Here is a 55,677-nt window from a genome sequence, read left to right as displayed (position 1 = left end):
GGGCCACCCGCGTGGTGCGGGTCAGCGGCTGCGGCGGGGGCATGGCGGGCAGTGCGTCCTCGATGGTGCGGACGGTGAGGAGGTCCCAGTCGTCCGTACCGGTTCCGTACGCCTCGCCGAGCGCGGCCCGGAGCTCGCGTTCACGGCCCTGCCCGTCCCGGCCGAGGACCGATGTGGCGACGAGCGTGCGGCCGGGCGGGGCGTAGGAGGGCACGACGTCGCTGAGGACACAGGTGTTGAGGAAGCGGCGGCGGGTGTCCACGAGCAGCGTGGGCTCGCCGAGGGGGGACCGCGGAGCGACGTGGTAGTACGTCGTCACGATCCGGTAGTCGGGCAGGGACACCTCGGGCAGCAGTACCGGAACCGCCCCGGGGCCGGTGGCGACCACGACGGCGCGCGCCGGGATCTCCTGTCCCCCGGTGGTGAGCACGCCGTCGTCCGTGAGCCCTGCCGCCGGAGTCTCCAGCCGTACGGCGCCCTCGGGCAGGCCGGCCGCGAGGGCCCGTGGGACCACCCCGATGCCCTCGGTCGGCAGGCAGATGGTTCCGCGCAGCATGCTCCGCCACACCAGGTGGAACACCCGGGCGGAAGTCTCCAGTTCGTCCTCCAGGAAGACCCCCGACACGAAGGGGCGGAAGAACCTCTCGACGAACGCTTCGGAGATCCCCGCGTCGGCGAACGCGGTGCGGGCGGTGGTGTCCGGGCGTCGTTTGAGCCGGCCGGGGGGCAGCAGCATGTCACGGGCGGACAGCAGGCCGAGGGCGGCCAGGTCACGCGGGCCGGCGAGACGGCCCGAAAGCAGTTCGGGAAGCGTGCGCGGCCGGCGGGTGGGATCGCTGAAGTTGAGCCTGCCGGTCGGGGTGTGGACGAGGAAGCCCGGTGTGAAGGGCCGCAGTCGGAGCTCCTTCAGGTCGAACCTGCGCCGGACCTGGGGGTAGGCGGTGTTGAACACCTGGAACCCCCGATCCACGACGTAGCCCCCGATCCGGTCCGAACGCATGCGGCCGCCGACCGCGTCGCCCGCCTCCACCACCCGTACGCTCACGCCGGCCGCCAGCAGATCCCGGGCGCACGCCAGCCCGGCGACTCCGGCCCCGACGACCAGCACGTCCGTCGCGTCCAGGGCTCGGGACATACGACCACCTCTCTCACATGTCGGTGCGGCGCGTGCCGCTCCTTCACTGTGTTCCGCGTATCACCCGGACACGGATGCGACACCGCCCTGCGGCCCGACCGCCGCCCGTCCGGACCCAGGTGCGATCCTTGAACCATGACGACGAGGCGACGGAGCCAGGCCGACCGGGACGAGATGACGGTTGAGATCGGATATGCGCTGCTGAGCGCGTTGTTCCTCGGCGCCGTCGTGTTCGCGACGATCGCCGGACCGGCCGCGGTCTGGCACCTGCCCGCGGCGGTCGAGAAGTTCCTCGTGGTCGCCGGGGCTGCGATTGCCGGAGTTCTCGCGGTAATCCGCGTCATCCACGTCCTCTGGCAGCACGGCAACAGACAACCGTAATGCAGTGTGAGACGCGGCCGCAGGAAGGTTGCACAGAGGACCCCGCGAGGGGGAGCATCAAAAGACGCTCCGGGAAGACGTTTCGGGCGTCTTCCCGGAGCGCCGGGATTGCGACTGTTCAGCTCAGGTCAGTCGCGGGTCACACCTTGGCGAGCGAGCACGCCGTCTGTGCCAGCGCCGGCGGGACCGCCGAGACGCTCGTGAGGAGCAGCCGACACAGCGCCGAGTCGGCCGGCAGGCCGGAGCCGCCGATCGTGCAGGCGAGGTTGATGTCGGTGCTGGAGAAGCCGAAGGCGGCGAGGTAGGTGGTGCAGTCGCTCGGCGCGGCCTGGGCGGCCGGGGCCGAGACGACGGCGAAGCCGCCGAGGGCCAGAGCACCGACGGCCACGCTCGCGATGCGGGCGCGCAGGGATCCCTTCATCTTTTCCTCCGAGGAGATAGGTTTCGCCGGAAGCCACTACTCCGGCGCAATCAAGAGGCTAGAGAGAGATCTTGCAGAAATGGCAGAAAAAAGGATGGAAATATCCGGCAGGCAGGCGTAAGGACGCAATGCCGCCTACTTTTGTCCCGGGTGGACTCTCTTCGGCCGCGTGACGGGGGAAGGACCGGCGAACCCGTGAGGCGCATGATGCTCAACGCATCCGAGATATGATCATTCAATAGCAGGAGTCTTGCATTCCTGTTCATTCACGGCAGATTCGATCCGGGTGAACTCGGCCGAAACACGCCCCTCTACCTATGCCGCGCGAATAGTCCGCCCGGTTCGCCCGGGAGGGCGATGGTACGAGGGTCAGTTCTGGGCGTGAACGGCGGAGCGCGGCCACGGCGACGCACACCGCTCCACCGGCCGCCCCAGGTCAGCGATGTGACCGGCCGTCGCAGAGGCCGTCGAGTTCGGCGGCGAAGAGCATCGCGGGGTCGAAGCCCATCGCGGCGAGGTGGGCGGCGAGTTCCAGGGACAGGGCGCCGTGCAGGCGGGTCCAGAAGGCCAGGAAGCGGTGGAGGGCCGGAGGCTGGGCGGTATGGCCGCCCGCCCAGCCGCGATGCTCCGCCAGATGGGCGGCCAACGCGGTCCCGCCACCGGTGGGGGCCGAGGTCGCGCAGGCGTCGAGCAGAGTGGTCATGATCTCGGCGGAGATGGCGGTGGTGTCCTCGGGGGCGCGGTGTCCGGGGACGGGAGTGCCGTAGATCAGGAAGTACCGCTGGGGGTCCGCCAGGGCCCAGTCGCGCAGGGCGTGCGCCAGCCCGGCCAGGTCCGCGCCGGCGGCGGAGGCCGCGCGGAGGGTGTCGGCGATCGCACGCATCACCTGCGCATGCGGGCGTCGAACGCCGGCGGCCGGGGGCGGCTGCGCGCGGCAAGGCGCCGGACGCACGCGAGCGCGACACGAGCGCCGCGGCCATGCTGATCGGGCATCTGCTGCCGGTCCGGGCCCAGTTCGCCGGCGCCGCGGGCGCGGCCCACGCCAGCCGTCCGCTCGCGCACCCCCTGGCCGACCTCCACCGTCTCCACCGGAAACGACGAAGGCAAGGAGAACGCTCTCCTTGCCACTCTCAACTTATAGCGCGCCGGGGGGCTTGCCGCAAGGCCCCGGGCATGGAGCAGAATCGCCGATCGAAGCCACAACCTGCGGAAACGGGGATTGCAAGTGCGGGATGAGCGGGACGAGTACATGCACGTCGAGGGGGCCGCAGTGCAAGAGCCGTACGTGTTGGATCTCCAGGAGGCCGACGAGACGCAGGTCTCGGTCGTCGGCGGCAAGGGGGCACACCTGGGCGGGCTGTCACGGATCGAAGGCGTCCGGGTGCCGCCCGGCTTCTGCGTGACCACGGAAGCCTTCCGGCGGGCCATGGCGGGGGCTCCGTCGCTGGATGCCCTGCTCGGCCGGTTGTCACGGGTGGACCCGGACGACCGGGAGGCGGTCCGCACCCTCAGCGCTCGGATCCGAAACACCATCGAGGCCGTCTCCGTCCCGGACGATCTCGCGGCGGCGATCACCGGGGCGCTCGCCCGACACGGCGAACAGGCTGCCTACGCCGTCCGGTCCAGCGCGACGGCGGAGGACCTGCCGACGGCCTCCTTCGCCGGCCAGCAGGACACCTACCTCAACGTCGTGGGTCCTGCGGCGGTCCTGCGGCACGTCAGCCGGTGCTGGGCCTCGCTGTTCACCGAACGGGCCGTGACGTACCGCGGGCGGAACGGCATCGACCACCACGCGGTCCACATGGCCGTGGTCGTGCAGCGGATGGCCTTCTCGCACGCGTCCGGCATCCTGTTCACGGCCCACCCGGTCACGGGCGACCGGAAGACCGCCACCGTGGACGCCGGCTTCGGCCTCGGTGAGGCCCTGGTCTCCGGGCTGGTGAACCCGGACGTGTTCACGGTGCGGGACGGGGAGGTCGTGGCCAGGGCCATCGCCGCCAAGCGGCTTGCCGTGCACGCCCTGCCGGACGGCGGTACGCAGGAGGTGTCGGTCGAGGCGGGGCGGCAGGAGCAGCCTGCGCTGACGGATGCGCAGGCCGTACGGCTCGTGCAGCTCGGGCGGCGCATCGAAGCGCACTTCGGCTGCCCGCAGGACATCGAGTGGTGTCTGGTCGACGACGGCTTCCAGATCGTTCAGAGCAGGCCGATCACGACGCTGTTCCCCGTTCCCGAAACCGGTGACCGGGACAACCACGTCTACGTCTCCGTCGGCCATGGGCAGATGATGACCGACCCCATGAGGCCGCTGGGGTTCTCGATGTGGCAGTTGACCGCCATGGTGCCGATGCACGAGGCCGGCGGCAGGCTGTTCGTCGATGTCACCCCGCGCCTGGCCTCGCCCGCGAGCCGCGCCGGTCTCCTGGAGGCCCTCGGGAAGGCGGATCCGCTGGTGAGGGATGCTCTGGAGACGGTCCTCGACCGCGACGGCTTCGTCCCGTCGCTCCCGGACCCCGCTCCCGTCGTGCCACCGGCCGGTGGTGCGGCGCCCGCCCCGATCGAGACCGATCCGGGTATCGTCACCGACCTGATCGAGCGCAGCCGGGAGTCGATCGCCGCGCTGGAGCGCGACATCCGGACGAAGTCCGGACCGGCGCTCTTCGACTTCCTTCTGGAGGCCTTCGAGGAGCACAAGCGGGTGCTCGGTGATCGGCTGAGCATGCAGGCGGTCATGGCGGGGATGGATGCCACGTGGTGGCTGGGCGAGAAGCTGCAGGAGTGGCTGGGCGAGAAGAACGCCGCCGACACGCTCACGCTGTCCGCCCCCGACAACATCACCTCGGAGATGGGCCTGGCGCTGCTCGACGTCGCGGACGTGATCCGCCCCCACACGGAGGTGGTGGCGTTCCTGCAGGGCGTCGAGGACGACGGCTTCCTGGACGAGCTGGCGAAGCTTCCGGGCGGGTCCGAGGCGCGCGACGCCATCGAGGCCTACCTCGACCGGTACGGCATGCGCTGCGTCGGCGAGATCGACATCACCCGGCCGCGCTGGCGCGAGCGCCCCGCAACGCTGGTGCCCGTACTCCTCGACAACGTGCGGAACTTCGAACCGGGCGCCGCCCGGCGGCGGTTCGAGCAGGGCAGGCAGAAGGCGCGGGAGAAGGAACAGGACGTGCTGTCGCGCTTGCGGGACCTGCCGGACGGGGACCGCAAGGCCGACGAGACCAAGCGGATGATCGACCGGGTCCGGACCTTCATCGGGTACCGGGAGTATCCCAAGTACGGCATCATCAGCCGCTACTTCGTCTACAAGCGGGCCCTGCTGGAGGAGGCGGGGCGCCTCGTGCGCGCGGGTGCGGTCGCCGAGGCGGAGGACGTCTTCTACCTCACCTTCCAGGAGTTCCACGACGTCGTGCGCGACCGGCGGCCGGCGGACCCGGAGCTGATCCGGCGGCGCAAGGAGGCGTTCGCGGCGTACCACGCGCTCACACCGCCCCGCGTGCTCACCTCGGACGGCGAGGCCCTCTCCGGGGCGTACCGGCGCGACGACGTCCCGGCCGGCGCCCTGGTCGGCGTACCGGTCTCCGCCGGGACCGTCGAGGGAAGGGCCCGCGTCATCCTGGACCTGTCGGAGGCCGACCTCGAAGCGGGCGACATCCTGGTGACGGCCTTCACGGACCCCAGCTGGTCGCCGCTGTTCCTCGGGGTCGCGGGTCTGGTGACGGAGGTGGGCGGCCTGATGACCCATGGTGCGGTGATCGCCCGTGAATACGGGCTGCCGGCCGTCGTGGGCGTGGAGCACGCCACCCGGACGATCCGGGACGGGCAGCGGATCCGGGTGCACGGCACCGACGGGTACGTCGAGATCCTGCCCTGACCGCGCCACCCCGCGACCGCGCCGGGGACGGGAGGCGACCCTGCCGCGCCCGGAGCCTCGTACGGGGCTCCGGGTGCGGCAGGGGTGTCAGGCGTTGCCCGCTGCCATGGGGCCGATCATCTCTGCCAGTACCGTCCGGCGGTCCTCTCCCGGCCGGGGGCGGAGAGGGCGGGCCAGGCGGGCGCTGTCGTAGTGCCAGCGGTGGTCCAGGTCGCGGGGGACGGTTCCGCTCTCGTGGAAGGCCGGCCGGGTGCCGAGCAGTTCCGTGAGGTCCTGGGCGAGGTCACGCCACGAGACGTGGCCGCTGCACGCGTTGGCGACTCCGTGCACGGGCCGGTCCAGGCACTCGGTCACCGCCCGTGCCAGGGCGGCCGCGTGCACCCAGGCGGCTCCGTACCAGTCGTGTCCGCCGGTGCCGGGACGCGGCAGTTCGATCGGCCGGCCCTGGCGGGCGGACTGGTACAGGGTCCCGATGGCGCCCCAGCGCAGCTGCTCGCGCAGCCGGTCGTGCGCGCCCCAGACGATCGGTGACCGCACGGCGCTCGCGCCCCCGCGTCCCTCGGTCCCCGCGGCGCGCAGCACCATGGCCTCGCAGTCGAGCTTGGCCTGCCCGTACGGGCTGACCGGCTCGTGGGGCGGCGCCTCCTCGGCGACCCGGTCCGTGCCGGGGTGCCCGTAGGCGTCGACGCTGCTGACGAAGACGAACGGTCCGCGCCGCCAGGCGTCGACCATCGCCTCCATCGCCGCGAGGTCCACGTCGTGCCGGGTGAAGGTGCAGGCGGCGTGGACGACCGCGTCGGCCTGTGCGACGGCGTCCCGCAGTCCGGCGAGGTCGCAGAGGTCGCCCTCGATGACGTCGACGCCCTCGGTGGCGATCAGATGGGCGGACTCGGGCCGGGCCAGCGCCAGCACGGGGCGCCCCTGGGCGGCGAGTTCCCGTACGACGTACGCGCCCACGCCGCCCGTCGCTCCGGTGACCAGCACCGTGCCAGGGCGGATGTCCCGGGAGCGGGGGGCAGGCCTGCTCGCTGCCTTCGCGGCGCTCTGCCGTGCCGCCCGTTCGTCGAGGAGGGCGGTCAGCGCCCGGGGGGTGCGGGCCTGGAGTACGTCGAGGCCCGTGAGCGGCAGCCCGAGGTCCGTACGCAGCCGTTCGGCGAGCTGAACGGCCTTGAGGGAATGGCCGCCGAGGGCGAAGAAGTCGTCGTCCGGTGACGGCCGGACACCGAGTACGGCGGTGAAGGTCTCCGTGACGGATTCGGCCCGGGGGCCGGTCGGGGCGCTCGGCGCGGACAGCCCGGGCAGCCGTGCGGGGTCGAGCGGCCCGGCGGCCGTGCGCGGCAGCGCGTCGAGGAGCGTGACCGCCGCGGGTACGGCCTCGGGGGCGAGCGACCGGCGCAGCAGGCCCAGCAGTTCGTGACCGGACGGGCCCGTGCTGTCGTGGAGGACGGCGTAGGCCACGGGCGGCCCCTGCGCGGGCCGGACCACCACGGCGTCGGCGACCTTCGGGTGGGCGCGCAGGGCCTGCGCGGCCGGGTGCCCGTCGCCTTCAGGGGCGGCGTCGTCCCGGGCGCCGGGGTCCGGATCGCCGTGCGAGGCGCCCTCGCCGTCGGGAAGGGGAAGCTCGCCCAGGGCGAGCTCCGGGTCCGCCGCCAGCGCGTGGAGGAGGGCCGCGAAGTCCCGCACGGCCGCCTCGGCCACGGTGTCGTCCAGGGCGTTCGCGTCGTACTGGACGAGGGCCTCGGGCCGATCGGCGTCGCCCAGCCCCAGGCCGTACGACAGGGTGAACTTCGCGCCGTCGGAGGGTACGTCGACGTACTCGGCCGACGTGCCCGGCAGTCGGAGGACCGTCGGCTCGCCGAGGACGTCCGAGGTGACGCGGACCAGCGCGGTGCCGTCGGCGCCGCGTGCCCCGCCGCCGAGGCGTTCGAGGACCAGGTCGAAGGGGATGTGCCGGTGGCGCTGGGCTCCGAGGAGCGCGTCGTTCACGCGTCGCAGCAGTTGGGCGAAGGACGGGGCGCCGGAGACGTCCACGCGTACGGGCAGGGTGTTGACGCACAGGCCGACGAGGCCGCGCATGGCGGTTCCGCTGCGGTGGGTGCCGGCCACGCCGATGACGAGGTCGTCGTCGCCGGTGAGGCGGTGCAGTGCGGCGAAGGCCGCGGTGAGGGACACCGCGAAGAGCGTGGCCTGCCGCTGTGCGCCCAGCGCCCGCAGGGCCTCGGGGACGGTGGGCGCGAGGGGCACGCTGCGCGCGGCCGCGGGACGCCCGGCCGCGTGCGGCTCCGCCCGCGCCGGCCGGGGAAGGCGCGGTGGGGCGGCATCGGCCAACAGGTCGCCCCAGTGCTTCAGTTCCGTCTCGAAGCCGGGCAGGTCGTCGTGTTCGCGGCGCGCGTGGTCGGCGTACTGCGGGGCTGCCGCGAGCGAGTGCGGGCTCGTTCCGTCGGTGGCCGCCGTGTAGAGGACCGCGAGTTCGCCCGCCACGGTCTCCAGCGAGGCTCCGTCCATGGCGATGTGGTGGAACGTCAGCAGCAGGGTGTGGTCCTGCGGGCCATGGCGCAGGACCAGCGCCCGCACGGCCTCGCCTGCCGCGAGGTCGAACGGCCGGGCCGTCTCGCGCCGCAGCAGCGCAGCGGCGTGCGCCGCGTCGGTGTCGACGACGTGGACGGGGACCGTGTGCGGCGTCGGGAGCACCTCCTGGTGGGGCTCGCCCTCGTGCTCCGCGTAGCGGGTGCGCAGGATGGCGTGCCGGGCCACCAGTGAGGTGAGGGCGGTGGCGAACGCGGCCACGTCGAACGGTCCGCGCACACGGGTGGCGAACGGTACGTGGTACGAGTCGCCCGCGCCGCCGAGCCGCTCCATCAGCCACATGCGGCGCTGGGCGCGTGAGAGGGGGACCGCTGCGGCCTGCGGGAGGTGGCCGTCCCGGCCCGCGCCCGCGGCGCCGGCAGCGGCGTCGGCGGCGGTGGGCTCGGCCGTGGTGCGCCGGGCCGTTCCGGCGCGGGCGCGGCGCAGCAGTTCCCGCTGGAGTTGCTGCCGGTCGCGGGCCGCGGGGTCGGCGTCAGTGGGCATCGCTGTGCTCCGGTGTCTCGGGGTGGAGGTCTCGGTGTGCGGCCAGGAGGGCGCGTTCGACCAGCGCGGCCTGTGCGGCGACGGTCGGGGCGGCGAAGAAGTCGGCGAGGGGGATCTCCACGCCGAGTTCCTCGCGCAGGTCCTCGGTGACGACGAGGGCGAGCAGGGAATGGCCGCCGAGGAGGAGGAACTCGGCGTCGGCGCTGGTGACCTCGAGGCCCAGGGCCTGGCCCCACACGTCGGCGACGGCCTGCTCCAGCGGTGTCATCGGTGCCGCCGGCTCGTCGGCGGGCCCGCTCTCGGCGGTGTGCGCGCGTGCGGTGAGGGCGCGCCGGTCGACCTTGCCGGCCGGGGTGAGGGGCAGCCGCTCCAGCACGGTGACGGCGTCGGGAACCAGGTGGGCGGGCAGGACGGCGGTGAGCCGCTCGCGCAGCGCCGTGCCGGCGGGCACGGGGCCGGGCGCGGCGACGACGAACGCGACGAGGCGCGCCTCGGAGGTGCCGGCGCCGTCGACGGTGACGGCGGCGTCGTCCACGTCCGGCTGCTCGCGGAGGGCGTGTTCGACCTCGGCGGGTTCGATGCGGAAGCCGCGGACCTTCACCTGGTCGTCGTTGCGGCCGTGGAACTGGAGGATGCCGTCGGGGCGGAGGGAGGCGATGTCGCCCGTGCGGTAGAGCCGACCGCCCGCGGAGGCGTGCCCGACGAACTTCTCGGCGGTGAGTTCGGGCAGGCCGGTGTATCCGTGGGCGAGCCTGCTGCCGCCGATCCACAGTTCACCGCGTTCGCCGTCGGCCACCGGGTGGCCTGCGGCGTCCAGGACGTGTGCCGTGGCCCCGCAGATGGGCCGGCCGATAGGTATCCGCCCCTCGCAGTCCTGGGCGGTGACCCGGTGGGCGGTCGCGAAGGTGGTCGTCTCGGTGGGCCCGTAGCCGTTGACGAGCTCCAGCCAGGGGAAGGCGGTGAGCACTTCGCGGGCCTGAGCGGCCGCCATCGCCTCGCCGCCCACGACGACCGAGCGGAGCTGGGCGAAGACGCGGGAGCGGCGCGCGGCGAGCTGGTGGAAGAGGGCCGTGGTGAAGAACGCCACCGTCACGCCGTGCCGTTCGACGTGCCGGGCGAGGTCCTCCAGGGTGGGCCGCTGCTCGGTGCAGACGACGACCGCGGCGCCGTTGGCGAGCGCGACCCAGACTTCGAACGTCGAGGCGTCGAAGGTCATGGGCGAGTGGAACAGGACGCGGTCTCGGCCGGTGAGCGTGACGTAGTCGGGCGCGGTGACCAGCTCGGCGATGGCCCGGTGCGGGACGAGGACGCCCTTGGGGCGGCCGGTCGAGCCGGAGGTGAACATGATGAACGCCGGGCCGTCCGGGTCGGACCCGTCGACGGGTCGGCCGCTCGCGAGCGGCTCCTCGGGCAGGGCCAGGACGGGGCCGGGGAAGGCGGCCGCGTCCAGCAGCTTCGCATCGCCGACGGTGAGCGTCACCTCCGCGTCGGCGATCATCGCCTCCGTGCGCGGCCGGGGCTGGGCCGGGTCGAGGGGTACGCACACGGCTCCGGCCAGCCAGAGCCCGAGCTGGGCCACGACCGTGCGGTGGGAACGCGTCGTCAGCAGCGCCAATCGGTCGCCGCGGGCCACTCCGTGGTCGCGTAGGCGTGCGGCGAGGGCGTGGCCGGCCTGGAGGAGGCGGCCGTAGGTGAGGGTGGTGTCGCCGTCCACGACGGCGAGGGCGTCGGGGGTGAGCGCGGCGTGCCGCGCGACGAGTGCCGGCAGCGCGGTCGCCGGCAGCGCGGTCGCCGGATGCGGGGTTGCCGGATGCGGGGTTGCCGGGGTCATGTCGGGCTTCGTCATGTCAGGCTCCTTCCGGGCGCGGGGTCCGGCGGTGGTCGATGAGGGCGGCGAAGGCGCGCAGGTCGGTGCTGCGCAGCAGCTCGGGGGCGCGCAGGCGCACTCCGGTCTCGCGTTCGAGGGCGGCCAGCAGCCGGGCGGCGATGATGGAGGTGCCGCCGGCGTCGGTGAAGTGGTCGCCGAGGCCGGTGCCGGGCCGGCCGAGGAGGTCGCGCACGGTCGTCAGTACGAGCAGCTCGGTGGCGGTGGCGGTGTCGTCGGCGTCGGCATCGGCCGGGGCCTCCGCCGCGTCGGTCCGGGGCGTCGCGGCGGCCGAGGCCTCGGCCGCGAGGGCGGCCAGGGCGGGTCGGTCCACCTTGCCGTTGGCGTCGAGCGGGAAGCCGTCGACGATCCGGACGGCGGTGGGGACGGCCTGCTCGGGGAGCCAGGACCGGACCGCGTCGAGGAGTTCCCCGGGCGCCGGGGCGGCGCCGTCGGCGGGACGTACGTGGGCGACGAGGCGGCCGTGGCCGGAGCTGTCGCGCAGCACGGTGACGACGGCGGTGCGCACGCGGACGTCCTGCTCGAAGGCGGCTTCCACCTCGACCGGTTCGATCCGCACTCCGCTGATCTTCACCTGGTCGTCGAGGCGGCCGAGGAAGTCCAGGCTGCCGTCGGCGTTCATCCGTACGCGGTCGCCGGTGCGGTAGAGGCGGTCGATCGCGGGCAGCGCCGGCTCGCGCGGGGGCGGGGTGAATCGGCGGGCGGTGAGTTCGGGGTCGAGGTAGCCCAGCGCCAGGCAGTGGCCGCCGACGCGCAGTTCGCCCTCCTGCCCGCGGGCGAGCGGGCGGCCCTCGTCGTCCGTGACGACGAGGGTGACGCCCGGCAGGGCGGTGCCGATGGGGGGCGGGGTCCGGTCGCCGGCTTCCGGGTCGGTGCCGCGCATGGTGTGGGCGGTGGCGAGGACGGTGGCTTCGGCGGGGCCGTAGGCGTTGTGGACGGTGGCGGTGACGTCGGTGCCGGGGCGGCGGCGCATGCGGTCGCCGCCGACGACGAGGTGACGCAGCTCCAGGCCTTGCGGCCAGGGCCGGTCCAGGAGCGGTTCGACGGTTGGGGTGGCCGCCACGGCGTGGGTGAGGCCGCTGTCACGCCACCAGTCGGTGAGGACGCGGCTGTCCCAGCGGGTGTCGTCCGGGGCCGGGACGAGGGCGGCTCCCGAGGTCAGGGCGGCCCACAGTTCCAGCAGGTGCGGGTCGAACGCGACACCGATCAGCAGGGACTGGCGGTCGCCCGGTGCGAGGCCGGTCTCGGCCCGGTACCAGTCCAGGGCGACGGACAGCGAGGCCTCGGCCACGGCCACCGCCTTGGGGCGGCCGGTGGAACCGGAGGTGAGGACGGCGTACAGGGCGCCTTCGGGAGCGCGCCGGGTGCCGCGGACGGCGTCGGCGAAGGCCGCAACGGCGGTGGCGGGGGCATTGACGCCGTCGGTGGGCAGCGGCAGCGGGGTGTGCTGCCCGCCGCGGTGGTCCGCGGGCAGCACAGCGGGGTCGCCGATGAGGCAGGCGACGTCGAGGTCCTCGGTGACGGCCTGGGTGCGGCGTTCTCCCGGACGGGGGCCGAGCGGCAGGTAGACGGCGCCGATCCGGGCGAGGGCCACGGCGGTCACGACGAGGGCGGCGGAACGGTCGAGACAGACGCCGACGAGGTCACCGGGCCGGACGCGGTCGCCCAGGGCGGCCGCGACCTGCGAGGCGGCCGCGTCGAGGTCCTGGTACGTCCAGGTGCGGGTGGAGTCGATCACGGCCGGGGCCTGCGGGGCGCGCCGGGCCCACTCCTCGAAGCGGGCGAACACGCTGCTCGGTTCGGCGGCGGGGCCCTGGGCGATGCTCAGCTCGGTGTCGAGGCCGGTGTCCTGGGGCGTGGTGGGAAGGGCGACTGCGGTCGGGGACTGGATCATCACGACTCCGTGGAAAGGGCGGTGGTGGCGAGGGCGGCGGCCTGGTCGGCGAGCACTGGGTTGCGGAAGAGCACCTTCAGCGGCGGGCGCGTGCCCAGCCGGGGCTCCAGCCAGGCGGCCAGCTCGGCGGCCAGCAGGGAGTGGCCCCCGCTGTGGAAGAAGTGGGAGCGGGCGTCGAAGCGGCTGTGGCCGAGGACCTTGCGCCAGCCTTCGGTGAGCAGAGCCGTCATCGGGTCGTCGGAAGCGGAGGTGGCCGTGGCCGTGGCCGTGGCCGTCGCCGTGGCCGTGGCCGGCGCCGGCGCCGTCGCCGTCGCCGTCGACTCGGGCTCGCCGGCGGTTCCGGACTCGGGCGTCACGGTGTCGTCGGGGTCGAGCGCCGACGCTCGGCGGGACAGGGCCGTACGGTCGGGCTTGCCGCCGGCGAGGGTCGGCATGCGGTCGAGCCGCGTCCACCGGGCCGGCACGAGGGGGCCCGGCAGGCGGCGGCTCAGCTCGGCGTGCAGCGCCTTCTCGTCGAAGTCGGAGCCGTCGGCTCCACCGGCTCCGTCCTCGAGGAAGCCGACGAGCCGGGGCCCGCCCGAGCCCTCCCGGTCCAGTACGACGGCGCAGGAGCGGCCGCCCAGCACCGCGGACGCGGCCGCCTCGATCTCCTCCAGCTCGATGCGGTGACCGCGGAGCTTGACCTGGTTGTCGCGCCGCCCGAGGAAGTACAGCAGTCCGTCCAGGCCGCGGTAGCCGAGGTCGCCGGTGAGGTAGACGCGCTGCCCGTCGAGTGCGTCGACGGTGACGAACCGGGCTGCCGTCGCGTCCGCGTTGCCCGCGTAGCCCTCGGCGAGACCGGGTCCCGCGACGGCGAGTTCGCCGACCGCGCCGGACGGCAGCGGGCGGTGGTGGGCGTCCAGTACGTGGACCCGCTCGCCCGGGAGCTCGGTGCCCAGGGGGATCTCGGCGCCTTCGGCGAGGGCGTCGCGGGAGATCTCGTGGACGGTCGAGCTGATGGCCGCCTCCGTGACCCCGTACACGTTGAGGACGGTGGCTTCGGTGTCGGCGAGGACGCCGCGCAGCGCCTCCGCGGGAAGGCGCTCGCCGCCGAGGACCAGGAGCCTGGGCGTCCAGCTCCCGTCGCGCAGCGCGGGGCGCAGGTCCTCGCGGGTGGCGAGGAAGTAGCTGGTGGGCAGGTTGGCGACGGTCACCCGGGCCGATGCGAGCAGTTCGGTGAGCTCGCCGCCCGTGGGCACCTCGTACTCGGGCAGGACCAGGCACGCGCCGGCGTGCAGGGTCGGCAGCACCTCTTCCAGAGCCACGTCGAAGGACGGCTGGGCGAACATCAGGACCCGGTCGGAGGTGGTGAGGCCGAACCGGTCGGCGGTGGCCGTCAGATGGTGCACCAGCGCCGCGTGGCCGACGGCGACCGGCTTGGGCGTACCGGTGGAGCCGGAGGTGTGGATGACGTACGCGGTACCGGGTAGTTCGGCGGTTCCGTGCGCGGGCGGGAGTACCGGGGCGTCGATCCGGCCGGTCGGCAGTACTTCCGGCAGGTCGGGGGTGCCGTCACCGGTGAGGACGAGCGCCGGCGCGAGCCGTTCCAGCAGCAGGCCGAGGCGGGCCGGCGGGTCGGACGGGGACAGCGGGCAGTAGACGGCGCCGGTCCGCAGGCAGGCGAGCAGGGCGACGACCGAGTCGGTGCCCCTGGGCAGGACCGCGGCCACGGGGCGGCCGGGGGTCACACCGGCGGTCTTCAGCCGCTCGGCGAGCGAGCCGACGCGTGCGTCGAGTTCGCCGTAGGTGAGGCGGCGGGCACCGCACAGCAGGGCGGGCAGCGACGGGTGGTGCGCGGCCACGGGGTCCAGCGGATCGCGGTCGGCCGGGACGGCCGGGGCCTCGGCGGCCGGCTCGACGGCGGTCGGGTCCAGGTCGGCCAGCGGCGTCTCGGGGTTGTCGAGATAGGCGCGCAGCAGGTTCAGGAAACGGCCGGAGACGAGACGGGCGACGTCTTCGCCGAAGAGGTCCATGTCGTAGTCCCACACCAGCGTCATGCCGGGCGCGCCGTGGCGCGTGGTGACACCGCGGCGGTCGTCCGGGAGCAGGACCACGTCGAGGTCGAAACGGGTGGTGCCGGTGTTGAAGCCCTCGAAGAGGGTGATGTCGAGGCCGGGTACGTCGATCTCGGGCAGCGGTGCGTCGTGGGCGCTGAACATCACGGAGAAGAGCGGGTTGTCGGCGCCGGAGGTGTGCATGCCGAGGGCCCGGGTCAGCTCCTGGACGGGCACGTCCTGGTGCGGCAGGGCCCGGATGAGGGTGTCGGTGACCTCGTCCATGGTGTCCTGGGCGGGGACGGCGCCGTCCAGGGAGAGCGACAGCGGGATGGTGTTCACGAACATGCCCACGGCGTCCTCGTATCCGAGGGGGCGGTTGCCGACGGCGGTGCCGATGACCATCCGGGAGCGGCCGCTGTGCCGGCGCAGGAGCTCGGCGAACAGCCCGAGGAGCGTGGCGAAGGGGGTGAGGCCGCGGGTACGGGCGTGCCCGCGCAGGCGTTCGGCGAGGTCGGCGCCGATGGTCTGGCGCAGCTGTCCGCCGTGGTGCCTGCGGCGGGCACCGGGGCGGGTCAGGCCCGGCAGCGGCATGTCGTGCTGCTGGTCGAGCAGTTCGGCCCGCCAGAAGTCGAGCGACTCGGGGGCGTACCCGGCTCCGGCGCGGTCCCGGACGTGGTCCGCGTACGAGGATGCGGACGGGAGCTCCAGGGTCTCGCCGAGGACGTGGGCGCGGTAGACGCGGAAGACGTCGTCGAGCAGGATCGCGAAGGAGTGCCCGTCGTGGATCAGGTGGTGCTCGACGTGGACCAGCCGGTGGTGGCGCTCGGCCAGCCGGACGAGGGTCCAGCGGATCAGCGGGGCCTCGAAGGTGTCGAGCGGTGTCTCGGCCTCGGTGCGCAGGAGGCGGGCGAAGGCCGCCTCGGGGTCCTCCTCCGTGCTGAGGTCGGTCGTGTGCAGCCTCGGCGCGCACTGCGGCGCGACCTGCTGGGCCGGTACGGAGCCGGTGGAGGCGACGAGTTCGAGGCGCAGGCCGGGGTGGCGCGCCAGGGTGGCGGCGAGCCCCTTGTGCAGGGCCTCGGTGTCGAGCGTGCCCCACAGGTCGAGTGATGCGGTGAAGTTGTAGGCGCGACTGCCGGGCTGCATCTGCTCGTGCAGCCAGACGATCTCCTGCGAGGAGGAGAGGGGAAGCATGGGCGATCCCTGAGGTTGTGGGTCGGTCTCCGGTGCCGGTCACGGTCGTGTCCGGCCGTCGTGCGGGCGGCTTCGCGGGTCGCGCGATGCCGTTTTCTGCGTGGGGGGATTGCCGTGGGGGGAGGCTCGGGGTGCGCGGCGGCGGGGGACGCGCCCGGTGACGGGCGCTGCGGGCCGGCGGGCGGCCGCACCGGCGCGCGCGGGCGCCGGCGATGCCGGTGCCGCGCGGCGGCCGCGGTGGGGCGGGGCGCCGGCCGGGGGTGCCCGGGGCGTCTGCGTCGCGGCGGTCGGATCGGGTGGGCGGGAGCGGGCGCATGCGCGTCGTTCGTGCCGCTGCGGCGCTCGTTCGCCCTTATCGATCGTTCGGCGGCGACGGGCGTTCGGGCGGCGGGGTGGGCCGCCCGGTGCACGGGTTCACTGCACCGCGTGGTCCGAGGGGCGCAGTGCCTGGGTGAGCGCGTCGAACGCCCGGTGCGCGGTCTCGTCGTCGAGTACCGCCCGGTCCCACACCATCCGCAGCCGGATCTCGGCTCCTTGGGTGACGGAGACGGCGAAGGGACCGCGGACCGGCCTGCCGTCGACGTGGACCTCCCGTCCCTCGACACCGTCCAGAACGAGCGGCGGGCGGCGCGTGTCGTCGTCCACGGTGAGCAGGCCGTCGAGGCCTCCGGTCCAGCCCGAGCCGGCGGACCGTACGGCGGCCACGACCGCGTCGAAGGGCACGTCGGCCCGGTCGAGGTCGTCCCACCAGGCGTCGGCCGTCGCTTCCGAGCCGGGGCCGGGGCCCTGGCCGGGGCCGGGGCCGGGGCCGGGGCCGGGGCCGGGGCCGGGGCCGGTGTCGACCGGGAAGACGAGGGTGTTGAGGAAGCAGCCGACGACCGGCTCCGCTCCCGCGGGGCGGCCGCCCCACGGGTAGCCGAGCGGGACCGCGCGGTCGGGGCCGTACAGCTCGCGGGCGGCGGAGCGGCAGGCGTCGAGCAGTCCGGGGAAGGACACGCCGCCGTCGTGCGCGGCCAGCCGGGCCTGCGCGGCGCCGCTGGGGTTCGCGCCCCGGGGTACGCGTGCCGGACGGGGCGGCGGGGCGTGGGTGTGCAGCGTGCGCAGCCGGTCGGCCCAGTAGGCGGCCGCTTCGGGCGTCTCCGCCTTCTCCTCGGCGGCGAGTTGGCCGAGGACCGCGTCCCGGTAGGCGTCGAGTTCGGCCTGTGCCTCCCCCGGTGCGGGGAGCGATCCGGCGGCCTCCTCGGCGTAGGCGGCGCCGAGTTCGTCGACGATCCGCGCCAGCGAGCGGCCGTCGCAGACGGCGTGGTCCAGGACGACGGCGAGGACGTCCTCCTCGCGCTCCTCGTCGGGTACGAGGAAGAGGCGCAGGGAGGGCCCCTGCGCATCCCAGGAGGCCAGGGCGCGACGGAGCGCGTCGGCGGGCGACTCCCCCGGTTCGGGGGCCGCCGGCCGGGTCACGCCGACGTCCGGATCGGCGGCGACGCTCAGGACGGGGGTGCCGCGGACCACGGTGGGGCGGGAGCGCAGGGCGGTGTGGCGGGCGGCGAGCCTGCGCGCGGCGGCATGCAGGCGTTCGGGGTCGATGGTTCCGGACGGGAACGCGAAGAACATCGGCACCAGGTCGGGGCGTCCCGTCGGGTCCAGCGCACGCACCAGCACGAAGCGGCGCTGTGCCCCGGTGACCGGGAGGAGGGTGTCGGACCGGTCGCCGGCGAGACGCCGGTAACGGGTCAGGTACTGACTGGTGATGCTGAGCACGTGGTCCTCTTCGTCGTGGCCGCGGTCGCGCGGAACGGTGCGGCGGCTGTGGCGGCGCTCCCCCGGGCGCCGTGGTGCGGTGGTCAGCCGGCGGGCGTGGGTGCCTGCCGTTCGTCGCTTTCGGCGGAGGCCGCGTCCCGGGGTGTCCCGTGGACGGCGGCATCGGCGCCGTCCTCGTCCTGGGGAGCGGGCAGGTCCCGCATCCGGCGCAGCGGGGAGAGCAGCAGCGGCAGGGGTACGGCGAGGATGCCGACGGCGCACCAGGCGAGCGCCGTGCGCGACCCGTACGACTGGGCGAGGGCTCCACCGAGGAGCGCGCCGAGCGGCAGGGTGCCCCACATGAGGAAGCGCAGGGTGGCGTTCATCCGGCCGAGCAGGCGTGGCGGGCACATGCCTTGGCGGAAGCTGACCTGGGCGACGTTGTAGACGACGGCGCCGAAGGAGACGACCGCCGACCCGGCGGCGAAGAGGACCGCCCCGGCGACGCCGTGCCCGGACAGGGGCCACAGCAGTGCGAACGGGCCGGTCACGAGGAGGGACAGGAGGATGACCCGGGCCTGCCCCAGCCGGGCGGCGATGCGTCCGGCGGCCAGGGCGCCGAGGAGGCCTCCCACGGCCGACGCGGACAGCACCAGGCCGAGTCCGCCGGCCTCCAGGCCGACGACGCGGACGAGGTGTACGGTCTGCGTCGCCATGAGGACGGCCGTGCAGAAGTTGGCGAGGCCGGTGGTGAAGGCGATGACCCGGAGCAGCGGGTGGCCGAAGATGAAGCGGACGCCCTCGCCGATCTCCTTGCGCAGGGAGCCCCCGGCGGTGCGCTCGGGTGCTTCCTCGGTCTTGTCGATGCGGAGGAGGAACAGGGCGGAGAGCACGTAGCCGATGGCGTCGACGATGACCGCGAACTGCGCGCCGACGAGCTGGACCAGGCCGCCGCCGATGCCGGGGCCGGTCACGTGGGCGGTGGAACGGACCGTCTCCAGCGCGCCGTTGCCGGCCACGAGCTGGTCACGGGGCAGGATCTGCGGCAGGTAGCTCTGATGGGCGACGTCGAAGAACACGGTCGCCACGCCGGTCACGAGCGCGACGACGTACAGCTGGGCCATGGTCAGGACGCCGCCGAGCGCGGCGGCGGGGATGCTCGCCATGGCCGCTGCGCGCACCAGGTCGGCGCGGATCATCAGGGGCCGTTTGCGCATCCGGTCGGTGAGCGCCCCGGCGGGCAGCCCGACGAGCAGGAAGGCGGCGGTCTCGGCGGCGGTCAGGAGGCCCACCTGGAAGGCGGGGGCGTCGAGTGCGAGAACGGCCACGAGGGGCAGCGCCACCAGCGTCACCTGGGCACCGAACTGTCCCGTGGCGGCTCCGGCGAGCAACAGTCGGAAGTCGCGCAAGCGCATGGGGCCACCGCTGGCAGCTCCGGATGTGTCGGACATGTGAACGACATTCACGGATCCATCGATCAAGAGTCAAAGTAAACCTGTCACTTTCGGACTTGTTTTGCGGATCCTCGGACATTGATCGGGAAATTTTTCGCACTACTCGGGGTAAGGCAGCGTGAATTCCTGTCGTTTCCGCACACGGCGCGCGGCGGACGGGGCAAGGGGGGACAGGGGACACGGCGAGATGGCGGGTGACCACACTTACCCTGAGTAACCGGCTCCACCCTGACCGAAAAGGCTCATCCGTGGCCGCGCGCCCGCGGAGGCACACATTCCGTCCGTTATGGATGCCGCCTGAAATAGGGGGAGTTGGCGCCCGACGTGCCGTGACGCCCCCTACGGGCGTGCCGGGCAGGCCGGGCGACCCGTCCGGTAGGGCGCGGCAGGACGCCGCGCCGGGCGGTCAGGCGTGGGTGGCGGCCGGCGGGAGTGCGGCCGGGCGGTCGAGGAACGCGAGCACGGCCCGCTTCTCCGGGAGGCACACCTCGGGCAGGTCGATCTCCGGGAGGGTGATCTCGATGTGCCGGACGAAGCCGAGCCGGTTCAGGAGGGCGAGCGCCTTGGCGTTGGAGGCGTCGGGCTCGGCCACCGCGCGCAGCACGGCCGGGTCGCGGAAGGCGAACCGGGTGAGCGACCCGATCAGGGTCCTGCTGAATCCGGGCCGGGGCCGGCCCGCCGCCGGGGCCAGCATCAGGTGGACGCCGATGTCGCCCTCCCGCACCTAGTAGCAGTAGCTGACCCGGTCCTCGGTGGGTTCGTATGTCTGAAAGAGCGCCACGGGCTCGCCGTCCAGCCGGACCATGTACGCGTGGTGCGTGTCGCGGCGGTCCACGTCCTCGTAGATCTCCTGGACCAGTTCCCGGCTGGCGCCGTTCATGCCCCAGAACTGTGCGCGCTCCTCGACGACCCGGGAGTGCAGCACGGCGGAGTCCGCGGCGGGGGTCGACCGGGGGGTACGGACCCGTACGGGACGGCGCTCAGGCCAGGAAGCGCTCCAGGGCATCGCGGGCGCGGGCATTCGAGGCCGCGGCCTCCGCCAGGGACCGGGCCAGGGCGTCGACCCACTCGTCCAGTTCCACTTCGCGCCGGGAGAGCACGATGCCCCGGACCTCGTGCAGGACCTCCCCGACCACCCGCCCGCGATCCAGCCGCAGCGCGAGCCTCTGCTCCCCGAGCGCGACGTCCAGCTCCACGACGGAACCCCCGTGCCCGGCGACCCGTTCCGCGAGGGAACGCCTGCGCCGGACCCGCACGGCGCCGGTCGGCAGCGAGTCCGCCAGGTTCGCCGACAGCACCTGCGCGTACAGGTTCAGGTCCGCGCTGTCCCGCCGCAACGCCGCTGCCAGCAGTTCCACGTCCGTCTCAGCCATCGAGGCCCACCACCACGGTCGGCCGGTCGATGACGTGGTCGTCGCGCAGCGGGCGCACCGCCGTCCCGATGGCGAAGAACTCGGTGGTGTGGCCTCCCCAGCCGTGCGTGTGCTGCTTGAGCTGCACGGCCACGATGCCCTCGGCCTCCAGGGCCTCGCCTTCCGCCCGCATGCGGCTCATGGCCAGTTCGCGTGCGTCGTAGAGCGCCTGGGTGAACGGCTCGATCTCGACGTTGCGACCCGCGTTGCTCAGTACCTGCGTGAAGCGCTGGTGTGCCACGTGGTAGACGCACGACCCCATGACCAGGTCCAGCGGCGCGTAGCCCGCCCGGATCAGCGTCCAGAACTCCTGGCCGGACAGGTCGGAGGTGAAGGGCCTGCCCTTGTTGTTGAGCCACGTCCCGGCCGGTCCCGGGTCCGCACCGTCCGCCTTCACGGCCGTGCCGACCGCGATGAACTCCGCGATGTCCGACCCGAACTCCTTGAACTCGATGTCCAACCGCACGCCCACGATCCCGTCCGCCCCCAGGGCGCTCGCCTCGGCCTCCATCCGGCTCATCGCGAGCTCGCGTGCCTGGTACATGGCCTGGGACAGCTTGGTCAGTTCCTGGTTCTTCGACCACCGGCCGAGCTGGAGGCCGACGTGGTAGACGGAGGAGCCGAGGACCAGGCCGAGCGGGCGGAAGCCGGCCTCGCGCACCAGCAGGAACTCGTTCACCGTCAGGTCCGAGGTGAAGAGCGAGCCCTTCTCCCCCGGCTGGAGTCGCGCGAGCCGGCGCATGGCGTCCTCGGCCGCGTCCCGTGCTGCCGGCTGCGCGGCTTGCCCGATCGCGTCCGGCCCCGTTCGTTCGGTCATCTCAGCCCTCTCGCTCCAGTCTCATGATGGTCAACGGTGGTCTGGTGCCGGCGGGCCGTTCGGAGCGGCCGAACCGGGCGATCGAGGTGCCGACGAAGACCGCCTCGGCGGTGAGGTCGCGCGTCGATCCGTACGAGGGGCACTCGCTCTCGCCCACGCGCAACTCCAGGTCGTTCACCACCACCCCGTCGCCGCCGTGCTTCTCCGTGTCGAGGACCAGCTGCTTGCGGGCCTCCCGGCGGACGTGGCCGATCAGTTGGGTGTAGCAGTCGACCTCTTGGTTCCGGGCGGCGAAGGGGATCCGGAAGGAGGTGCGCCAGTCGTCGTGCCGGATCGCGAAGGCGACGCCGAAGGCGAGTGCGACGGGAACCCACCCGGCGTCTACGAGCTTGGCGAAGTCCTGACCGCTGAGGTGCGACGTGAAGGGCGAGCGCGGCCGGATGCGCGAGCGGGCCCGGACCGCGGTGCCCCGGGCCGTGAACTCCAGCCCGCCTGCCGGGAATTCGCCGACCTGCAGTTCCACGCCGACGATCCCGTCGCCACCGAGCGCACCGCATTCGGCCACCGCGCGGGCCAGAGCCGACCGGCGCGCCGCGTACATCGTCCTCACGAGCTGCGACAAGGAGGACGCCCACCTCGACGACGGCACCGGGTTGTTGTCGTCGGTGACCGCCCAGTCGCCCGGGCAGCCCCAGACGCCCGTGTACCCGATGTTGAAGACGGCCGTACCGAGTACCTGCCCGACCGGTTCGAACCCGACACCGCCGATCGCGGCGAACTCCTCGCTCGACAGCGCCGAGTCCCAGGTGGCACCCGACCGCGGTGTCGCCCTGCACCCGCCGCTGACAGCCGGCAGACCGGCGCTCCCTGGATGTGTCATCGACCCCCGCCATCGGTCTCTCGGCTCCCGCGCGGATCCCGCCCCCCGTTCGGCAGATTATGTCATCGCCGGGACCGGCGAAGCGCGGGCGTTCGCAGTGGCCGTTCCGGTTCGAGGACGCGCCGCAGACGCGCGATGGAGGCGTGGAGCGAGGACTGCGAGCTCGACGGGATGCGCGTCGGCCCTCGACCTCGACCCGGAGTGAGCCGAGCACCTTCAATGTGTTCATGACAAGTACATCGTAGGCGGAACACACTCACGGCCGCCGGGCGCGCCCCGCGCGCGGACGCGGCGGCCCGCGCCATGATCGGCAGAGCGCAGACCGCTCCGCGGTCTGCGCGACGTGGCCGCGACGCACACGAGGTTGGGCACATGAGCGGATTGCCGCAGGGCGCGCTGGTGGGTTCCTGGGAGCTCACCGGCTCCAGCGTTCTCTGGCGCTCCCGGCCCGTCCCCGCCTCCGCGAGCGGCACCCTCGTCTACACCGCGGCCGGCACCGTGGCGACGGTGATGGAGATGCACCTCGAACGCCCCCTGCGCCTGGGGAGGACGTTCGCCTACACGGGTCGGTTCCGGACCGAGGGCGACGTGGCCGTGCACCGGGTCGCCTTCGGCACCTGGCCGTTCACACCGGGCCGGGAACTACGCCGCCGGGCGACCCTCCTCGCCCCCGACCGCCTACGGCTCGAACCGCTGGACCCTGGCCCCGGCCTGACCCTGTCCCTGACCTGGCAACGCACGGATCCCGCCTGACCGGGGCAGCCGGGGAACCGGGGCCGGCCCCTCCCCCGGGAGGGCCGGATCCGGAGCACCGGCTCACGCCGACGGCGGGGCCGTCAGCAGCTGCGCCACTCGATCGAGGCGTAGCGGGCGAAGACCTGCCCCCTCGGCGGGTACACGGTGAAGTACCGCACCGCGCCCTTGGGGCCGATCTGCGGGCCGTCCACCGTCGGGTCCTCCCCCAGGCTGTAGAAGCGGGTGAACGGACAGCGTCCGTCCGCCTTCTCGTCGCGGACCCAGCCCGTGGCGTGTCCGTCGCAGATCTCCCCCTCGGTCCGCCCCTCGCCCCGCCAGAACCGGAACGTCGTGCAGCCCGGCGTGGCAGCGGCGACGTCACCGGCACGGGTGCCGGCGGCCCCGACTGCCCCGACTGCCCCGGCGGCCCCGCCGGGCGCCGCGCCCGCCGGGCCCGTCCCCCAGGGCCAGCGTGGCCAGCACGGCCACGGTCGAGGTCAGGATCGCGGTCCTACGCATGTGGTTCCCCTCCGTCGGTCTCGTCATTGACGTGCTTGAACGTGGTGCGCAGGGACTGGTGCTCGCCGCCGGCCGTGTACGACAGGTCCACCACCGGCCGGTCCGGGCTGCCGAACACCACGACGAGCCTCGGCCCGCCGTCCCCGGCCGCCGCGGGCGTGGGCCCGGGCTCGCGCCCGGCGATCGTCGCGACCCTTTCGGTGCCCGCCCACCTGCGCTCCACCCGGATCTCGCGCACGTCCGGCCGGGCCAGCCCGGCCAGCCGGACCCCCACGCAAGAGGACCCGGAGTCCTTCAGGTTGCGCACCAACTGCCAGTCGCTCCCGGCCCATTGGCCCTCCGCCAACACGGAGGCCCGGCCGGGGCCGGAGCGACCGGGGTCTCCCGCCGGCCGGTCGGCGGGGCCTGCGCAGCCCGTCCTCGGGTGCCGCGGCGTGTGCGCCCTTGCCCCGGTGTTCGCCGCCCGGTGCCCCCTCGTCGCGGCGAGCACCGGGCCGATCCCGGTCTCAGGGCGTGTGGACGGTTGTGTTCGTCGTCGTGCCGTCGTCGTCCTGGACCTCCGGCTCAGCAGGCTGTTGCGGCGCGGGCGGGGTGCGGATCAGCAACGCGACCAGCACGGCCAGGACGCCGAGCGCGGCGCCGACGCCGAATCCCCATTGGACGCCCGTGGCAAGGGCGCCGGTGGCGTCGGCGCCATCCGCTGCCGCTGTGGCTGCCCGTCCCGACATGACACTGATGACCAGGGCCGTTCCGGCGGCGGCCGCGACCTGTTGGAGCGAACCCAGAATGGCGGAGCCATGGGGGTAGAGGTGCGGTGGCAGTACGGACAGACCGGAGGTGAAGACGGGGGTGAAAACGAACGCCATGCCCGCACTCAGGGCCACGTGAAGGGCGAGCACCAGCCACGGGGAGGTCTGTTCGCCCGTGAGTGCGAACAGCGCGAGGCACAGTGCTGTGAGTACGGCGCCGGGTACGACCAGGCGTGGTGCGCCGAGTCGGTCGTAGAGCTTGCCGACCTGTGGTCCGAGCAGGCCCATGGTCAGGCCGCCGGGGATGAGGAGCAGCCCGGTCTGCAGGGAGGTCAGGCCGCACACCTCCTGCAGGTAGATCGGCAGCAGGATGAACGCGCCCATGAGGGCCATGAACGAAAGACACATCAGGCCCAGGGCCACGGAGAAATGACGAAACGCCAGGGTGCGCAGGTCCAGTAGCGGGCTGGAGGAGCGCTGCAGTGCCAGTTGTCGCCATACGAACAGCCCTACGAGCACGGCGCCGGCCAGGGTGGTGGCCTCCGGGGGCACGAGGGCCTGGGCGGCGTTCTCGGCACCGAGTCCGCTCAGGCCGTAGACCAGGGCGCCGAAGCCCGCTGCCGCCAGGGGGACGGACATCCAGTCGATGGGGGCGGCCTGCGGCTCGCCGATGTTGATCAGGTTGCGCCGGCCGAACACGGCCATGGCTCCGGCGATGGGAAGCACGGCCAGGAACAGCAGGCGCCATGACCCCAGCTGCAGCAGCACACCGGAGACGGCGGGGCCGAGGGCGGGTGCGACGGAGATGACGAGGGTGATGTTGCCCATGACACGGCCGCGGTCATGCGGGGGTACAAGGGTCATCAGCGTCGTCATGAGCAGCGGCATCATGACGGCGGTGCCGCTGGCCTGGATGACACGGGCGGCCAGCAGCACGGGGAAGGCGGGCGCGACCGCGGCCAGGGCCGTGCCGGCGAGGAACAGCGCCATCGCGAGACCGAAGGCGGTCCGGGTCGTCACGCGCTGGAGGAACCACCCCGTCACCGGGATGACGACGGCCATGGTGAGCATGAAAGCCGTGGACAGCCACCCTGCGGCCGCTGCGGTGACCTCGAAATCGCGCATGAGCCGCGGGATCGCGTTCACCATGATCGTCTCGTTGAGGAGCACGACGAACGTGGACAGCACGAGGATCCGCAGCACGGCGGTGACGCGGGCGGGCGAGAGGGTGGGCGTTGCGTGTGGTGCGGGCATGATGCCTTCCGTCATGTGAGTGTCCTCCGTACCTGGCAGGTCACACTGACAGACTGCGGCGCCGGGAAGAACTCATCGGTCTCCCCCGATCCTGTCGGTGCCGCCGTCCAAGCTCAAACCATTTCCGACCGCTCGATCATGTCGATGACGTGCCGGCGTCAGGAGCTCGGCGAGCGGGGACCGTGTGGCAGATGTCCGGCGCACCGGCCGGATGCACGATCGCCTCGGCCAGGAGGACCTCGGCGCGGGTGTTGCAGCCGTCGGCGGGGACGTCGCCGGCGCTCCGGCGCCGGAGGGAGGTGCGCTGGTAGCCGGTCCGGCTCGCGGAAGTGTCGGCGACGACCGTCAGAGGCCTCGCCCAGGCGGTCGTGGGTGATCCGTGCCCACCATCGGCTCAAGGCCGCCCGTCCGGGTGGAATCTTTCCCCCGACCGGGGATCTCCGCTGGTCGCATGGGGTGAATGGGACGCGCCCTTCGTTTCCCGACCCCCTGCGGGAGGCGTTGATGAGGACGTGAATACCTCAAGCACCGTCCCGATACTGTCCGCCCCTCTCGCGACCGAGGCCCCGCTCACCGTGCACGACTCGGGCGCGGACACCGCGCCCGGCGTCATACTCATCCACTCCTGCACCACCCTCGGCACCACCCTGGTCGTCCACCTCGCGGGCGAGATCGACCACTTCAGCGCCGCTCCGCTGCGGGCGTTCCTGGCCTCGGCGGCCGACAACGGCCAAACCGGCCTGGTGCTGGACTGCTCGCGGGTCACCTTCTGCGACTCCGGTTTCCTGGCCGCCCTCGACTGGTGGCCCCGACAGGGACGCCGGCTCAGGCTCACCCGCCGCTCCCGAGCCGTGGAGCGCCTCCTGCGCGCGGCAGCCGCGGCGGCGCGACCTCCCCTCGGAACTCCGGCCCACCGCCGCCCGGCACCCCAGCGCCTGGGCTCTGCGGGGTAGCCGGCGGACGGGTGGTGGGCCCGCGTCGAGCCGCGGGCCCACCACCCGCACCATCAGCGGGACGAATCCTCAGCTCAGCCCTCGGTCCACGCGCGGAGCTTCTCCGGGTTGCGGACCGCCCAGATCCGGCTGACGCGGCCGTCGGTGATCTCGAAGGCGGCCACCGTCACCGGTACGCCGGTGTGTTGGGCGACGAGGCCGGGCCGGCCGTTGACCGTCCGCTCCAGGAGCTCCAGTCCGCGGGCCTTGTCGGCGATGTGGATCAGGTACTGGGCGATGTTCCTGCCGCCCTCGACGGGGCGCAGGACGGTGCCGACCATGCCGCCGCCGTCGGCGGTCATGACGGCGTCCGGGTCGAGGAGGCCGACGAGGGCCTCGATGTCCCTGGACTCCCACGCCTCCTTGAAGTTCCGTACCAGAGTGGCCTGGCCGGCGGCCGGGGCCGCCGCAGGCCGCCCGGCCCCGATCCGCCGCCGGGCCGACGACGCCAGCTGCCGGCAGGCCGCGGGCGTACGGCCGACGATCTCGGCGACCTCGGCGAAGGGGTACCGGAAGACGTCGTGCAGGATGAACGCGACGCGTTCGGCCGGCGTCATCGATTCCAGGATGACGAGGAAGGCCATGTTCACTGACTCGTCCAGGGTGACCTGGTCGGCGGGGTCGGCCGGTTCGAAACCGCCGCCCGTCCGCCCGGCGAACCACTCCCCGCGGTCGGGGAGCGGTTCGGGTATCCACGCGCCGACGTAGCGCTCGCGCCGGGCCCGCGCCGAACCGAGCACGTCGAGGCAGATGCGGCCGGCGACCTTCGTCAGCCAGGCGCCGGGCGATTCGATGGCCTCCTGCTGCTCCCGCGACATCGCGTACCAGCGCGTGTACGTCTCCTGCACGACGTCCTCGGCCTCGGCCAGCGAACCGAGCAGGCGGTAGCCGAGATTGATCAGCTGGCGCCGCTCGCCGACGATCGCGTTCAGGTCCGGCGTGGCCTCGTGGTGCCCGGGCCCGGATGGGGTGTTCATGGTCGCGGCTGCTCCCTCGCTCGTCACGTCCGCTTCTCTCTCGCCGCTACGACGAAACGCGGCCCCGCTTTGTGAGGCGGGCCCCGCCTCACATTTCGCGGGCCCACGTCGTCGGACCGTCGAGACACCAATGATCCACAGCCGTAAGGCAGAAGAGGGGACCCGATCATGACCGCGCAGACGACGACAGCACCGGGCAGGCTCACCTTCCAGGGTGTCGCGATCGCCTTGCAGACCCTGTCCCTGCTCTTCCAGGCGGTCACCGCGGGGCTGTTGCTGTCCACGTCCTACGGCGAGGTGCTGCACAGCGTCGGAGCACGGGTGATGTACGGCGCGTCGATGCTGTACGTGCTCGCGGCGGTGCTGGCGTGGCGGCCGGGCGGCGGATCGCCCCGGCCCATACTGCACGCGTCCGGCTTCCTCGCACTCGCCTCGCTGCAGGTGGTCATCGGCATAGCGCACATGCCCGGGCTCCATGTCCCCCTGGGCGTCGTGATGTTCGCGCTGAGCGTGCTGGCCCTGCACCAGTCCCTGTCCACCGCCCCCCGCGTGGCGGCGTAGCGCCCGCCGGCCCGCCCGGCCCGAAGCGGGCGGGCGGGCCGGCGGGCCACCGCATCAGCCGAAGCTTCGCCGGTGTTCCCTGGTCTGCTGCGGGGGGATGGTGCGCAGTCGGCGGGCAGGGGGCCGACCCGGGTCGGTCCTGCGGGGCTCCTCGTCACCGGATCGGGCTGCGGTCTGGTCGGGTTGCGCGGGTGCAACCGCCGGGACGAGCGCGATCGCAGCGATGGACGCCGCCACCACGACGAGGATGATTGCAATGCTCATGGACATGAATCCCGCCTTTCGCCTTGACCTTTACACCTTGTGGCTACTCAGCGTTTCCACTATCCACCGCTTTAAACACGTTAAGTGACGCCGGGGGCGGGCTGCGTCACTTCCCCGTCACTTCTTCTCGCAGGTGAACGTCACCGGTCCGCTCCGTGCGCTCATCTTCTGGTCGGGCAGGTGCAGCGTGGCGAAGACGGTCACCGTCGAGGCGTTCGGCCGGGCCGGTACGTCGGCCACGTGCAGCAGGGCCTGCGTCGTGGTACCGGCGGGGAAGTCGGCCGAGCCGGGTGAGACCGGCTTGGAGCCGCCGGCGAAGGTCCAGTGGAACCGGACCTTCCCCGGCCCTGTGGCCGTGATCTTGCCGTCGAACTCCGCCGTCGTCGGCTTGGCGCAGTCGATGACCGTTCCGGGCGGCGTCAGGACGACCACCTCGACCTTGCCGACCTTCACGCTCTGCTTGCCGCTGCCCTGCTCGTCGGCGGGCGGCGCGGCGCACGTGACGCGTACGTCCTGCTGGGCCCCGCGGGCCTTGAACGTGACGCGGTACGCGCCGTGGGTCACGCCCTGCCGGTCCAGTTCGCCCTTGCCGTTCACGGTGGCCCGGAAGGACGCCTTCGGTCCGTCGACGCGGACCGCCTGCTTCGCGGGGAACCCGCCGAGGTGGAGCTTGTAGCGGATGTCACCGCCCGGCTTGCCGCTGCCGACCGCGACCAGCTCGCAAGAGGGTGCCGCGGGTACGGCTCCCGGCTCGGTCTGCGGGCGGCCCTGGGCCGCGAAGGCCGGGGTGAGGCCGACCATGGAGGCGAGGAGCGGTGCCGCGAGAAGCAGAAGACGCCGATGCCGGTCGGTCTGCCGGTTCATCGTGCTGCCCTTCGTGAGGAGAGCCCCCGGGAGAGGACATCAGGATATCGGCCACCCCGCCGCACGGCACGACGTCACGGCTGTGGCGGGGCGGCGGTCAGGACAGCCGGCACGTGTGGAAGCGGCTGGAGCGCACGTGGCCGAAGGACGCCGCGAGCTGCGGGATCCCTTGGCCGGGCCGGACGGTCAGTCTCGATCCGGTGTAGTCGGGCTTGTTGTACACGGTCACGCAACGGCCCCGGCGCAAGCCGTCCGCGCTCCACGTCCTGCCCGCGTTCCACACCGACGCGGCGTCGTTGAACCCGACGTAGGCGGTCGTCTCGGGGTACCGGGGCATGTCCTGCGCCACGAGGCTGACCACACCGGTGTAGGCGGGGCCGGTCCATCCGCACAGCCATCCCGGGGCGCAGGGCGGTGCCGGGGCGGCGAGGCCGCCGGAGTCTGCCCGCGCGGCGGGGGTGAGGGCCAGCAGGAGGCTCAGGACCCCGAGGACGCTCACCGCCCTCGCCCTGCGGCGGGCCGCGCCGGCGGTGACGGCTTCGGGACATGGGCTCACAGGTCTCGCCTCCCGACTGCTGGGGGACTTCTGCGCTGCATGCTTCCATCGCACCTCTCCCCCACGGTGATCGCACGCCGTGCCCCCCGCACCCGCCGCCGCCGGCTGCCGGACGGGATCGCGGCAAGCCGCCCGTTGGCCGGTGGCGCTCCACTCCGCCCGCACCGGGCGGTTCAGTCGGTCGTGAGCAAGGTCCGTGCCAGGGTGCGGAGTTCTTCGTCCGGGTGGACTTGCGAGAAGGGCATCGCGGAGAGCAGGCGCAGCGGCGAGGAGGCGAAGTACCGCAGTCGCGGGCGCAGTTCATCGGGGACCCGGCCGATGGCGGCGAGGGCCTTGAGGGCGCACAGTCCGACCGGGGTCGGGCGGATCAGGGCGGCGAGGATCGGGACGGCCCGCTCCGGGGATCCTGTGACCTTTTGGTGGGCCTCGGCGGCCGCCATACGGGTCCACTCGTACCTGGCCGTCAGCAGCGGCTCGATGAGCGGCAGCAGCGGGGCGGCGGCGCTGCCCAGCGGCCGGAGGCTGCTCAGGTGCCAGTGAACGGGGCCCTGCGCCGTGAGCAGGCCTTCGAAGACGCGGAGTGCCGGTTCCGCCTCGCCGGTCAGCCGGTGGTGGGCCACGGCGGCTGCGGCGCTGAGCGAGGAGTCGGTGCTCTGCACGGCCTCGTGGAGCAGGGAGGTGATCTCCGGTGTCACGATGCCGCCCCGGCCGATCCCGCGGGCGGCCACGACGGCGGCGCGTCGGGTGCGCAGGCAGTCGAGCAGTTCCGGCTGCGCCTGCCGCGCGGCGGCGCCGTACTGCGCCAGGGCACCGATCAGGGCGATGGCCCCGTTCCCCGTGGCGCCGGCGGCCAGCGTACGGCGTATCACGGGTATCAGCCGGTCGGCGGCCTCGGGGAAGCACGAGGCGGCCGCGCTGAGGGTCTGCGGGCCGGGGTTGCGCAGCACCAGATCCAGCGCGCGGGGGTCGCGTGAGCGCACCAGGGCGAGAAGCGCGGGTGCGGCGGTCTCCTCCTCCCCGCGGGCGTGGTCGTACAGCGCGTCCCTGAGGTCGGCGCCGGGCTCGGGCAGGCGCTCGATCCATTCGCCGATGGTGGTGAGGCAGTGGACCGACGCGCGGGTGTCCCGCTGGTGCGGCAGGGCGGCGAGCATCAGGGCCAGCACCTCGGGTTCCCGGTCGCGCCAGGTCTCCGCGATCCGCCGGCCGAGCCAGGATCCCCGCGCACCGAGGTCTCCGGCCGCGATCCAGCGGGCGGCCGCGGCGAGTCCCGCGTCCACGTCGCGGGTGAGGAGGTCGGTGAGCTGGTCCTCCTGCGACCTGGTGCCCGCCCAGGGGAAACCGTCGTCTCCCGGATCCGGTTCGGCCCCGTCCTCGGCGAGGACGTCCACCAGCCGCTCCTCGTACGGCGGCCCGGACCGTTCGGCGGCGAGCATGGCGGCGGCCAGCCTGACCTCGGGGAGCGGGCTGTCGAGCGCCGCGGTCTCGCGGCCGAACCGGTCGAGGACGACCAGGGCGTCCGCCCGTACCGCCGCGACGGGATCGGTGGCGTACAGCTCGTCGACCCGGCGCTCGGCCGTGGCCCGCACCTCGGCGGGCAGCCGGCCGGCCACGGCGGCGACCACCCGGAGCGCCGCCCTGCGCACCGCGCGTTCGGCGTCGCCCAGACAGGGGAGCAGGTCCGGGAGCACCCGGGCGAGCTCGGCGCAGATCGCGGCGACCGAACTGCCGGGCCAGGAAGGCGATTCGGCGTCCTGCGGGTCGTGGTCGGCGAGGACGGCGAGCAGCATCAGCAACTCGTCGCGCCTGCCGGGGGCGTGGAGCACGGCGTGGGCGAGGAAGGGAACGGCGGGTGCGGAGGCCTGGTAGACGGTGCCCTGGTGGTGGATGTTGCCGTACAGCTCGTGGATCGCGTCGCCGACCGTGTCGTCGTCGTCCGCGTAGAGCGCCCTGATCAGTTCGGGCACGTCCTCGGCCGGGCCGTAGGCGTGGGTCAGGTCGTGCCAGTGGACGTGGTCCAGCTCGGCCGGAGATCTCATGGTGCGCGCTCCTCAGCGATCAAGTGTGCCGACCGTACCGATCACCACTGACAACGCCCCGCCGACAACGCCCCGCCCTCCCGCCGGGCGACGGGGGACGGGGCGGCGGGGCGTCGCGGGCGCACCGGGCGGCGTACGGTCGGCGCGGCGTCGGTCGACGCCCAGGAGGCGGCGGCGGTCGGCGGGGCTGGAGCGCAGGCCGCGCATGCTGAGGAACGGTTTCACGAAGTGGCCTCCGTCGTGCCGAGGTAGGCGCTCTGGACCTCGCCGGAGGCCCGCACCTCTTCCGGGGTGCCGGTTTCCAGGTGCCTGCCGAGGTGCATGACCGTGACGGTGTCGGCGAGCTCGAAGACCATGTCGAGGTCGTGTTCGATCAGGAGCACCGTCACTGGGGGACCCCGTACCTGCCGGTGCTGGACGAGGTCACGCTCGATCGCCACCCGGCCGACCTGCTGCTCAGCGGCGCGGGGACGTACATCGACGTCCTGATCGGCTGGACCAGGGAGGAGGCGAACTTCGCCTTCGCCCTCAGCGAGCCGTACGCCGGGACGACGAGGGAGCAGGTGCTCGCCAGAGCCCGCGACACCTTCGGGAGCCGGGCGGCCGAGGCCTGCACGGCGTACGAAGAGGCCCGGCCGGGCGCCCGCCCGCTGGACGTGCTCATGGATCTGATCACGGACGAGCTGTTCCGCATGCCCTGCGTGGCACTGGCCGAACGGCGGGCGGCCCGGGGACGTCCGGTCTGGGCGTACCAGTTCAACCTGCCGACACCCGCGCACGGCGGCCGGCTCGGAGCCGCGCACTGCCTGGAACTGCCGTTGGTGTTCGACAACTTCGACAAGTGGTCTCGGGCGCCCTTCCTCGCGGGGCTGGACCCCAGGGTCCGTGACGGGCTCGCCACGGCCGTACACGCGTCGTGGTTCTCCTTCATCCGCACCGGCGGCCCCAACCACCGCCCCATGCCGCGGTGGGAACGCTACGGCCGGGACTCCCGCACGACGATGACCCTCGACTCGGTGACCGCCACCGTCGAGGACGTCGCCGGGTACTGGCGCCGCCTGCACCACCCGGCGGCGCCGTGACCGCTCGGCCGCGGCCGGACTTCCTTCCTGCGGCGGATCGGCTGCGGCGCCGAGGGGGCGTTACGACGGGACCGGCGCCGGGGCTCCCGGGGCGTCGAGCCGCAGGCGGGTGGCGTCCCGGCTGGGGGGCGTTCCGAACTGCCGCCGGTATTCGCGACTGAACTGCGACGGGCTGTCGTAGCCGACGCGGTGGGCGACCCCGGTGACGTCGCCGGGCCGGGCGGCGAGCAGCAGGCGGGCTTCCTGGAGCCGGATCTGCTTCTGGAAGCGGAGCGGGCTCATCGCGGTGACCGCCTGGAAGTTCCGGTAGAAGGCGGACTGGCTCATGCCGGACAGCCGGGCCAGGTCCTCGACCCGGAACGGCTGCGCGTAGTGGCTGCGGATCCACGCCACCGCCCGCGCGACATGGCTCAGGCCGCTGTCGGCGAGACCGAGCTGGCGTACGGTGCCGCCCTGCTCCCCGGTCATCACCCGCCACAGGATCTCGCGCTTGATCAGCGGCGCGAGCACGGCACGGTCACGGGGCCGGTCGAGGAGGCGCAGCAGGCGCACCACGGCGTCGAGCAGTTCGTCGGGTGCGTCGCAGACGGCGAGGGCCGGCACGGCGGTGCCGCCGGCCCGGGGGACGTCCCCCGGGCCGGCGAGCAGCAGCAGTTCGGCGATGTCGGAGGGCTCCAGGACCAGCCCGAAGCCCAGCGCCGGTCGGTCGGGGCCGACGCGCAGGAACTGCCCGGTGACCGGCAGGTCCACGGAGGCCACGAGGTACTGCCCGGCGCCGTACTCCAGGACCCGGTCCCCGAGTGCGAGGCGCTTGGTGCCCTGCGCGATGACCGCGAGCACGGTGCCGGTGGTCGCCGGCTCCGGTGCGTCCGACCGGTCGACCTTCGATACGAGCACCCCGTCGACGGCCGTGGTCGCGTCGGGGCGCGCGTGCCGGGCGAGCAGGGTCCGCAGCTCTTCCAGGTCCATGGTTCCAGTGCAGCACAGGACCGGCCCGGACATCCCGCATGCGGGAGGATCGGGCACGTCTCATGGACGATCGTTCTACTGAAACGGCAGGTCAGAGGCGTCCAATGGAAGTACCGAATCCCCACCGGACTCCCAGGAGGACCATCATGCAGGTAGCCATCGTCACAGGCGCCAGCTCCGGCATCGGACAGGGCGCCGCCATCCGGATCGCCGCACGCGGGATCGGAGTGATCCTGACCTACGGCCGCAACGAGCAGGGTGCGGTGGACACCGTGGCCGCCATCGAGAGGGCGGGCGGTACGGCCGTCGCGCTCCACCTGGACCTCGGCGACAGCTCCGGCTTCGACGGCTTCCGCGACTCCGTGGCCGACGCGCTCCGCTCGACGTGGGACCGCGACGCCTTCGACCACCTGGTCAACAACGCCGGCATCGCGCAGACCTCGCTGATCGCGGACACCACCGAGGAGGACTTCGACCTGCTGATGCGCGTCCTGCTCAAGGGCCCGTACTTCCTGACCCAGCGGCTCCTGCCGCTGATGGCCGACGGAGGCTCCGTCGTGAACGTCAGCAGCAACGCGGCGTCCGCGACCTCCGGGCTGGAGCCCGGCTACGCGACGTACGCGGCGATGAAGGGCGGTCTGACCGTGCTGACCCGCTACATGGCCAAGGAGTTCAGTGCGCGCGGCATCCGCGTCAACGCGGTCTCGCCCGGCGCCACCCGCACCCGGCTCGCCGACGACGCGTTCACCCGCTTCCCGGAGGTCGTGCCGGCCATCGCCGCGAAGACCGCCTTCGGCCGGGTCGGCGAGCCCGACGACGTCGGTTCGCTGATCGCGGCGCTGGTCGGCGACGACGGCCGCTGGATCACCGCCCAGGACATCGAGGTGTCCGGCGGGTACCAGCTGTAGGCGGCCACCGGCCACCGGATGCAGGCCTCGCGGCCCGCTCCCGCGGGCCGGGGTGACCGGGGCCTGTCGGCCAATTCCGCCAACCGGGGAGGTGTGGCACCGATGTGGGCCCATCGGGGGTCGCCGTCGGCGCACCGACCCGCTCCGAACTGCACGGATATCCTCCGCCGGGCTTCCTGCCCGCTCGGCGCGGGGGCTCCCGGTCCGGCTCCGACTCCCGTTCCTTTTCGGGCAGTCGGGCGATCACGGGCTCGCACCTTAGCGGATGGAGGTCCATATCCTGCCCGAATACCTGATGTTCGCCACGTACCTGGCCTCCAACGCGTAGCGTCCCCCGTGCAACCCAGCCGGAGACGTGAAGCCGGCCAGGGCCGTGAAAACGAGGAGGCTGCAACGATGGTGAACGTGGAGACGTCCCTGAAAGAGGCGATGACCTCGATCGAGGGGAGCGTGGGGGCGGCATTGGTCGACTACACGAGCGGCATGGCCCTCGGCACGCTGGGGGGCGGCAAGGACCTCGACCTGACGGTCGCCGCCGCGGGCAACACCGATGTGATCCGGGCGAAGGCCCGCACCATGGAGATGCTGGGCATCAAGGAGGACATCGAGGACGTACTGATCACCCTCGGCAGCCAGTACCACCTCATCCGGCTGCTCAAGGGACGCGGGGGGAACGGCCTGTTCCTCTACATCGTCCTGGACAAGGCCAAGTCGAACCTGGCCATGGCCCGGCACCAGCTCAAGCGCATCGAAGCGGATCTGGAGCTCTAGCCGCCTTCCTGTACCCCGACTCTTTTTTTGCCCACGAGTTGAAGAAATCTTCAACTCGGCACATCCGAATGCTGTCACCGGAGGGTGGGGCGGAGCCGGGGTACAGGAGAATGGCTGGTCATGGTCACCGGGGGCGGGCCCGGCGGAACCGAACGCCGTCCCCCGTCCATAGGTCAGAACCCGGGTAGGAGCGTTGCCACATGCAGGTCCCGCTGTACCAGGCCAAGGCGGAGTTCTTCCGGATGCTCGGACACCCCGTCCGGATCCGCGTACTCGAACTCCTTCAGAACGGCCCCGTACCCGTGCGCGAGCTGCTGAACGAAATCGAGATCGAACCGTCCAACCTCTCGCAACAACTCGCGGTACTGCGCCGATCCGGCATCGTGGTCTCCATACGCGACGGCTCGACGGTCAGTTACGCCCTCGCCGGCGGCGATGTGGCGGAACTCCTGAGGGCCGCACGACGCATCCTCACCGAGCTGCTGGTCGGACAGAGCGAGCTGCTCGCCGAACTCCGGCATGCCGACACCTCGGTGCACACGGGCCCTCCCCCGCTGTAGCCCGGGCGGCAGCGCACGCCGCCGAGGCACCTCGAAAGGCGCCCCGGCGGCGGCGCGGGGGTGGCGCGCCGCGTCAGCCCTGGCAGAGGCCGCGAGCGTAGTCGTACGTCGCGGTGGCCTGCGAGTAGCGCCACTGCGGGTCCAGCAGGTCGCTCCCCAGCTGTCCGGCCGCGGCCGGGCTCTCGACGATGTAGCCGAAGTCCTGCAGCCAGGACGGGTAGAGGTTCTTGGAGCCGATGTAGAAGGCCGATCCGTCCACCGAGACCAGCTTGTGGTGCTGGGCGTACGGCTTGCCGTCCGCCCAGGTCGGCCGGTCGGACGCCCGGAACGTGGCGAGCTGGAGGTTCTCGCACATGGCCGTCCTCGCCCGGCCGCCGTCACCGGTCAGGGCCGCCACCCGGCCGCGCAGGGCGTCGCTCACCTCGTTGAGGGACTTGATCTGCGAGTAGCCGCCGCTGCCGATGGTGCCGCGGTTCGCCGGGTCGCTCACGACGATGCGGACCTTCACGCCGGAGACGAGCTTCGCGGCGAGGGCGTCGTAGAGGCGCACGTCGTAGCGGGGCAGCGGCGGGCAGGTTGCGTGCACGTCCTGCTGGGAGATCTCGATGTGCGAGTTCGCGCTGGAGACGAGGGCGCGCAGGGCACTCTCCTCCGGGTTGACGGTGTCGTAGTCCCGGTCGGCGTTGGTCTTGTCGGGCACCCCGATCCCGCACTTGGTGTCGCCGGCCGTGGGCAGGACGGGGCGGAAGGGCGAGGTGGGGTCGTTCTGGCGGATGCCGACGCCGAGACCGCCGACGGCGAGCGCGGGCACGTTCCCGCCGCCCGCCGGGTCGGCGGGCCGGGGCAGGGAGGGCATGCAGTCCGCGCCGGGCGAGGCGGCGAACCAGACCGAGCTCCAGCTGCTCTTGTTGCGGCAGGTCCAGTCCCACAGGGAGTCCAGGTAGCGGCCGGCGGAGCCGGCGGCGGGCCCCGACAGCGCGAGGTCGACGTCGGCGACCGGGTGGGTGGTCTCGAGGTAGTCGTCCTTCCAGCTGTTGATGCCGCCGGTGATCACCGAACCGCCGTCCACCACGACCAGCTTGGAGTGGTTCCAGGAGAAGGAGGTCTTCGACGTGGTCATCGAGGCCACGTTGAGGGTGATGTTGGCCGCGGCGGCCGGGCCGAGCTTCGCGAGCAGCTCGTCCCGGTAGGACGAGGGGATCACGGTGGAGTGGTAGATGGGCGCGGCGCCCACCATGATGCGCACCTTGAGCCGGTTGCCCTTCTGGGCGGACTCCTTCAGGCCCGCGACGATGGCCTCCTGGTAGCCGCCGTTGGGGAAGGGGGCGAGCGTCGATATGTCGACCGTCTCCCTGGCGGCGGCGATGTCCTGGCGCATCTTGTCCAGGAGACGGCGCGATCCGGGCCGGTCGGTGCATGCCGCGTCGCCCCAGCAGCCCGGCGTCTGGAGCAGCCAGTCGGCGCCGCCGGGCGTGGAGGAGCCGAGCCGGTTGCCGGAGGTGCGTTCCCAGACCGAGCCCTCCAGGCCCGGGGAGACCTGGCGCAGGGTCTGCTCGACCGAGTCCAGGTGGGGTGTGGGGGCCTCCGCGGCGCGGGCGGGAGCGGCGGTGGTGCCGAGGAGGGAGATGCCGAGCGCGAGGGCCGAAGTGGAGACGACGGCCGTCGTACGGACGGTGCGTGCCAATGTGGTTCCTTGACTGGGGGGTGGCTCGGGCCGGGAGCGCGGGTCGGCCACGCCTCCGACCTTGATCAACTCGCGCAAGTTACCAGGAAGTAGCCCGCTGTTCACCTTGCTCGGACGAGTTCCGGCCACCCCGGCCGGAGCACCGGGCGGGCCGGTCCGTCGCGCCCGTTCCGTACGCTGGTCGCATGCGCACGCGCCCCACTCTGAGCTGGACGCCCACCGAGGACCTGCCGCCCGGGACCACGGATCCGGGGCCGGTCGCCGACGCCCTGCGGGCCGGCGGTGTGCTGGTGCTCAGCGGGGCGGGCATCTCCACGGAGTCGGGCATCCCCGACTACCGGGGTGAGGGCGGGAGCCTGCGCCGGCACACCCCGATGACCTACCAGGAGTTCACCGCGAGCGCCCGGGCCCGGCGCCGCTACTGGGCGCGCAGCCACCTCGGCTGGCGGACCTTCGGCCGCGCCAGGCCGAACGCCGGCCACCGGGCCGTCACGGCCTTCGGGCGGCACGGGCTGCTCTCCGGGGTGATCACCCAGAACGTCGACGGCCTGCACCAGGCGGCCGGCAGCGAGGACGTGGTGGAACTCCACGGCAGCCTGGACCGGGTCGTTTGCCTGTCCTGCGGCGCCGCCGGCTCGCGCCGTGACCTCGCGCGACGGCTGGAGGAGGCCAACGCGGGCTTCGAGCCGGTGGCCGCCCGGCTGAACCCGGACGGCGACGCCGACCTCACCGACGAACAGGTCGGGGACTTCTCCGTGGTGCCGTGCACGCAGTGCGGGGGCGTCCTGAAACCGGATGTGGTGTTCTTCGGCGAAACGGTTCCCCCACGACGGGTCGAACGCTGCCGCGAGCTGGTCGACGGCGCGACCTCGCTGCTCGTCCTGGGCTCCTCACTGACGGTGATGTCGGGCCTCCGGTTCGTCCGGCAGGCGGCTCAGGCCGGCAAACCCGTCCTGATCGTCAACCGGGACCCCACACGCGGCGACCGGCACGCCGTGACCCGGGTCGCACTCCCCCTGGGCGCGGCCCTCACCACCCTGGCCGACCACCTGTCCATCCCGCTCGACGGCGGCCACACCAGCTGAGCGCCTGCCGCACTCGGGAGCCAGCCTTGCTCGACCCGGACCGCCTCGCCCTCCTCGTCGTCAAGCCGGGGCGTGACGCAGCACCTGACCAGGCTCATATCGCTGTGGATGCGGACGAGGGCCACACGCTGATCGCCTTCGACGAGCTGAGCCCCACCCCGGAGCGCCGGCCCGGCTGTACGCGGGTTCGCCGGGGCCGGCCCCGGCACCCTGCGCGGGCATTCGGGAGCACCTCGTCCGCCCGTTTCTGCGGCCTGGTCCCGGACACCGACCCCCGGTCCGGCTACCTCACGTACACCACGCTGCACCACCTGACCCGGGCGGCGCCGGTTCAGAGGCAGCCGCAGCCGGGGGCGTAGAGCGCCAGGAAGGCGGCGGTCGCTGCGGTGGCGGTGAAGACGACCGTGGTCACGGCCGCGAGTCCGCGCCGGCGGCGGCCCTTCGCCGGGGCGCGGAAGGTACGCCAGGCGCCGTGGGCCAGGGCGAGGCTCAGCAGCCCCGCGCCCGCGACGGTCACGCGGGGGCTGAAGGACCAGCTCACATAGACGATCAGGGCCAACAGGCCGAGCAGCGCGCAGGCGAGCAGGCTCAGCACCACCTCGGCCACCGCTTCACCGACCGACTCCACCAGGAATTCGCCGACACTCTTCGCCACGCTGCGCACTCCCACGGAACTCCCCCATCCTCATGTGTGCCGCAGTGGGAAAGACCCGCGGGGTGCCAGAAGGGTTGCGAGGCCCCGTCCGGCGGTATGCGCCATCATGGGCAGCGCCGTCAGCGCGTCAGCGCCGTACGAGGAAGGGGGCGGGGGGCGATGTCCGACATCCCGTCGTCCAAGGCCACCGGGATGCTGCACCACGTCGAGATCTGGGTGCCCGACCTCGGCCGGGCCGTTGCCTCCTTCGGCTGGCTGCTGGAGGCCATGGGCTACACGCCGTTCCAGAGCTGGAGCGACGGGCGGAGCTGGCGGCTCGGGGCGACCTATCTGGTGTTCGAGCAGTCCCCGGCCCTCACGGCCGACCGCCACGACCGGCGCCGGCCCGGGCTGAACCACCTGGCGTTCCACGTGGAGGACCACGAGACGGTGGAACGCCTGGTCGCGGAAGGCCGGCAGCACGGCTGGAGCCTGATGTTCCCCGACCGGCACCCGCACGCCGGCGGCGACCGCACCTACGCCGCGTACCTGGAGAACACCGACGGCTTCGAGGTCGAACTCGTCGCCGTCGACCGCCCCGCGCCCGGCTGACGGCTCGGGCAGATCCGGCACAATGGCCGCCCATGAACGACCTGTTGGGGGCCGTGCCCCCCGTGCGCCGCACCGGAGACGAACCGCTGCACCTGCACGGCACCGCCCATGGGACCGTGCTCGGCTTCTGGGGCTGGGCGTACTCGGGCCTGGCGGGCAGCACCCTGCGCGGAGCGCTGGCCGAGTACATCGTCGCGCTCGCGCTCGGTGCCGCCGGGGAAATGCGGGTGGGCTGGGACACGGTCGACCTGCGACTGCCGGACGGCCCCGGGGTCGAGGTCAAGTCCGCCGCGTACCTGCAGGACTGGGCACAGTCCCGGCCGTCGGCGATCTCCTTCTCGATCGCCCCGGCGGAGGGCTGGGACCCGGTGACCGGCGCCCCGGACCCCGAGCGGCTGCGGCGCGCCGACGTGTACGTCTTCTGCCTGCTGGACCACCTGGACAAGCCCACCCTGGATCCCCTCGACCTCTCCCAGTGGGCCTTCCACGTGCTCCCGACCCGGGTACTCGACGAGCGCAAGGGCGGCCGGCGGACCATCGGGCTCTCCGCCCTGCTCGCCCTGGACCCGGTGCGCACCGGCTTCGAGGGGCTGCGCGCGGCGGTCTTCGCCGCGGCCGGGGCTCAGGACGGCGCCACGGCCTGAGGTCCCGTCGGGGTCCTCCAGTGGCGCGGGCCGATGGCGGAGAGTTCGACCAACTCGCCGCGGACGGGGTCGTGGTGGGTGGGCCGGAAGCCGCGGAGGGTGCCGAGGCGGGCGCCCGTGGCGGGGTCCCAGATCTCCAGCCCGTCCTCCGACGAGGAGAACAGCAGGCCGTCCGCGGTGAAGAAGCGGCGGCCCTGCGGGCCGCCGAAGGTCGCGGTCTCGACGGGCCCGATGGCCTCGGCGGTCCCGGCGGGTCCGCAGCGGGTGAGGACGAAGACGCTTGCCCCGGGGACCAGTTCGTCATCGTCGTCGCCGAGACCCTGCGGGCCGGGACCGCGGGTGCCGGTGCGACGATACGGGACGCGCGAGAGCGGTGAGACCGCCTCGGCCGGGAGGCCCTCGGCGCCGGCCGTCCGGCCTGGCTTTCCCGGATTCCTCAGGCCGCACGAACCGGGCGCCGTGGATCGATGCCGGTCCGCACCGGTATCGTCGCTCCGTGCTCCAACTGATCGCCCCCACCACCGCCTTGCACTCCTCCTGGCTCGTAGCGCATCACGAGTGGGGCACGGGCCTCCACGAGGACGGGTTCGGGCTGGGGCCGTCCGACGAGGTCGAGTCACCGGAGGGGTTCGCGGCCTGGGTGGCGCTACTGGCCGGCGCGTCGGGCGCGAAAGCGGCTGGTACCGACCACGGTTGCACGTACCGATGGATCGTCGAAGGCGATCGGGTGGAGGGCGGGATCGCACTTCGGCATGGGCTCACCGGCCATGTGCTGGAGTTCGGCCACATCGGCTACGGCATCCGGCCGTCTTCACGTGGACGCGGGCTGGCCACCTGGGCGCTGGGCCGGATGCTCGACGAGGCGCGGGCACTCGGCCTGGACCGGGTACTGCTCGTCTGCGAGGTCGACAACCTTGCTTCGGTGGCAACGGTGGAGCGGGGCGGTGGCGTCCTCGAAGGCATCCGGGACACCGGACACGGTCCCGCACGGCGGTACTGGATCGAACTCTGATCTGCGGTTCCAGCGGGGACCCGGAGCCGGCGGTGTGCCGCATGCGTGCCACCGGGCCGTCCTCCCGGGTCTGGTGAACCGGTGGTTCACCCGAGGCGCCGCATCTGACGCAGGGCCAGCAGGCCGCCGATGCCGGGGATCCAGGCCTGCCACCTCGCCGCCGGGTCGGCGCAGGCCCGCCGGACGGCCAGGATGACGATCAGATAGGCCGTGCCGTGCACGGGGCCGCCCAGGGAGGCGACCGCCTCGGTGTGCACGGTGAGGAGGTTGGCCAGGAGGAGGGCCAGGGAGGCGGCTTCCACCTGGGCCGCGATCCGCAGGACGCGCACGCCGGTCACGCTCCCGTGGTGGAGCCGGGGCGGACGATCATCAGGACGACGACGACCGCCCAGAGGAGGTTGAACACGCCGGTGACCATGGCCAGCCGGGCTGCGCCCGACTTCTCCGGACTGCCGAGCAGCCGCTGCTGCCCGGGCAGGATCCCCAGGGCGAGCAGGGCCGCAGCCGCTGCGGTGAGCACGATCGAGATCAGCAGCCAGGCGTCCGTCAGGACGCCGAGCCGGGCTCCGGTGGCGACGCCGAAGACGGGTACGGCGATGCCGACGAGCGTGTAGCCGCGGCAGATCCGGTGCAGCACCTTCGCCGTCTGCAGTGCTTCGCCGTCCTGGGACGGAGTGCGGGTGTAGCGCGGGAACATCGAGGCCGCGACCGCGATCGGGCCGATCGCCAGGATCGCCGCCAGAACGTGGACGGACAGCAGCAGTTTGGTCACCAGGGCACTCCGGAGCTCAACGGCGGACGGTGGATGTCGACGGTTCTATGGATCGACTGACAATGGATTGCCAGGCAACCTATACGACGATTCCACGGTTTGGGTAGGCTGCCTCACCATGAAGGCGAGTGAGGTACGCGGGCACCTGGACGGGCTGCTGCTGTCCGTGCTCGAATCGGGCCCCCTGCACGGCTACGCGGTGATCACCGCCGTCCAGGAGCGCAGCAACGGCGTGCTGGAGCTCCGCAAGGGCACCATCTACCCCGCGCTGAACCGGCTGGAGCGGCTCGGCCTGCTCTCCAGCACCTGGGAGTCCGTGGGCGAGCGCCGACGGCGCTGTTACGAGCTGACCGACGCCGGCAGGCGCAGCCTGGACTCGGAGCGGAAGGTGTGGCGGGAGTTCACCGCCGCGATCGGCTCGGTGCTCGAACCGGTGCAGCCGCGGACGGCGACGTGAGCGCGGAGGGCAGCTCCGGCGGGGCGGGCGCCGCCGGAGCCGGCGCGGACGCTGCCGACCCCATCGAGGCCCACGTGGCCGAGCTGGCGGCCGTCCTGCACGGCGCGGAGCGCGAGAAGGCGCGGATGCTGTCCGAGCTGCGCGAGGGACTGCTCGACGCCGCGGCGGAGCTGGCCCCCGGGTGCCAGCCCGACCACGAGGCGGCGCGGGAGGCGGTGCGCCAGTTCGGCGGCGTGGCCGAACTGGCGCCGGGCTTCCAGCGCGAACTCACCATCGTCCAGGCCCGGCACACCTCCCGCAGGATCCTGCTGCTCGCGCCGCTCCTGCTCCCCTGCTGGTACCTGCTCGCCGCAGCCGGGCCCACCGCGCACCGACTGCCGTACGCGGCCCAGGTACTGCTCGCCCACCTGGGCGGCACCGCCGCGGCCACCGCACTGGCGGCAGCGGCGTTCCTGGCCGCCACCGGCCGACTCGCCCGCCGGCTCTCCACCCCCGACCGGCTGCCGGTCATGGTCGCCTGGACGGGCACCACCGCCGCGGTCGCCCTGGCGCTGAGCGCGTTCACGCTCACCATCGCGTCGCTCCTCACGTCGAGCTGGCCGCTCTGCGCCCTCGCGGGCGCGGTCGCCATCGTCTTCCACGCGAAGATCGCCGCCTCCGCGCGCGCCTGCCGCCAGTGCGCCCGGCCGGCTGTGGCGGCCTGACCTGTCATCCGCCTCCGGCGCGCCGGACCTCGCGACACGGGGAACGGCTGCCGTCGGTACGGAGGTGGTGCTCATGGCGGCCGGGGCCGCCGGGGGTTGAACCCCGGCCGTGCCGGGGTCAGCCGGTGCGCGCGTTCCAGGGGATCTCGGCCCAGACCTGCTTGCCGCCGCTGAGCGGTACCGAGCCCCAGGCCGTCGCCGTCGCCTCGACGATGAGCAGGCCGCGGCCGCCGGTCGACTCCCAGCTCACCGACACCGGTTTGACGGGGCTGCGCGGCGAGGCGTCGTTCACGGCGATCCGCAGCCGGTCCGTCGACAGGGTCAGGTCCATCCCCACCTCGCCCTGCGTGTGCGCGATCGCGTTGGTGACCAGTTCGGACACGATCAGCAGTGCCGTGTCGAGTTCCTCCACCACGCCCCAGGACCGCAGCGTGCGCGCGGTGAATCGGCGCGCGTGCAGGACGGCCTTGGGCAGGCGCCACACCGTCCAGTGGCTCCGCTTGGGCCGGCCCGCCGTGCCGTCGTAGCGCAGCAGCAGCAACGCCACGTCGTCGTCGCGGCGGCCCACGCTCCCGACCAGGTCGTCGGCCACCCCTCCGGCGTCGAGCGGGTCGGCCTCGATGAGCGCGTCACACACCCGCCGCATGCCCTCCTCCAGGGGCAGTCGGGCGGACTCGACCAGGCCGTCGGTCAGCAGGACGAGCAGGGTTCCGGGGAGCAGCCCCGCCTCGGTCATGGGGAATTCGGCTTCCGCGAGCACGCCCAGGGGCGGCCCGCCCTCGACCGCCATCTCCTCCGTGACGCCGTCGGGGTGGCGCACGACCGGCGGCAGGTGGCCGGCCCGTACGACCCTGGCGATGCCCTCCTCCATGTCGAGGTCCACGTACGTGCACGTGGCGAAGAGGTCGGTCTCCATGCCGACGAGCAGACGGTTGGCGCGCGCGACGACGACGTCGGGCGGGTGGCCCTCGACCGCGTACGCCCTGACCGCCGTGCGCATCTGGCCCATGATGGTGGCGGCTCCGGCGCTGTGCCCCTGGACGTCCCCGATGACGAACGCCACGTGACCGTCGCCGAGCGGGATGACGTCGTACCAGTCTCCGCCGACCTCCAGGCCCGCGGTCGCGGGCAGGTAGCGGGCGACGGCGACCCCGCCCGGCAGCTCGGGGAGCTTGCGGGGCAGCAGGCTGCGCTGGAGCATGGTGGCGAGTTCGTGGCGCGCGTCCAGTGCGTGGGCGCGTACCAGGGCCTGCCCGACCAGCCCCGCCGTCGCGGTCAGCAGCGACCGCTCCTCCGGTGCGAACCGGTGCTCCTCGTCCCAGCCCACGAGGCACACCCCGATCATCCGCCCCTCGGCGGGCAGCGGCAGCACCGCGAGGCCGCCGGGGCCGACGCCCAGGAGGCCGGGCTCGAGTGCCGCGCCCGGCGGCCACAGGCTCATGTGGCCGGCGCGCAGCGCGCTCTGCAGGGTGGGCAGGTCACCGAGTGGTACGTCGGGCCATTCGGAGCGCCATTCGGCGCGCCAGACCTCGGGCCAGGCGTCGAGTTCCGGGGGGTCGAGGGCGGTGACGATGAGGCGGTCGGGCTCCAGTTCGCCGACCGCGACGCGGGAGGCGCCGAGCGGTTCGCACAGGGCTTCGACCGCCAGCCGGCTGACTTCCCGGATGGTCGCCGCTCCCGCGAGGGTGGCCGACAGCCGCTGTACGAGGGACACCTCGTCGGCGCTGGGCCGCAGGTAGGAGGCGTCGGCCACCACGCCCAGGACGCGCTGCGGTGCGCCGTCGGAGTCCACCTCCACCCGGCAGCGCAGGCCCAGCCAGCGCAACTCGCCGCCCGGGCGGCGGATACGGAACGCCAGCTGCTGTCCGGCGGCGGCCAGCCGGTCCGGCTCCACGACCGCCATCAGCGCGGGCATGTCGTCGGGGACGGCGCAGGCGAGCAGGGTCTCCACCTGCCCGTCGAACTGTTCGGGAGACAGGCCCAGCAGTTCCAGCACGTGGGCGTGGGCCTCCATGCGGCCGGTTCCCAGGTCCAGGATGAAGGCGCCGCCCTGGTCGGGCACCAGGGACTGGACGAGGTGCGCCTGCGGGGCCCTGCGCCCGACGAAGCGGGCGGCGACCGATTCGAGCCCGGCGGCCACCTGGTCGGCGTACAGCTCCAGCAGGCTGCGGTCGTCGGCGCTGAAGCCCTCCCCGACCTCGCCGGCGACGACCAGGCAGCCCAGCTCCTGGTCGCCGTGTCCCAGGGGCAGGGCGCCCAGTGAGATCCGGGCCGGCGAGGTCGGGGCGCCGTCCCCGACCCGGGTGGGGAAGTGGTGGGGGTCCTCCTCGATGAAGGTGGCGAGCTCCTTGGGCGTCAGCCACAGGGGCCGGCCGGAGCGGAAGGCGTTGGCGGCGGGCGAATGGCCGGCGACGGCGAGGATGGCGGGGAGGCCGTAGAGGATCCCGCGGTTTCCGGTCAGCTCTGCCAGGTGGAGTTCCCGGTCCTGGTCGGCGGCGACGTAGACGGCGGCGAGCTGGGCCCCGCAGAACGCGAAGCGATGTCTGGTCACTGTCCGTACCGCCTCCTGCCGAGGGCCGTGCCGCCGAGCGCCCGCTCTCCCTCCATGCTGTCGTGCCCGGGACCTTTCGGGCGAGTCGGAAGGTCTCGGCCGGTCGGCGGTACGGCGCCACGGGCGGGGCGTGCCCCTGCGGATCGGTGCCGGAGCGGCGCCGCGTGCGGAGCTCCGCCGCTACGGCGTCCGGCGGGGCGCGGGAAGGGTGAGACGGGTGGCCGGGTCTGCGGCCGGAAGGGCGATGGGGCTGGCGCCGTCGTGGTCGTGCTCGACGTCCGTGAGCGGGCGGGTGCGTTCGGCCGCATGGGCCAGCCACGGCCAGATCCGGAACGGGTCGTCGGACACCGTCGCCGCGGCCCCGGTGCCGCTGATCCACGTCGTGAGGGTGAAGCGGTGGTCGGCGAAGTGCCCGCTGGGGCAGGTGGACGGGACGACCTCGTGGAAGGCGCCGGCCGGGAAGAACACGATGGTGTCGTGCTCGGGCTCGATGGTGCGGTAGGACTCCGCGGGCCGGGCTCCGCCGTCGGCGAGCAGGGTGTCGTACAGCCGGAGCTGGCCGCCGCCGAAGCCGCGCGGCCTGCGGTGGAGGTAGTACACGGCGGAGAGGGCCGTGCCGACGTCGCGGACCCGTGAGGCGTCGGTGTGGATGCCGTAGTGGCCGCCTTCGCCGTGCGACGTCAGGACCGTCAGGCTCTGTGTGAGCGCCGCCGGGTGGCCGAGGACCTCCTGGACCAGCGGCAGGCAGTCCGCCAGGTGCGCGCTGAACACGGAGCTGGTCACGGGGAGGACGAGGGAGCTGCGGCCCTTGTGGGAGACCTCGCCGGAGAGGGGGTCGAGGACCGTCCCCGCGCAGAAGTCGGCTTCCCGGGAGATCGCGTACGACAGGAGGGTGGCGGCACGTTCCGCGCCGAGGAAGTTCTCGAAGCGACACACCGGCGCCGGGACCACGGGGGCCGTGGACCACTGATCGGAGGGGGGCAGGGCCTGGGTGCCGATTTCCGCCGGGGTGGCCGATTCCATCGCGTATCCACTCATGGCCCGGAACCGTACGCGCGGTGGCGGGAGGCCCCGAAGGGGCACATGGGGGGCGCACCGGAGAACATCGGCCCGACCCCATGCGCTTACTGGCGAGGGCGGGAACACCCCTGCGGCGCGACGTCGCGCCGTGCGGCTCGGGGCGTACGCCGGCGCACGCGCCCCGGCCGCCGACTCCGCCCTTGCCCGAGGCATTGGCCGACTTTCGAGGCTGGTCACAGCACCCACCCATCCGTTAGATTAGGCAAGCCTTACCTAACCGGAGGTTCCGATGAGTGCTGCCGCCCTCCCTGCGGCCGAGGCGACCCTCGCCGAGCAGACCCGTTCCGTTCTCGCCCGCGCGGTGTCGCTGACCGTCACCACGAACGGGCTGCGCTACGACTTGGTCGGCCTGCACTCCGTCAACGCGAGAGGTCAGGTGCGGCTGCGGCTGCCGGCCGACAGCCTGCCGGCGGCGCACGTGGCGTGCGCGCCGCGCGGAGCCCTGGCCGCGCTGGTGGAGTTCACCGACATCGCACCCGTCGCCGTACGCGACCGGGTACGGGCCCGCGTGACGCTGTCCGGCTGGCTGACCCGGTCCGGGCAGGACGCCGCGACGGACGACGTCGACCTGCGCCTCGACGCGGCGCGCGTCACCCTGGCGACGCAGGAGGTGACGGTGAAGGTCGGCCTCGACGAACTCGTCCTCGCCCGGCCGGATCCGCTGGCCGTCGACGAGGATTCGCTGCTGACGCACCTGACCGACGCCCACCAGGACGCGGTGACCCGCCTGACCCGGCTGGCCGACCCCTGGCTCCTGCACGGCGCCGTCCGCGTCCTGCCCCTCGCCGTCGACCGCTACGGCATCACCCTGCGCTGCGAGTACGCTCGCAACCAGCGCGACCTCCGCCTGCCCTTCCCCGCGCCCGTGCGCGAGGCGTCCCAGGTCGGCGAGCAGATCCAGCTCCTGCTCGCCGCGGCCCAGGCCTGCCCGAGGCGCCGCCACCTGCCCGCCCGCTGGGCCGGCGGCTCCGCGACGGCCCGCAGCGCCACCGGGTGGCACCGATGGGCGGCGCCCCCGCGCGGTGCGGTGCGTGCGGCCGGGACGGAAGATGGAGGAGGACCGGGCGACGCGATGAGGTGAGCGGCATGACGATGCAGACCCCCTATCCGCCGGTCACGGTGTCGGCCAGGCTGGACGCGCCGCTCTCGCGCTGGCTGTGGCTGGTCAAGTGGATCCTCGCGATCCCCCACTACATCGTGCTGGCCTTCCTGTGGCTCGCTTTCCTGGTGGTCAGCGTGATCGCGTTCTTCGCGATCCTCTTCACCGAGCGCTACCCGCGAGCGCTGTTCGACTTCAACCTCGGAGTGCTCCGCTGGTCCTGGCGGGTCTCCTACTACGCGTACGGCGCCCTCGGCACCGACCGGTATCCGCCCTTCAGCCTCGGCCCCGAGCCCGACTACCCGGCCCGGCTGGACATCCTCTACCCCGAACGGCTCTCCCGCGGCCTGGTGCTGGTGAAGTGGTGGCTGCTCGCCATCCCGCAGTACCTCGTGATCGGCATCTTCACCGGCGCCGTGCACGGCTGCTGGTCGGCCGGCGGCCTGATCGGGCTCCTCGCCCTGATCGCGGTCGTCACGCTGGCCTTCAGCGAGAAGTACCCGCGCGACCTGTTCGACCTGATCATCGGCCTCAACCGGTGGGTGCTCCGGGTCACCGCCTACGCCTCCCTGATGACGGACGCGTACCCGCCGTTCCGTCTCGACATGGGCGGCGCCGAGCCCGTGGACATCACGGTCTGAACCGGCGCTCCCGGGGCCGCCCGCCGGCCATGCGGCTGCCCGCGTTCGGAGGGACGATGGGGCGTGGAGGGCCGCATTCGGCCGGAACCGGTACAGGCGGAGGGAGAGACCATGCTGGGAGACAGCAAGGCATTCAGCGGTTTTTCGGTCGACAGCATCGACACCGCGAAGGACTTCTACGGCTCGACCCTCGGCCTGCGGGTCTCCGAGGACAACGGGATGCTCTCCCTCCACCTCGGCGGCGGCGCCGAGGTACTGGTGTACCCGAAGGAGAACCACACCCCGGCGAGCTTCACCGTGTTGAACTTCCCCGTACCCGACATCGACCGGGCCGTCGACGAACTCGGTGCGCTCGGTGTGGCCTTCGAGCGCTACGACGGCTTCGGGCAGGACGCGAAGGGCATCTCCCGCAATGAAGGCGGCCCGCCGATCGCCTGGTTCAAGGACCCGGCCGGGAACGTCCTCTCCGTGCTGGAGGTGGAAAGGGCCTAGCCGGTTCCGGTTCGGGGCACCGGGCCATGGCGTCGCACCGGGACGGCCCGCAGGCGCGGCTGCGCGCGATGGAGGAAGCCGCCGAGCGGATCGGGACTTCCTCCGACGAGAAAACGATCTGGCGGGAGCTGACGGGGTTCCTGTTCCGCGGCCCGTGCGACGCCGCGGCAGTGGAGCTGACCGGCGGCGGCCGGAGCGGCCCGGCCGGTCGGGTGGCCGCCGCGGGCGACACCGCCGGCCTGCTGGATGCCCCGGGCGGCGCGGCCGCGTCCGCGCACGTGGTCCCGGTACCGCTGGCCGGCCGGGGCGAGGTCTACGGGCAGCTGCTCGCGGCCCGCGCGGACTCCGCCTTCAACGCGGACGAGACGGCGACCCTGCACTTCGCGGCGCGCCTGGCGTGCGCGCACGTCGGGCACGCACGCCGGCTCGCGGCCACCGAGAAGATCGCGCTCGACCTCCAGCGGGCCCTGGTCGCGGAGCCCGGCCGGCCGCATCCGAACCTGGAGGTCGCCAGCCGCTACCTGCCGCTGGGCTCCCGCGCCCTCGTCGGCGGCGACTGGTTCGAGACCGTACGGCTCCACTTCGGCCGCACCCTGCTGGTGGTCGGGGACGTCATGGGCCATGGCCTGGAGGCCGCCGTGGACATGAACGCCTACCGCCACGTCCTGCGAGAGGTGGCCTCCACCGATCTCGCCCCGCACCGCGTGCTGCGCCAGCTGGACGCGTTGTCGGCCGCGGAGGACGACCGCCGCCCCGCGACCTGCCTCATCGTCCGGGTCGATCCCGCCCGCGGTACGGCGGCGTACGCGAGCGCGGGGCACCTGCCGCCGGCGGTCTTCACCGCGGACGGCACGGGAGGACTCCTCGACGTGCCCGTCGGCCCGCCGCTGGGCACCGGGGTCGGGGGGTACGAGACCGTCGTCCTGCCCTTCACCGCGGACCAGACGATCCTGCTCTACACGGACGGGCTGGTGGAGCGCCGCGGCGAGGACATCGCCACGTCCCTGGCCCGGCTCGCCGCCCTGCGCATGACCGCCGGCTGCGGGGTACCGGAGGTCGTGGACGCGGTCTGCGCCGGCCTCGACGCGCGGCACGCCGAGGACGACGTCGCCGTGCTCGCCGCCCGCCTCCGCCTCCGGCCGCCCCCGGAGGGAGCGGCCGGGTGAGGGGTACGCCGGCTCAGCGCGCCGGACCCGCCGACGGCGCGGGGAGCGCCGGGAGGGCCGGGGACAGGGGTGCCGGGGCCTCGACGGAAGCGTTCTTCGGGACCTTCGGCTCCTGCGGCGGCTTCGGCGCGGTCCTGCCGCACAGCGCCTGGTCGCGGTAGTCGGTCATGGCGGCGTCGGCCGGGTGCGGGTCGAGTCCGGTGCCGGCCTCGTTGATGCGCTGGTACTTCATCAGGTTGTACCCGAGGGCGAACTGCCGGGTGCCGTCCGGGCTGGACAGGGCCTGGGTGCCGGCGCCCCAGACGCCCCCGTCGTGGCCCCAGGCCGGGCCGCACGGCGTGTCCATGGAGTAGATGCCGAGGCCGTAGCGCAGGGTCACCTTTCCCGTCTCGTCCTTGATGTCGACGGTGGTGCGCATCTGGTCCAGCTGGCGGCGCGGCAGGAGGTCACCGGTGAGCAGGGCCCGGTAGAAGGTGTTCAGGTCCTGCGGCGTGGAAACGAGGGCTCCCGCGGTACCGCCCCAGGTCATGTTGTAGACGCTGTAGTCGCGCGGCGGGTCGATGAGCCCGAAGAAGCTCTCGTACATGCGGGCGTGGGCGCCGCGGATGTGGGGGTCGGTGCCGGGGAAGTAGGTGTCCCGCAGGCCGGCCCGCCGGATGACGTCCTTGGCGATGAGCCGCTCGGGGTCCTGGCCGGTCACCTTGCGGAGGATCTCGCCCAACAGCACGTAGTTGGTGTTGGAGTAGCTCCACTCGGTGCCGGGTTCGAACCGCTGCGGCCGGGCCACGCCGTAGCGGATCAGCTCGGTGGGGCGGATCGTCCGGAAGCGGTGCTCGTCCAGGCTCGCGGTGGTGCCCTGCTGGAGGGAGGGGAAGGCGTCCGCTATGTAGTCCTCGATGCCGCTGGTGTGGTTGAGGAGCATGCGCACGGTCACCTTGCGGCCGCGCTCGCCGGGCAGGAGTTCGGGCACGTAGTCGCCGACCGGCCGGTCCAGGTCTATTCGGCCCTTCGCGTTCTGCTGGAGCACGGCCACTGCGGTGAACGTCTTGGTGACGCTGCCGACGCGGTGGCGGAGGTCCGCGCGGACCGGGCGCCCGGTGGACAGGTCCGCGACGCCGGCGGCCCCGTCGAAGCGCTCGCGGCCGTCGCGGGCCGCGGAGAAGATGCCGTACACGCCCGCGTCCCGGACCGCGTCGAGCCTGGCCTGGAGCTCGGCCCGGTCCAGGCGGCGGCCGGCGGACGCTGCCTGGGCGGCGTCCGGCTCACCGGCGGCCGCGGCACTGGCGGCGGGTGCGAGACCCGCCAGCAGGGCCACGGCGACGGCGGTCGCCGAGGCGGCGCGGCGCAGTCGCCGTGCGGGGCGGTCGGCGGGACGGGGGTGGCTCATGGCGGCTCCTCGACGCGGGCCCGGTGGGGCCGGTGATCGGTACACCTCGATTCTTCGCGACGGCCGGTGGCGGAACTTCCTCCGCCAGGACGAATCAGGCATCAACCTCCGGAAGGAGAAGCACCTTGACAGGCCATTACATTTGTCACGCCACGGCTTCGCACGCCTGCCGGCGCGGGCTGCGCGCACCGCTCAGGCCGCGGTCCAGCCGCCGTCCAGGGGGATCGAGGCGCCGCTGAGGAAGCCGGTGTGGGGGCCGCAGAGCCACAGGACGGCGGCGGCCACCTCCTCCGGTTCGATCAGCCGTTTCACGGCGGAGCGGCCGAGCATCACCTCCGCGACGACCCGGTCGGCGTCGATGCCGTGGGCGGCGGCCTGGGCCGCGATCTGTGTAGGTCGGTCAGGAGTCAGCGACCGGTTCGAGTGATTTCCACGTCGGACCCCACCGGCAGGGTCAGGCTCCCTCGGGGGTGATCAGGCAGAAGGGATGGCCGACGGGGTCCTCGTGGACGCGGTAACCGATCGGCTTGTCCGAACCGTCCAGCAGCGTCGCACCGAGGGCGAGCACCTGGGCCTCGGCTGTATCGAGGTTCGTGACCATCACGTCGAGGTGCATTTGCTGAGGACGCTCGGAATCCGTCCAACGCGGCGCGCGAAAATCGTCCACTCGCTGGAAGAGCACCACCGGGGTCCCCGCCGCGTCCTGGAGCACGACGTAGTCGCCGGTGTCCGCCTGCCGTGAGAGCGAGAGCAGCTTCTCGTAGAAACCGGCGAGTTCATCCGGATCCGGGCAGTCGATGACAACGGTGTACAGGCGTCCGATCATGCAGCTCACTCTGCCACTGGCCGAGCGGGCCGAACGGCAGGGGCCCAGAACAAGGTTGAGGATCAAGCTGAGCAGGTGTGCGGATGCGGTGCGCGGGCGCGCAGCGAGTACAGGACGGGGAGGTGTGAGTCCCCGAACGGCAGCCGGTACAGGCCGTCCCGGCCCTGGGGCAGGATGCCGCGCGGGTCGAACTCCGCGGCGACGTGCTCGCCGAGGTGCTGCACGATCAGGCCGGCGGTCGCGGCCGCGGTGACGATCTCCCCGATGGAGTGCGGATATTCGACCACGTCCTGCGCGGGGAGGCTGAGGCCCGGTTCGGCGTAGGTCCCGGTGACGGTGTCGCGGTGGGGCTCGCCGCCGCCGTAGGGCCAGTCGACGACGAGCGGTTCGAGCGTCGCGACCGTCTGGAAGGCCGGGTGCAGGTCCACGAGGAAAAGGCTCCCGCCCGGCCTGAGCGCCATGGCCGCGCCGCGCATCCAGGCGTCGAGGTCGCCGATCCAGCACAGGATCCCGTAGGTGGCGACGACGAGATCGAAGCGGCCGGCCAGGCTGTCGGGCAGCCGCTGGGTGTCGGCTTCGACGAAGGTGGCGGGCAGGCCGGTCCGTTCGGCCAGCCGGCGGGCCCGTTCGACGGCCGTCGGCGAGAAGTCGACGCCGGTGACGCGGGCTCCCAGCCGGGCCCAGCTCAGGGTGTTCATGCCGAAGTGGCACTGGAGGTGGAGCAGGTCCTTGCCGGAGACGTCCCCGACCAGCTCGCGTTCGAGCGGGTGGAGCGTCTCGCGTCCCGCGACGAAGGACTCGACGTCGTAGAACCGGTCGGTGGCCGTCGAGCCGTGGACGCGGGCGAGGGTGTCCCACAGGGCCCGGTTCAGCGCGGTCCCGTCATCGGCGTTCGCCAGGGTGTCGATCACGGGGCCGAGGATGGCACACAGCCCGCCTGAGCGCGCGTCATTTACGGTGTCCCCCATGGGTATACGAGGGCGCCCCCACCGGGCCTACCGGTACGTGGGGCCGGCCGGGCCCCTGGCACTGGTCCGGCCGGGGAGCGGGGGCCGGGGCATCCGGTCGGCAGCGGATTTCGGGGCGTGGGTCTCGGCGCTGCCCGCGCGGGAGTTCGCCGAGCCGTTCACGTTCGTCATCGACACCGCCGGTGTGCTGCGGCTCGCCCCGCGCCACAGCGAGCACGTCGTGTGTGCGGGCGGCGGACCGGTCCTTGCCGCCGGTGAGATGGGGTTCTCCCGGGCGTCCGGTGCGTGGGCGGTCGGCGAGGTCAGCAACCAGTCGACCGGCTACTGCCCCGACGTCGTCTCGTGGGCGGCCGTCGCGGACGCGCTGGACGCGGCCGGGATCGGGCACCCGGGCGGGTACACCCACGAGGTGGTGTTCCGCAGGTGCCCCGCCTGCCGGGAGCTCGGCATCGTGCGCGAGGACGACTTCGTGTGCGTGTTCTGCGACGGGCCGCTGCCCTCCCGGTGGAACGTCGACGGCGACCCGGGGTCCGCGGCTACCCCAGCAGGTCCAGGAGCGGTGTGAGGCCGTTCGGCCGCCGGTCGACCGGCCGGTGGTCGACGAAGTGCACCGGGCAGCCGAGCGCCGCGGCGCCGCCGTCCGCGGTGCGGTCGTCGCCGACCATCAGCACCTCGGCGGGCGGCAGGCCGAGCGCGTCGCAGGCGGTCCGGAAGATCAGCGGGTCGGGCTTCTGGACGCCCAGCTCGTAGGAGAGCACGTAGGCGTCGACCAGCTCGTCCAGGCCGTGCGTGCGGAAGATCGGCCGCAGGTCCCATCCGATGTTGCTCACCACGGCCACCGGGATGCCCCGTCGCCGCAGTTCGCGCAGCGTCGGTGCGGTGTCCGGGTAGGGCCGCCAGGCGGCGGGGCTCATGTGGCGGTCGTAGAGCGCCCCGGCCAGCTCCGGCGCCGGCAGGCCGGACGCCAGCGCCAGGCCGCCGTAGGCCGCCCGGTGCTGACCGGCACTCACGTCCCGTTCGCGCCACAGGGCTTCGAGGTGGGCGGGAATGCGCCGAGGCGCGCCGCCGCCCGGCAGGGCGCCGTACTCCGTCAGCCGCCCCGCCGTCTCGCGGAACTCCTCGTCGGACAGCCGGATGCCGGTCGCCGCCAGGCCCGCGCCGAGCCAGTCCTCGGTCGACTCGATGCGCAGCAGCGTGCCGGAGAAGTCGAACATCACTCCTCTGATCATGTGGTGATCGTAAGCCAGGCCGGGCGCCGGCTGCCCCGGTCAGGTGGTGGGGTGCAGGCGGGACGGGGTGGGCGGTGACGCGGGCGGGGCCGCGTCCAGCTTGGCGAGCGCGCTGCCGGCCAGCCAGCTGCGCCAGTCCACGTTCCAGTCGCCGAAGCCGTTGTCGAAGGGGGCCATCTTCTCTCCGCCGCTGTTGACCACCTCCACGATGTCGCCCTCGCGGACCGTCTCGAAGAACCAGGCGGCGTTCTCGGTGCTCATGCCCGTGCAGCCGTGGCTGACGTTCTCCTCGCCCTGCGCCTCGACCGACCAGGGCGCGGCGTGGATGTACTCGCCGCTCCAGGTGACCCGTGTCGCGTAGGAGACGGGCAGGTCGTAGAACTCCTTGGTGCCGCGCTTGATGCCGACGGTGTCGCCGCGCATGCGGACCTTGGACTCCTTGCGCAGGACGACCTTGATGCCGCTGCGGGTCCTGAACCCCTCCTTGCCGGTGGTGACCGGGATCGTCCGGATGACGCGTCCGTTGCGGCGTACGGTCATCCGGTGGGTGGCGGAGTCGGTGACGGCCTCGATCCGGTCGCCGATGGTGAACTGCAGGTCCTCGGAGGGACCGCCGTAGGCGTGGTCCCCGACCTCGACCCCGTCGAGGCC

51 protein-coding genes and 3 pseudogenes (2 of these 54 cut by a window edge) are annotated in these 55,677 nt (G+C 73.1%); 20 read left to right on the top strand and 34 right to left on the bottom strand.

Annotated elements, in window-relative coordinates:
* Positions 1 to 1,135, bottom strand: the 5' portion of a protein-coding gene (locus tag OHA91_RS35580) for an NAD(P)/FAD-dependent oxidoreductase (protein ID WP_328740733.1). The gene continues 107 nt to the left of window position 1, outside the view; the window shows 1,135 of its 1,242 coding nt (coding positions 1-1,135); the start codon lies at positions 1,133 to 1,135; the stop codon falls past the left edge of the window.
* Between the two features lie 135 nt (positions 1,136 to 1,270).
* On the opposite strand from OHA91_RS35580, the gene OHA91_RS35575 reads away from it, so the two are divergent.
* Positions 1,271 to 1,516, top strand: coding sequence for a DUF6332 family protein (locus OHA91_RS35575; protein ID WP_031157632.1), 246 nt, complete (start codon positions 1,271 to 1,273; stop codon positions 1,514 to 1,516).
* Positions 1,517 to 1,655: 139 nt separating this feature from the next.
* On the opposite strand, the gene OHA91_RS35570 is transcribed toward OHA91_RS35575, so the two are convergent.
* Positions 1,656 to 1,937 (bottom strand): hypothetical protein, encoded by a 282-nt coding sequence (locus OHA91_RS35570; RefSeq protein ID WP_031157631.1) that lies wholly within the window; start codon positions 1,935 to 1,937, stop codon positions 1,656 to 1,658.
* A gap of 436 nt (positions 1,938 to 2,373) precedes the next feature.
* Positions 2,374 to 2,817: pseudogene (locus OHA91_RS35565) on the bottom strand (TetR-like C-terminal domain-containing protein); the annotation flags it as partial.
* A gap of 390 nt (positions 2,818 to 3,207) precedes the next feature.
* Here OHA91_RS35565 and rph point away from each other — a divergent pair.
* Positions 3,208 to 5,811, top strand: coding sequence for a rifamycin-inactivating phosphotransferase (gene rph, locus OHA91_RS35560; protein WP_328741208.1), 2,604 nt, complete (start codon positions 3,208 to 3,210; stop codon positions 5,809 to 5,811).
* An 87-nt stretch (positions 5,812 to 5,898) separates the two neighbouring features.
* Here the strand turns inward: rph and OHA91_RS35555 are convergent, their stop codons facing one another.
* The 10 genes and pseudogenes from OHA91_RS35555 to OHA91_RS35510 all read right to left on the bottom strand — a co-directional run bounded on the left by OHA91_RS35555 (position 5,899) and on the right by OHA91_RS35510 (position 22,186).
* Positions 5,899 to 8,880 (bottom strand): condensation domain-containing protein, encoded by a 2,982-nt coding sequence (locus OHA91_RS35555; RefSeq protein ID WP_328740732.1) that lies wholly within the window; start codon positions 8,878 to 8,880, stop codon positions 5,899 to 5,901.
* Entirely contained in the window at positions 8,870 to 10,726 is a 1,857-nt protein-coding gene (locus tag OHA91_RS35550) for a non-ribosomal peptide synthetase (protein ID WP_328740731.1), read from the bottom strand. The genes OHA91_RS35555 and OHA91_RS35550 overlap by 11 nt, the downstream gene beginning before the upstream one ends.
* Before the next feature lies 1 nt (position 10,727).
* Complete coding sequence (locus OHA91_RS35545) at positions 10,728 to 12,659, bottom strand: non-ribosomal peptide synthetase (RefSeq protein ID WP_031157625.1); 1,932 nt, start codon at positions 12,657 to 12,659, stop codon at positions 10,728 to 10,730.
* The gene (locus tag OHA91_RS35540; RefSeq protein WP_328740729.1) at positions 12,659 to 15,886 is read right to left on the bottom strand and encodes a non-ribosomal peptide synthetase; all 3,228 of its coding nucleotides are present in this window, start codon (positions 15,884 to 15,886) and stop codon (positions 12,659 to 12,661) included. The genes OHA91_RS35545 and OHA91_RS35540 overlap by 1 nt, the downstream gene beginning before the upstream one ends.
* A gap of 414 nt (positions 15,887 to 16,300) precedes the next feature.
* On the bottom strand, positions 16,301 to 17,644 hold the full coding sequence (locus tag OHA91_RS35535; protein ID WP_328740728.1) for a condensation domain-containing protein: 1,344 nt from the start codon (positions 17,642 to 17,644) through the stop codon (positions 16,301 to 16,303).
* Between the two features lie 83 nt (positions 17,645 to 17,727).
* Positions 17,728 to 19,038: an MFS transporter gene (locus OHA91_RS35530; protein WP_328740727.1), complete on the bottom strand. Its 1,311-nt coding sequence runs from the start codon at positions 19,036 to 19,038 to the stop codon at positions 17,728 to 17,730.
* Between the two features lie 445 nt (positions 19,039 to 19,483).
* A pseudogene (locus tag OHA91_RS35525) lies at positions 19,484 to 20,083 on the bottom strand (GNAT family N-acetyltransferase).
* The gene (locus OHA91_RS35520; protein WP_328740726.1) at positions 20,058 to 20,450 is read right to left on the bottom strand and encodes a hypothetical protein; all 393 of its coding nucleotides are present in this window, start codon (positions 20,448 to 20,450) and stop codon (positions 20,058 to 20,060) included. The pseudogene OHA91_RS35525 and the gene OHA91_RS35520 overlap by 26 nt, the downstream one beginning before the upstream one ends.
* Positions 20,443 to 21,306, bottom strand: a complete 864-nt coding sequence (locus tag OHA91_RS35515; RefSeq protein ID WP_266505299.1) for a heavy metal-binding domain-containing protein — start codon at positions 21,304 to 21,306, stop codon at positions 20,443 to 20,445. The genes OHA91_RS35520 and OHA91_RS35515 overlap by 8 nt, the downstream gene beginning before the upstream one ends.
* Position 21,307: 1 nt before the next feature.
* Entirely contained in the window at positions 21,308 to 22,186 is an 879-nt protein-coding gene (locus tag OHA91_RS35510; RefSeq protein ID WP_328740725.1) for a heavy metal-binding domain-containing protein, read from the bottom strand.
* Positions 22,187 to 22,558: 372 nt separating this feature from the next.
* Between OHA91_RS35510 and OHA91_RS35505 the strand changes: the two genes are divergently transcribed.
* Positions 22,559 to 22,939: a hypothetical protein gene (locus tag OHA91_RS35505; RefSeq protein WP_158714911.1), complete on the top strand. Its 381-nt coding sequence runs from the start codon at positions 22,559 to 22,561 to the stop codon at positions 22,937 to 22,939.
* A gap of 493 nt (positions 22,940 to 23,432) precedes the next feature.
* On the opposite strand, the gene OHA91_RS35500 is transcribed toward OHA91_RS35505, so the two are convergent.
* Together OHA91_RS35500 and OHA91_RS35495 are read right to left on the bottom strand one after the other, a co-directional pair.
* Complete coding sequence (locus OHA91_RS35500) at positions 23,433 to 23,750, bottom strand: hypothetical protein (RefSeq protein ID WP_328740724.1); 318 nt, start codon at positions 23,748 to 23,750, stop codon at positions 23,433 to 23,435.
* Between the two features lie 196 nt (positions 23,751 to 23,946).
* Positions 23,947 to 25,458, bottom strand: a complete 1,512-nt coding sequence (locus OHA91_RS35495; protein WP_245240282.1) for a DHA2 family efflux MFS transporter permease subunit — start codon at positions 25,456 to 25,458, stop codon at positions 23,947 to 23,949.
* A gap of 497 nt (positions 25,459 to 25,955) precedes the next feature.
* Here OHA91_RS35495 and OHA91_RS35490 point away from each other — a divergent pair, with 497 nt between their 5' ends.
* Positions 25,956 to 26,396 (top strand): STAS domain-containing protein, encoded by a 441-nt coding sequence (locus OHA91_RS35490; RefSeq protein WP_031157614.1) that lies wholly within the window; start codon positions 25,956 to 25,958, stop codon positions 26,394 to 26,396.
* A gap of 74 nt (positions 26,397 to 26,470) precedes the next feature.
* Here the strand turns inward: OHA91_RS35490 and sigJ are convergent, their stop codons facing one another.
* A complete protein-coding gene (sigJ, locus tag OHA91_RS35485; protein ID WP_031157613.1) occupies positions 26,471 to 27,412 on the bottom strand; it encodes an RNA polymerase sigma factor SigJ in 942 nt (313 codons plus the stop codon).
* A gap of 168 nt (positions 27,413 to 27,580) precedes the next feature.
* On the opposite strand from sigJ, the gene OHA91_RS35480 reads away from it, so the two are divergent.
* Entirely contained in the window at positions 27,581 to 27,973 is a 393-nt protein-coding gene (locus tag OHA91_RS35480) for a hypothetical protein (RefSeq protein WP_328740723.1), read from the top strand.
* Between the two features lie 54 nt (positions 27,974 to 28,027).
* On the opposite strand, the gene OHA91_RS35475 is transcribed toward OHA91_RS35480, so the two are convergent.
* The 5 genes from OHA91_RS35475 to OHA91_RS35455 all read right to left on the bottom strand — a co-directional run bounded on the left by OHA91_RS35475 (position 28,028) and on the right by OHA91_RS35455 (position 32,082).
* On the bottom strand, positions 28,028 to 28,237 hold the full coding sequence (locus tag OHA91_RS35475) for a hypothetical protein (RefSeq protein ID WP_158714910.1): 210 nt from the start codon (positions 28,235 to 28,237) through the stop codon (positions 28,028 to 28,030).
* A gap of 117 nt (positions 28,238 to 28,354) precedes the next feature.
* A complete protein-coding gene (locus OHA91_RS35470) occupies positions 28,355 to 29,101 on the bottom strand; it encodes a hypothetical protein (RefSeq protein WP_031157611.1) in 747 nt (248 codons plus the stop codon).
* Positions 29,102 to 29,198: 97 nt separating this feature from the next.
* Positions 29,199 to 29,657, bottom strand: coding sequence for a peptidase inhibitor family I36 protein (locus tag OHA91_RS35465; protein ID WP_266505324.1), 459 nt, complete (start codon positions 29,655 to 29,657; stop codon positions 29,199 to 29,201).
* A 173-nt stretch (positions 29,658 to 29,830) separates the two neighbouring features.
* Complete coding sequence (locus OHA91_RS35460; protein WP_328740722.1) at positions 29,831 to 31,693, bottom strand: hypothetical protein; 1,863 nt, start codon at positions 31,691 to 31,693, stop codon at positions 29,831 to 29,833.
* Positions 31,694 to 31,914: 221 nt separating this feature from the next.
* On the bottom strand, positions 31,915 to 32,082 hold the full coding sequence (locus tag OHA91_RS35455) for an ABC transporter ATP-binding protein C-terminal domain-containing protein (protein ID WP_328740721.1): 168 nt from the start codon (positions 32,080 to 32,082) through the stop codon (positions 31,915 to 31,917).
* Between OHA91_RS35455 and OHA91_RS35450 the strand changes: the two genes are divergently transcribed.
* Positions 32,059 to 32,775: a carboxylesterase family protein gene (locus OHA91_RS35450; protein ID WP_266505330.1), complete on the top strand. Its 717-nt coding sequence runs from the start codon at positions 32,059 to 32,061 to the stop codon at positions 32,773 to 32,775. The genes OHA91_RS35455 and OHA91_RS35450 overlap by 24 nt on opposite strands.
* A 60-nt stretch (positions 32,776 to 32,835) precedes the next feature.
* Here the strand turns inward: OHA91_RS35450 and OHA91_RS35445 are convergent, their stop codons facing one another.
* On the bottom strand, positions 32,836 to 33,744 hold the full coding sequence (locus OHA91_RS35445) for an AraC family transcriptional regulator (RefSeq protein ID WP_031157607.1): 909 nt from the start codon (positions 33,742 to 33,744) through the stop codon (positions 32,836 to 32,838).
* A 146-nt stretch (positions 33,745 to 33,890) separates the two neighbouring features.
* On the opposite strand from OHA91_RS35445, the gene OHA91_RS35440 reads away from it, so the two are divergent.
* The 3 genes from OHA91_RS35440 to OHA91_RS35430 all read left to right on the top strand — a co-directional run bounded on the left by OHA91_RS35440 (position 33,891) and on the right by OHA91_RS35430 (position 35,983).
* Entirely contained in the window at positions 33,891 to 34,652 is a 762-nt protein-coding gene (locus OHA91_RS35440; protein ID WP_031157606.1) for an SDR family NAD(P)-dependent oxidoreductase, read from the top strand.
* A 396-nt stretch (positions 34,653 to 35,048) separates the two neighbouring features.
* Positions 35,049 to 35,423, top strand: a complete 375-nt coding sequence (locus OHA91_RS35435; protein WP_030848047.1) for a hypothetical protein — start codon at positions 35,049 to 35,051, stop codon at positions 35,421 to 35,423.
* A gap of 200 nt (positions 35,424 to 35,623) precedes the next feature.
* Entirely contained in the window at positions 35,624 to 35,983 is a 360-nt protein-coding gene (locus OHA91_RS35430) for an ArsR/SmtB family transcription factor (protein ID WP_031157605.1), read from the top strand.
* A gap of 73 nt (positions 35,984 to 36,056) precedes the next feature.
* On the opposite strand, the gene OHA91_RS35425 is transcribed toward OHA91_RS35430, so the two are convergent.
* Positions 36,057 to 37,667 (bottom strand): phospholipase D-like domain-containing protein, encoded by a 1,611-nt coding sequence (locus OHA91_RS35425; protein WP_328740720.1) that lies wholly within the window; start codon positions 37,665 to 37,667, stop codon positions 36,057 to 36,059.
* 185 nt (positions 37,668 to 37,852) lie between these two features.
* On the opposite strand from OHA91_RS35425, the gene OHA91_RS35420 reads away from it, so the two are divergent.
* A complete protein-coding gene (locus OHA91_RS35420; RefSeq protein ID WP_031157603.1) occupies positions 37,853 to 38,752 on the top strand; it encodes an NAD-dependent protein deacetylase in 900 nt (299 codons plus the stop codon).
* Between the two features lie 331 nt (positions 38,753 to 39,083).
* On the opposite strand, the gene OHA91_RS35415 is transcribed toward OHA91_RS35420, so the two are convergent.
* Positions 39,084 to 39,407 carry a lysine transporter LysE gene (locus tag OHA91_RS35415; RefSeq protein WP_266505344.1) on the bottom strand — a complete coding sequence of 108 codons (324 nt, stop codon included), beginning with the start codon at positions 39,405 to 39,407 and terminating at the stop codon, positions 39,084 to 39,086.
* A 159-nt stretch (positions 39,408 to 39,566) separates the two neighbouring features.
* Between OHA91_RS35415 and OHA91_RS35410 the strand changes: the two genes are divergently transcribed.
* From OHA91_RS35410 to OHA91_RS35400, 3 genes are all read left to right on the top strand, one after another.
* Complete coding sequence (locus OHA91_RS35410; protein WP_031157601.1) at positions 39,567 to 39,998, top strand: VOC family protein; 432 nt, start codon at positions 39,567 to 39,569, stop codon at positions 39,996 to 39,998.
* A 32-nt stretch (positions 39,999 to 40,030) separates the two neighbouring features.
* Positions 40,031 to 40,642 carry a hypothetical protein gene (locus OHA91_RS35405; protein ID WP_328740719.1) on the top strand — a complete coding sequence of 204 codons (612 nt, stop codon included), beginning with the start codon at positions 40,031 to 40,033 and terminating at the stop codon, positions 40,640 to 40,642.
* Between the two features lie 496 nt (positions 40,643 to 41,138).
* Positions 41,139 to 41,654, top strand: coding sequence for a GNAT family N-acetyltransferase (locus OHA91_RS35400; protein ID WP_266505349.1), 516 nt, complete (start codon positions 41,139 to 41,141; stop codon positions 41,652 to 41,654).
* An 86-nt stretch (positions 41,655 to 41,740) separates the two neighbouring features.
* Here OHA91_RS35400 and OHA91_RS35395 read toward each other — a convergent pair whose 3' ends face one another.
* Both OHA91_RS35395 and OHA91_RS35390 read right to left on the bottom strand, forming a co-directional pair.
* The gene (locus tag OHA91_RS35395; protein ID WP_381621540.1) at positions 41,741 to 41,992 is read right to left on the bottom strand and encodes a hypothetical protein; all 252 of its coding nucleotides are present in this window, start codon (positions 41,990 to 41,992) and stop codon (positions 41,741 to 41,743) included.
* A complete protein-coding gene (locus OHA91_RS35390) occupies positions 41,989 to 42,426 on the bottom strand; it encodes a hypothetical protein (RefSeq protein ID WP_031157597.1) in 438 nt (145 codons plus the stop codon). The genes OHA91_RS35395 and OHA91_RS35390 overlap by 4 nt, the downstream gene beginning before the upstream one ends.
* A 118-nt stretch (positions 42,427 to 42,544) precedes the next feature.
* Here OHA91_RS35390 and OHA91_RS35385 point away from each other — a divergent pair, with 118 nt between their 5' ends.
* Together OHA91_RS35385 and OHA91_RS35380 are read left to right on the top strand one after the other, a co-directional pair.
* Entirely contained in the window at positions 42,545 to 42,883 is a 339-nt protein-coding gene (locus OHA91_RS35385) for a helix-turn-helix transcriptional regulator (protein ID WP_031157596.1), read from the top strand.
* Positions 42,880 to 43,587: a permease prefix domain 1-containing protein gene (locus OHA91_RS35380; protein ID WP_266505353.1), complete on the top strand. Its 708-nt coding sequence runs from the start codon at positions 42,880 to 42,882 to the stop codon at positions 43,585 to 43,587. Before OHA91_RS35385 ends, OHA91_RS35380 begins: the two co-directional genes overlap by 4 nt.
* Before the next feature lie 118 nt (positions 43,588 to 43,705).
* Here the strand turns inward: OHA91_RS35380 and OHA91_RS35375 are convergent, their stop codons facing one another.
* Together OHA91_RS35375 and OHA91_RS35370 are read right to left on the bottom strand one after the other, a co-directional pair.
* Entirely contained in the window at positions 43,706 to 46,138 is a 2,433-nt protein-coding gene (locus tag OHA91_RS35375; protein WP_408059212.1) for a SpoIIE family protein phosphatase, read from the bottom strand.
* A gap of 180 nt (positions 46,139 to 46,318) precedes the next feature.
* Positions 46,319 to 47,176 (bottom strand): 2OG-Fe(II) oxygenase, encoded by an 858-nt coding sequence (locus OHA91_RS35370; RefSeq protein WP_158714904.1) that lies wholly within the window; start codon positions 47,174 to 47,176, stop codon positions 46,319 to 46,321.
* A 271-nt stretch (positions 47,177 to 47,447) separates the two neighbouring features.
* On the opposite strand from OHA91_RS35370, the gene OHA91_RS35365 reads away from it, so the two are divergent.
* The 4 genes from OHA91_RS35365 (at position 47,448) to OHA91_RS35350 (ending at position 50,616) form a co-directional block, all read left to right on the top strand.
* The gene (locus tag OHA91_RS35365) at positions 47,448 to 48,299 is read left to right on the top strand and encodes a DUF2470 domain-containing protein (protein WP_328740718.1); all 852 of its coding nucleotides are present in this window, start codon (positions 47,448 to 47,450) and stop codon (positions 48,297 to 48,299) included.
* Positions 48,300 to 48,304: 5 nt separating this feature from the next.
* Complete coding sequence (locus tag OHA91_RS35360) at positions 48,305 to 48,958, top strand: DUF4389 domain-containing protein (protein WP_328740717.1); 654 nt, start codon at positions 48,305 to 48,307, stop codon at positions 48,956 to 48,958.
* Positions 48,959 to 49,069: 111 nt separating this feature from the next.
* Complete coding sequence (locus OHA91_RS35355; protein WP_328740716.1) at positions 49,070 to 49,450, top strand: VOC family protein; 381 nt, start codon at positions 49,070 to 49,072, stop codon at positions 49,448 to 49,450.
* Between the two features lie 26 nt (positions 49,451 to 49,476).
* Entirely contained in the window at positions 49,477 to 50,616 is a 1,140-nt protein-coding gene (locus OHA91_RS35350) for a PP2C family protein-serine/threonine phosphatase (protein ID WP_328740715.1), read from the top strand.
* 13 nt (positions 50,617 to 50,629) lie between these two features.
* On the opposite strand, the gene OHA91_RS35345 is transcribed toward OHA91_RS35350, so the two are convergent.
* From OHA91_RS35345 to OHA91_RS35330, 4 genes and pseudogenes are all read right to left on the bottom strand, one after another.
* Complete coding sequence (locus tag OHA91_RS35345; RefSeq protein WP_328740714.1) at positions 50,630 to 52,003, bottom strand: serine hydrolase domain-containing protein; 1,374 nt, start codon at positions 52,001 to 52,003, stop codon at positions 50,630 to 50,632.
* 192 nt (positions 52,004 to 52,195) lie between these two features.
* A pseudogene (locus OHA91_RS35340) lies at positions 52,196 to 52,411 on the bottom strand (SDR family oxidoreductase); the annotation flags it as partial.
* 46 nt (positions 52,412 to 52,457) lie between these two features.
* Entirely contained in the window at positions 52,458 to 52,829 is a 372-nt protein-coding gene (locus OHA91_RS35335) for a VOC family protein (protein ID WP_328740713.1), read from the bottom strand.
* 62 nt (positions 52,830 to 52,891) lie between these two features.
* The gene (locus OHA91_RS35330) at positions 52,892 to 53,740 is read right to left on the bottom strand and encodes a class I SAM-dependent methyltransferase (protein WP_245240279.1); all 849 of its coding nucleotides are present in this window, start codon (positions 53,738 to 53,740) and stop codon (positions 52,892 to 52,894) included.
* Between the two features lie 55 nt (positions 53,741 to 53,795).
* On the opposite strand from OHA91_RS35330, the gene OHA91_RS35325 reads away from it, so the two are divergent.
* The gene (locus tag OHA91_RS35325) at positions 53,796 to 54,362 is read left to right on the top strand and encodes a hypothetical protein (protein ID WP_328740712.1); all 567 of its coding nucleotides are present in this window, start codon (positions 53,796 to 53,798) and stop codon (positions 54,360 to 54,362) included.
* On the opposite strand, the gene OHA91_RS35320 is transcribed toward OHA91_RS35325, so the two are convergent.
* Together OHA91_RS35320 and OHA91_RS35315 are read right to left on the bottom strand one after the other, a co-directional pair.
* Positions 54,334 to 55,026 carry an HAD family hydrolase gene (locus tag OHA91_RS35320; protein ID WP_031157584.1) on the bottom strand — a complete coding sequence of 231 codons (693 nt, stop codon included), beginning with the start codon at positions 55,024 to 55,026 and terminating at the stop codon, positions 54,334 to 54,336. The genes OHA91_RS35325 and OHA91_RS35320 overlap by 29 nt on opposite strands.
* A 39-nt stretch (positions 55,027 to 55,065) precedes the next feature.
* Positions 55,066 to 55,677: the 3' end of a L,D-transpeptidase gene (locus tag OHA91_RS35315; protein WP_328740711.1), read on the bottom strand. It continues 831 nt past the right edge of the window; only the last 612 of its 1,443 coding nucleotides appear in the window; its start codon lies beyond the right edge, outside the window; it ends in the stop codon at positions 55,066 to 55,068.

The organism is Streptomyces erythrochromogenes, from assembly GCF_036170895.1.
Lineage (GTDB): Bacteria > Actinomycetota > Actinomycetes > Streptomycetales > Streptomycetaceae > Streptomyces > Streptomyces erythrochromogenes.
The sequence above is the reverse complement of the archived record's forward strand: the minus strand, read 5'-3'. Positions and strand labels throughout refer to the sequence as shown.

Excerpts from the sequence above, each read along its gene's own strand:
- OHA91_RS35575 (WP_031157632.1), top strand. The coding sequence starts at position 1,271 with ATGACGACGAGGCGACGGAGCCAGGCCGACCGGGACGAGATGACGGTT.
- OHA91_RS35570 (WP_031157631.1), bottom strand. The coding sequence starts at position 1,937 with ATGAAGGGATCCCTGCGCGCCCGCATCGCGAGCGTGGCCGTCGGTGCT.
- OHA91_RS35555 (WP_328740732.1), bottom strand. The coding sequence starts at position 8,880 with ATGCCCACTGACGCCGACCCCGCGGCCCGCGACCGGCAGCAACTCCAG.
- OHA91_RS35550 (WP_328740731.1), bottom strand. The coding sequence starts at position 10,726 with ATGACGAAGCCCGACATGACCCCGGCAACCCCGCATCCGGCAACCCCG.
- OHA91_RS35545 (WP_031157625.1), bottom strand. The coding sequence starts at position 12,659 with ATGATCCAGTCCCCGACCGCAGTCGCCCTTCCCACCACGCCCCAGGAC.
- OHA91_RS35540 (WP_328740729.1), bottom strand. The coding sequence starts at position 15,886 with ATGCTTCCCCTCTCCTCCTCGCAGGAGATCGTCTGGCTGCACGAGCAG.
- OHA91_RS35530 (WP_328740727.1), bottom strand. The coding sequence starts at position 19,038 with ATGCGCTTGCGCGACTTCCGACTGTTGCTCGCCGGAGCCGCCACGGGA.
- OHA91_RS35520 (WP_328740726.1), bottom strand. The coding sequence starts at position 20,450 with ATGGCTGAGACGGACGTGGAACTGCTGGCAGCGGCGTTGCGGCGGGAC.
- OHA91_RS35515 (WP_266505299.1), bottom strand. The coding sequence starts at position 21,306 with ATGACCGAACGAACGGGGCCGGACGCGATCGGGCAAGCCGCGCAGCCG.
- OHA91_RS35510 (WP_328740725.1), bottom strand. The coding sequence starts at position 22,186 with ATGACACATCCAGGGAGCGCCGGTCTGCCGGCTGTCAGCGGCGGGTGC.
- OHA91_RS35505 (WP_158714911.1), top strand. The coding sequence starts at position 22,559 with ATGAGCGGATTGCCGCAGGGCGCGCTGGTGGGTTCCTGGGAGCTCACC.
- OHA91_RS35495 (WP_245240282.1), bottom strand. The coding sequence starts at position 25,458 with ATGACGGAAGGCATCATGCCCGCACCACACGCAACGCCCACCCTCTCG.
- sigJ (WP_031157613.1), bottom strand. The coding sequence starts at position 27,412 with ATGAACACCCCATCCGGGCCCGGGCACCACGAGGCCACGCCGGACCTG.
- OHA91_RS35480 (WP_328740723.1), top strand. The coding sequence starts at position 27,581 with ATGACCGCGCAGACGACGACAGCACCGGGCAGGCTCACCTTCCAGGGT.
- OHA91_RS35475 (WP_158714910.1), bottom strand. The coding sequence starts at position 28,237 with ATGAGCATTGCAATCATCCTCGTCGTGGTGGCGGCGTCCATCGCTGCG.
- OHA91_RS35470 (WP_031157611.1), bottom strand. The coding sequence starts at position 29,101 with ATGAACCGGCAGACCGACCGGCATCGGCGTCTTCTGCTTCTCGCGGCA.
- OHA91_RS35460 (WP_328740722.1), bottom strand. The coding sequence starts at position 31,693 with ATGAGATCTCCGGCCGAGCTGGACCACGTCCACTGGCACGACCTGACC.
- OHA91_RS35445 (WP_031157607.1), bottom strand. The coding sequence starts at position 33,744 with ATGGACCTGGAAGAGCTGCGGACCCTGCTCGCCCGGCACGCGCGCCCC.
- OHA91_RS35440 (WP_031157606.1), top strand. The coding sequence starts at position 33,891 with ATGCAGGTAGCCATCGTCACAGGCGCCAGCTCCGGCATCGGACAGGGC.
- OHA91_RS35435 (WP_030848047.1), top strand. The coding sequence starts at position 35,049 with ATGGTGAACGTGGAGACGTCCCTGAAAGAGGCGATGACCTCGATCGAG.
- OHA91_RS35430 (WP_031157605.1), top strand. The coding sequence starts at position 35,624 with ATGCAGGTCCCGCTGTACCAGGCCAAGGCGGAGTTCTTCCGGATGCTC.
- OHA91_RS35420 (WP_031157603.1), top strand. The coding sequence starts at position 37,853 with ATGCGCACGCGCCCCACTCTGAGCTGGACGCCCACCGAGGACCTGCCG.
- OHA91_RS35410 (WP_031157601.1), top strand. The coding sequence starts at position 39,567 with ATGTCCGACATCCCGTCGTCCAAGGCCACCGGGATGCTGCACCACGTC.
- OHA91_RS35405 (WP_328740719.1), top strand. The coding sequence starts at position 40,031 with ATGAACGACCTGTTGGGGGCCGTGCCCCCCGTGCGCCGCACCGGAGAC.
- OHA91_RS35385 (WP_031157596.1), top strand. The coding sequence starts at position 42,545 with ATGAAGGCGAGTGAGGTACGCGGGCACCTGGACGGGCTGCTGCTGTCC.
- OHA91_RS35370 (WP_158714904.1), bottom strand. The coding sequence starts at position 47,176 with ATGAGTGGATACGCGATGGAATCGGCCACCCCGGCGGAAATCGGCACC.
- OHA91_RS35365 (WP_328740718.1), top strand. The coding sequence starts at position 47,448 with ATGAGTGCTGCCGCCCTCCCTGCGGCCGAGGCGACCCTCGCCGAGCAG.
- OHA91_RS35360 (WP_328740717.1), top strand. The coding sequence starts at position 48,305 with ATGACGATGCAGACCCCCTATCCGCCGGTCACGGTGTCGGCCAGGCTG.
- OHA91_RS35355 (WP_328740716.1), top strand. The coding sequence starts at position 49,070 with ATGCTGGGAGACAGCAAGGCATTCAGCGGTTTTTCGGTCGACAGCATC.
- OHA91_RS35350 (WP_328740715.1), top strand. The coding sequence starts at position 49,477 with ATGGCGTCGCACCGGGACGGCCCGCAGGCGCGGCTGCGCGCGATGGAG.
- OHA91_RS35345 (WP_328740714.1), bottom strand. The coding sequence starts at position 52,003 with ATGAGCCACCCCCGTCCCGCCGACCGCCCCGCACGGCGACTGCGCCGC.
- OHA91_RS35335 (WP_328740713.1), bottom strand. The coding sequence starts at position 52,829 with ATGATCGGACGCCTGTACACCGTTGTCATCGACTGCCCGGATCCGGAT.
- OHA91_RS35325 (WP_328740712.1), top strand. The coding sequence starts at position 53,796 with ATGGGTATACGAGGGCGCCCCCACCGGGCCTACCGGTACGTGGGGCCG.
- OHA91_RS35320 (WP_031157584.1), bottom strand. The coding sequence starts at position 55,026 with ATGATCAGAGGAGTGATGTTCGACTTCTCCGGCACGCTGCTGCGCATC.